Source organism: Paenibacillus sp. G2S3, assembly GCF_030123105.1.
Classification (GTDB): domain Bacteria; phylum Bacillota; class Bacilli; order Paenibacillales; family Paenibacillaceae; genus Paenibacillus_AQ.
Genome location: NZ_CP126095.1, coordinates 6,111,067 through 6,168,737 on the forward strand (window position 1 = coordinate 6,111,067; position 57,671 = coordinate 6,168,737).

Consider the following 57,671-nt stretch of genomic DNA (forward strand, 5'->3'; position numbering starts at 1 on the left):
AAAAAAAGACCCCTTATATCTTGCGTTAAAATCATTTTTAGCTAGCTTCAATATTAAAGTGCGAGAGCTAACAATGTCCTTTATAAACTCCTTGAGATACGAGTATCCTATTGATTTAAGTATTCTCATAAGAATTAGAACAAATAAAATGAATGCTCCACTTGGAAGAGCTATTCTATATATCTGATTCAACAGGTCATGTTTCACTTCATAAACCAAGTCTCTAACATCACCCATCAGAAAATAAGGGTCTTCTCCCTTAGTTATAACATTAAGAATGTTATTAGTTTCTATAACCGAAATGATATAGTCTGACCGAGATTCTGTGCTCAATAACAAACCGATATCATAAGAAGCAGATACTAATCCTTCTTTGACATCTATGTTATAAATCTCAAATTCACCCGTTTCCCCACCTAAATCTAATCTCAAAATATTGGCATTAGGGGGAAGGCTAAAGGTCAACGATTCCTTTTTGCCGGGATTAGCAGTCTGTGATTGAGTCTGATCCTCATTAAATGTACCTTCTTCACTTTCCTTATAATAAAGCTTTATCTCCTGTGGAGTATCTGATTTCACCAGTAGATTCACAGCTAACTTAAAATCAGAATCTATAATACTTTTACTACTGTAATTACTGATTAAAATGATAGCAGCACCAATCAATAACATTATTCCGACAAAATAATAAATCTTGATTTTTTTCATTTTCATTATCATATTCCTTTACAAGCTATTGGCTATATCTATTAAATAAAGACCGTATTCAGTTTTAAGCAACGGCTTTGCAAGTTCTTGTAAATCAGTAGCATTAATATACCCCATTCGATATGCGATTTCCTCAATACAAGCTATATAAAGCCCCTGCCTTTTTTGAACGGCTTCCACATAATTACTAGCCTCCAGTAATCCCTGATGAGTTCCTGTATCTAGCCATGCCATACCTCTACCAAAAAGTTCAACTTTTAATTTATTCATATTTAAATAAACTTCGTTAATCGCAGTTATCTCCAATTCGCCTCTAGCTGAAGGTTGAATCGTTCGAGCAATATCCACGACATCATTATCATAAAAATATAATCCTGGAATCGCGTAATTGGATTTTGGATTGTTCGGCTTTTCCTCGATAGATAAAACTTGATTATTCCCATCAAATTCAACTACCCCAAAATCAACAGGATTTTTGACATAATAGCCAAATATCAATGCACCCTCTTGCAAGGTATAGCCTCTTTTCAATATTTCACTGAACCGTTGACCATAGAAAATATTATCTCCTAAGACTAGCGAGACACTATCAGTTCCTATGAAATCTTTGCCTAGTATAAATGCTTCAGCAAGCCCCCTTGGTTCAGACTGAATTTGATAGGAGAAACTCATCCCCAATTGACTCCCATCTCCAAATAGCTCTTTAAATACGGGTAAGTCACGTGGTGTTGAAATGAAAAGTATTTCTCTAATCCCTGCAAGCATTAGTACAGACAGGGGATAGTAAATCATTGGTTTGTCGTAAATAGGAAGTATTTGTTTAGAAACTCCTTTTGTTAAGGGGTATAATCGCGTCCCCGATCCACCAGCTAATATAATTCCTTTCAAATCAATCCATCCTTTCACTATTTCACGATTCACTTACTATGTAGCTTGGGTGACTTATCTTATCTTCTTATGCTAAAATATTGTCGTACCTACAGGAAAAGGAGATTATAACGTGTCGAAACCAGTATACGGTAAAAACGCTGCTCAGTCGAGAAATGTTGATAAGATAGCAAGTCCGATATGGGCATTGGTTATTGCTTTCATTTTATTTTTGTGTTGGGCCCCATTTCAAGTGGGATTATTTAACGGACAGCAGTTAGACTTCGAGAAGCCTATATATGTGTCATCACTAGTAAGTGGACTTTTGCTGCTAGTCTGTGTTGGCTTATACTACAAAAAATTCAAACTAGATGAACAGAGGGACTTAGTGGCTTCAGCTTCAATATTACTGCCTCTGACTTATGCTCTATCATTGTTTGTCGCAGTTTCGCATTATATGGCGATGAATATGTTGTTTATTCAGAGCATGTATGTTGCAGTCTTCATTATAGCCTTTTATCTCTTGAAGCAAAAGCAAGTAAATGTTGTCATTCAAAATGCCATTCTAGCAATTGCTTATTTCATAGTAGGGTTTGGACTACTAAATTGGTTGGGGAGTAACAAACTAGCGGGAGCTCTAGTGGGTTGGTTCTCAAACACCGTAAGAAATAATATCTACTTAGATGCAGTAATGACGGACTCTAACGGACTTCGTCTGACTTCGATCTTTCAATATGCAAATACCTACGCAGCGTTCCTAATGGCTTTTCTATTTGTAGCTATATTTGCTCTTATTCGCTCTAAAAAATGGTATGGAACGGTCACACATAGCTTTATGTTAGTTCCCATCATTGTATCAATCTTATTAACATTATCTCGTGGTGGTCTTGTATTGCTACCTGTCGTATTTATATTGCTGTTGCTATTTCTGAAACCTACACAGCAAATTCTCTGGATTCTTCATCTTGGTGTCGCTGGTATTGCTTCGTTGCTCATTACGACTCCAGTGACTAACCTAGGTTTAGAGTTAAATACGAACTTCACTTCTTCCGGCGCCTTAAAAGGCTGGGGATACCTGCTTGGAGCTTCAATAGCTGTAGCTGCGGTATCTTGGGTGATTCAGCGTTTTTTCGCCCCTTGGCTGGAAGAGAAGCTCAGTAATTGGTCTTCACGTAAACTAACAGGTTTATGGATTCCGCTTGGTTCTGTTGCTCTCGTCGGAATTGTAGCTTTCCTCCTGATAGGTACAAGTGCAAAAAATATCTTACCTACTAATATGGCAACTCGTCTTGAGAACATCAATTTCCAGCAACATAGTGTTCTTGAACGGATTACTTTTTATAAAGATGCGATGAAGGTAGTTAAGGACTACCCGATTCTTGGTGCTGGTGGTGGAGGATGGTCCTCACTATACGAGCATTATCAGAACAACCCTTACACTAGCCGGCAAGTGCACAACTTCTTTTTACAATACTTGATCGAGGTTGGAATCCTTGGTTTCATCGTATTTATGGGGTTCATTTTGTATATTTTCTATAAGTACATTCGTGGGTATGTGAAACGCGATAAAAATGATTTTGAGAATGGTTTCTTTTATCTAATCATTGCATTATCCATTCTTGTGCATAGTCTACTTGATTTCAATATGAGTTATGCCTTTATGGGAATACTCGTTTTCCTTGGACTGGCGGGCATGGCAGTTGTAATGGATAGCAAACAGCTACGTAAAAGTTGGAATAAAACTGGTTTGCGGCTTGGATATTCCGCTGTTCTCACGGTAGGCACTATATTCTTGCTATTCCTCTCGATTAACTATATCGGTTCCAGTAATGCTGCCATAAAGGGTAAAAATTTAATCGGGGTTAGTAATTCTTACGAGGAAATTAAGAAACCATTAACTGAGGCTTTAAAAACACGTCCAGGTCATCCAGAATCAGTCTTGTACCTATCCTCTTTAGATCAACAGGTTTTTAGTCAGAACCAAGATGAGCAATTTCTAAATGAGGCTTATAACGTACTGACTCGCGCACTAAAAGATGAGCCATACAATAAAAATATTCTAGCTCAATTAGTAAGCTATTATGACTTAAAAGGCCAAAATGATCTTGCTTACGGTGTTTACCGTAACAATGCTGATAAGTTCAACTGGGATATAGAGTGGTACGATACTCTAATTAGTCGTTCTCTCACGTTAGGACAACAAGCTCTTGTCCAAAAAGATGAAGCTAAGAAACAGGAATATTTCAATGCAGCACTTGAAGCCTATGAGCACGTTCTTGCTGGTATAGAGCACCTAAAGACGCTTCCACCTGAGCAATTGCAAGGACGTCCGTTCTCGGTAACACCAACGATTGCATTAAACATCGCCAAAATTCAGCAGATTTCTGGACAAGCAGAAGCTGCCACTGCAACCTTGAAGCTTGGCTTTAATGAAAGTTACGCAGATATCATTAGCAGTGGAACGCTGTGGGATATGAACTGGTATGATGCGCTCATCAGCCGTTCTTACGAACTGGCAGAACAAGCTCGTGCCGGGCAAGATGATGCAGGTAAATTGCTTAATCTCAAGATTGGACTCCAGGCTTACAACCAAGTTGCTGGTGATCATGAAACCCTTACACCAAGTATTGCTCTAAATGCGGGTAGAATTCAGTTAATGTCCGGGCAGTTACAAAATGCTATTAAGACCTTAAAGCTTGGTCTTATCGACGATTATACGAATGCAACGAATCGTGAAATAGCCCGTTGGTACCTTGCTGCATTGAAAAAATCAAACAATGAGGATCAAGCGATCTATGATAAGCTGATTGCAGCAGATCCTGCGGAAGCAGCACAGGTCGAGACAATCGCAAATTCAAAGTTTTAAAAAGAATGAAATGGAAAAAGCGTACCACTGTGATTACAGTGGTACGCTTTTTTTGATGATACTAGTTCTACTTATAAACCTGCCTTAGCAACTTCACAATCTACAAGCTCTTTCATATAACGAAGTAAATCATCTTTAAGCTCTTCATGTTGAAGTGCATAATGTATAGTAGTCTGGATGAAGCCCATCTTCTCACCAACGTCATGACGTTTGCCTTCAAAGTCATAAGCAATAATCCGCTCCACTTCACTTAAGCGGGAGATGGCATCCGTAAGCTGAATCTCTCCACCTACACCCACCTGCTGCTCGCCAAGCATATCGAAGATACGTGGAGTTAAGATATATCGTCCCAGAATCGCTAGATTAGAAGGAGCATCTTCTCTCTTCGGCTTCTCTACAAGGCGATTGGCCTTATAGACCCGTTCAGCTAATTCAGTCCCATCCACTAATCCATAGCGGGAAACTTCTTCCCAAGGCACAGGTTGGACGCCCACGATGGAGGATTTATACTGCTCATATACTTCCATCATCTGTTTGAGACAAGGTTTCTCCGACTCGACAATATCATCACCCAGCAGAACTGCAAACGGCTCATTTCCAATGAATTTACGCGCACACCAAATCGCGTGACCGAGACCTCTTGGTTCTTTTTGGCGAATGTAATGGATATCAGCCATTTCGGAGGATTTGCGAACGGATTCAAGAAGTTCCCACTTCTGCTTTTCTGCTAAGTTAAACTCCAGTTCAAAAGAGTTGTCGAAATGGTCTTCAATCGCACGTTTCCCTTTCCCTGTCACGATAATAATATCCTCAATTCCTGAAGCAACTGCTTCTTCGACAATATATTGGATCGTCGGTTTATCTACTATCGGTAACATTTCTTTAGGCATTGCTTTGGTTGCAGGCAAAAAACGGGTACCAAGACCTGCAGCGGGGATAATGGCTTTACGGATCTTCATCACATTAACTCCTTCTGTCGGTTACTCTTCCATTTTAAATACTCTGTAAAGTAAAATGGCATATTTCCTTTAATTATAGCAGTTATAGCAGATTAATATCAGAGTGTTTGTTATATTTGTATATCTATTCCAAACAAACCGGAGAGAAGAAATTATAAAGCATTCATCGCAAGTTCAAACACTTTACTAACTCTCACCTATATATTATCTAGTATATGCAAGTAACAAAGAGGACGAGATGATATCTATAAAAAAGGGCCAAGCAACTCCAGAGTATCCTCCGGTAGTCACCTAGCCCTATTTCTTTAACCTTTATTACTTCGCGTTTACCAATTGTCCCCGTGTTACCCCCAGCTGGTTGGTAGCCTTCAAGCTCTTCCATACCTGTGTACCAGAGATTTCGCCACGCAGTGCGCGGCTGTACAGGCTAATTACCTCAGCCACTTGCTCTGGTGTCTCTTCCAGGAACTCCACGCGGTACGAGGATACGCCTAGATCACGGAAATTGTTCAAATACTCTGCACCGGACTGCTCAACTGCGTTATAGACAGTATTACGGCAACCTTCATCCACACGAACTGGATGTGACATTCCAATACGGTCTTGCAGGGAAGCGCGATGCTCTTCACATGGACGACCACAGTTCGTAAAGTCTGTGCCTTCACTCATGAAGGTACAGTATACACAGTGCTCTGTGTGGAACATCGGCAAATGCTGGTGAATAACGATCTCCATACGAGAAGTATCACTATGTTCAAGCAGGTCAACCATCTGCTGAATGTTCAGGTCATAGGATGGTGTTACCATGTCACAGCCTGCCTCAAGGAACAGATCCACTGCCTTATGATTGGCGATATTCAATGAGAAATCGCCGATTAGACGAGGATGCACAGCATCAGGCTGCTCTTGGCGGCGGCGCAGATAATAATACAGCGCGCCGGTGTTGCGTACTAACACGGCATCAGGCTGCAGCCGCAGGATATTGGCGTGGTAGCCGTTCTCGCCTGGCATATGAATGCGTGGTGTGGCCAGCGCGATGCTGGCCCCTGCAGCCCGTACCGCATCTACCGCTGCCGGGAACTGCTTGATAAACTCGAAGTCGGCGTAGATGTTTCTCACGCCGGCCTCGAGCGCAGCCTGCACCTGCGGCAGGCTGCGGCACAGCGCGGTGAGCTCCGCTTCACCAGCGCGCTGCGGAGCGACGCCCCTGCGGGTAGCGTCGCCGTAGACCTCGATCGCCCGTTTCACGTACACGGGCGGTTTCGGGCGCTCGCCCGCAAGCAGCTCCACCGCTTGGCGGCGGATGCTGTTCAGCTCGCGCATAGGGACGATCACGTCGCCTTGCAGATGCGACTCTAGCGCGTCAAGCTGGAACACGGTCCCGCCCAGGCGGCCGAATTGTTCTTCCAGCAGCGCGGCATCCATCGGACGCTTTTGCGCTGTTTCCAGCGCGAGCTCCGAGTCCACACGGACGGTAACGTTCTTCTGAACGTCCGTCCACCAGGTGGTCAGCTTCTCGCCGACGCAGCCCTGCACTCGCACATGTACCGGGAATACCCGGTACGGCTTCTCGGTTTCATAAGTCTGGCGCAGCGCCTTGTCTAACGCAGGGTCATTTGTCTTCCAAATGCGGTCACCGACATTTAGACGACGCAGATCCACATCATTACGACCGGCTACGATGTCGATGATCCAGCCTTCTCCGGCTTCACCTTCGAGCTTCACACCTTTACGACGAAGGTCGTAAACGCGTCCGCCTTCTTCTTTTTTCGTCGGATCGCCTGCATCAAACACGATTCCATCGCCCCGCTTAAGCGGTGCATGAATACGGCAGACAACGCCATCACGAAGAATTTGTTCAACCGTTCCGAGATATACACCACGGCTTTTCGGGAAAGTGCCGTCTACGAGCTTTTTATTGTTCGTTCCATCTAGGAAACCATGCGTGAAACCGCGGGAGAAGCTTTGTTGCAGTTCACGAACTTCTTCCTTCGATGGTTTGGACATATCGCCATCAAAATACCGATCAATTGCCTTACGATACTTACTAACTACATTCGCAACGTATTCCGGGCTCTTGAGGCGCCCTTCGATTTTGAAAGAAGTTACGCCCGCCTCAATCAGCTCCGGCATAAGATCAATGGCAGCCAAATCCTTAGGGGAGAGCAAATAAGTCACATCACCCATAGGTTTAACTTCTCCATCCACCATCAGATCATAAGGCAGACGGCAAGCTTGAGCGCATTCTCCGCGGTTGGCGGAACGTCCGCCCCACATTTCCGAAGTCAGACATTGACCCGAATAAGAGACACATAAGGCACCGTGCACGAATACTTCCATCGGCAGACGGGCTTGCTCCCCAATTGTCTTAATTTGCTTCAGATTGTTCTCACGGCCCAGTACCACACGTTCCAAACTGAAAGGCTTAGTGAACTCGACCGCCTCCGGAGAAGTGATCGTCATTTGTGTCGAACCATGAATCGGGAAATCCGGTGAGATTTCACGGATCATTTTGACCAAACCTAAATCCTGTACAATCACCGCGTCCACACCAGCATCTACACAAGCGTCAATCAGTTCTTTTGCATCAGACAATTCATTTTCAAAAACCAGTATATTAAAGGTCAGGAAACCCTTCACACCATAGCTATGCAAAAACGCCATAATTTCCGTCAGCTCGTCCATGCGAAAGTTGTTCGCTCTCGCCCGTGCATTAAACTTCTCTACGCCAAAAAAGATAGCATCTGCTCCGTTCGCTACCGCCGCACGCATGCAGTCCCAGTCACCTGCAGGTGCCAATAGCTCCACGTCTTCTCTGCGTATTTGTTGCTCTTTCATTTATATCCTCCCAAACCGCCATATGGCGGGTCATTTCTAGTTGCTTAACTTGATAATTGTATCAAATATCACATCTAAGCGCCATGTGTTTACCAACATTTATATAAAGAAAGAACGCCCCGCGCCAAATCGGCAACAAGGACGTTCTTCGTCTAATTGAATTACACTCTACTATTAGTTAGTCCTGAACTCCACACACTCCACACAACTCTAAACTACTCATTCCCCGTAAATCGAAACGATTGCAGCGTTTTATCCAGCAGCGCTTGCTGTTCTGCAGTAGCATTGGCATCATTCAGCGTAACAGTAATCGTGTAAACCACCTCATTTTTACCAAAAACAACTTGCTTACTGCGGACAGGAACACCATTCTTGATTTGATGTACGGTAAGGATTGTAGCAGGAACCCCTGCAAAGGTAGACTCCACTATACTTTCAATGCGAGGACCTTTCGGATCACTATTTTTATTTTGATAAGAATCCTTGAGTACATTAACCGTATAATCCACGGTACCCTCTGGTTTTGAATTAATCTGGAAGCGTCCTCCGATGAACCGATATTCTACCGACTGTGTCTCGAATACATCTTGATTGGGTATCCATAAACGCGGAATGTCGATGGCATAACCGTATCTTTTGGATACTTTGGTTATCGTTTTATTCTTGAGCGTCTTATAATCATCGCTAGCGAGTCGCCCAAAGTTCTCCTTCATGTGATCAAAATCAATATCAATAGAGGTTATAATGGCTTTAAATTTGGCCTTATCGTCTTCTTGTCCAGCGGGTGTCACATATTCAAAATAGTAACGGTACCCATCCTTGAGCACGATTGCCTGATATTCTGTCGTCCAACCAATGCCGAAATTCAGCTGTGTCTCACTTATTTGTGCAGGTACGCCGGAGATTTCAGACTTCATGCTATCCTTAAAAACATAAGCGTCCGCTACAAAGTTCTCTTGCGTTTTTGCCTTCAAATCTTCAGCCCAGCTCTCTAGTGTAGAACCAGCAGGTGCCGACGAGACCGCCACAGTCAAATGACTTCCCTGTTTACTCTCATAATAGAAATGCTGGTCATCCTTACTCCAAGCCGCAGGAACCTTCAGTGAAATGCCAAAGTCCTCATTATAGGCTTCACTCAGACCGTTCTTTACGGTAGAGAGATCACGGATTTTGTTATCCTTGATATCAAAAGAGGGTCGAAAGGAACTCAGCAAACCCGCATATTTGGCTAAGTCTTTATAATGAGTGGCTTTTTCATCGGTCAAATAAATCTCGTAAAGTCTACCTTCCGCATAGATCAGCCTGCTTTCCCAAAGTGCTCCGCTGGAATCTTTACTAACCAAACGCGCATAGGGTACAGAGGCTTTAGGGAACGACTCTCGATCTAATATCAACTCCCCACCTTCCTCGACTTCCCGAACTAGTTGCTCCAGAAGCCCATCTGCATCCACCGAAACCGCCTGATCACTTGCATGGATCTCCAAATAATAAAGATCGTCCGCACTGGAGAATGTAGCCACACTCTCATCTCCACCGCTATTTCCAGCAATCAGTCCAGACGGATAATTTAGTGTCCATTGAAAATAACTGTTCCCAATTTGTGTCTTCCCCACATCGCTATCAATACCAGTATCCACTGGCATATCTCCTTCATTGTCTGCAGGAACTAAGGTAATGATCAGCTCACCACCGTTACCTTGGGAGAGGGTTGCACCCAGTACACTCGCTACAAAACGGAGCGGCACCATCAGCACACCTGAAACCATTCGAGGCGCGGAGCTGAGTTTAACTTTAGTCTCATCCTTCCAGGCGCTAGTACTGCCAATTGTCATCAACCCTGTATGAGAGCCGTACGTTACTTTCACTACATCATTTCCTTCTAAGGAAACCGTGCTGCCAAATGTCTTTTTAAAAACCCCGAGCGGTACCATGACCGTTCCGTTCTCCATATAAGGCCGCTCGATAGTCACCTTCTTCCCATTCACCGTAGCTGAAGTACTGCCAACTTTAAGACTTAGCTGTAGCTTGTCTGCTTCTGCTGCCCGTGCTGCTTGTATCGGTAATATAGTAAAAAACAATAATAAGGTCAGTATCACGCACAACCCTTGCTTTAAAACTTTAAAGTCCATTTACCGTCCCCCTCTCAAGTTTCCTCATCAATCACTCTTCCGTATGCTCGTCTCCATCTGTTCCAGAACCTTCTTCACTTAACAAGGGATCGCCCTGAGTGAGCACGAGCTTGCGGATGACGATATCGCCATCACTTTGCATAACCAGTCGTACTGTCTTACCTGGAGAATAGGTTTTGAAGAATTCATTAATATCAACTAGTGAGACCACACGGTGGCCGTCAATGCTATACAAGACATCATCTTCGGCAATCCCCGCCTTGAGTGCTTCAGCAGAAACCACCTTGGTTACGGTCAGTGGATCAAGCGTTGGCAATCCTACAATCGTAGACCAGCTCGGCTCTAGTACCAGCCCAAGACTCGGGTGCTTTACTTCACCGTACTTAAAAAGCTGGTTCATAATATACTGCACGGTATCTGCCGGAATAGAGAAGCCCATATTCTCCACACCCACTGCTGAGTATTTCAGACTGTTTATTCCAAGCACCTCGCCCTTCATATTCACTAGTGGGCCCCCGCTATTTCCGGGATTAATCGCTGTGTCACTTTGGATCAGGCGATAAGCCGCAGCTACTTCACGGTTAAGGCCACTTATAACCCCTACAGTCGCTGAATTCCTTAGAGAAAAGCTAATCGGTGTTCCGATGGCGACTACCTTCTCACCAACTACGGTTTTGCCGGTCGATGGAATAAACCTCGCAGGTTTAAGGGAAGTTGCATTAATTTTGATCAGTGCCAGATCACTAACTTCATCGAGATACGTTTCTTTAACGCTGTAGGTTTTGGAGTCCGACGTCACAACTACGGCATTCTGTAGATCCTTGATGACATGTGCATTAGTTACGATCCATCCGTTTGATTTCACAATAATGCCAGAACCATGCGTCAGATTGTACCGATCATCCGGCCCGCTATTTCCGCCACTATCGTCTTTACCGATAATGCCCACTACGGAGGGGGTGATATTTTTAATAATTCCTGGTATAGGATCTTCTGTTACTGTAGAATTTTTGATTTTGTTTCTCTGGGTTGTCGTCGCCGCGCTAACCGCCTTAGTCGTACTACCCAACGCATAAACCGACTCACTCCATACTCCTGACAGCAATACACCACAAAGCAGCAGGCCCAATCCCTTCCTCACCAGCTTCTCCCCAATCCTCATCAACCTTCACCAGACCCTCTCTGCACATGGATAAATTTTACATTATATAATTTGAAAAAAGACACCTTCAATGCGCCCACGGCGTTAAAGGAGTCTTTTGGTGCAAAGCTGTTCAATTTAATTCTTTCATCAACTTAACCAATGCATCACCATGGCATAGTCAGAGATTACAAAAACCAACAAACTAACCGCTCCGAAAGCAATGGCGAACTTGTTCTTCTGGGGAGCTCTCAGTAACCGAACGACTCCAACCAAAATTAGGATAGTGAATAAAATCATAAAAACATCAAAGGTATGAAATTTAGACGGTCCTTGCGCGGCAACTTCTGCAAGTAGCATTACCTTACCTCCTCAAAAATGTTGTCAAGCAAGATCCAGTATTCCCCATATCCTCTTCTATGTTATCGCTACCATTTGGGCGATGCAATAGGTTTTGTAGAAAAATTATGTATTTGTCGTAAAAAATATATTTTATCCCTATAAAATTGGATAAATTAATGATTTTGTTCATTGACGTTTGGTGTTTTTCGGCGAAATCGATACCCCTTCAAATTAGCTGATTGTCGGTTTGATTTGAGTTTTCAGGAATACTTTCCCCAATCTAGTAACTGAAGCTTTTGATAGAGCTAAATGTAGCTTACAATTAGTTATTTATTTTTCAAGGAACCATTTGAGCTTACTGTTACTCTATTACCCATTATGCATACCTACAGCAACAGCATGCTCCTCATTAAATCTTACTGCGGACATGCCCCACATATGCCTATCTCGTCTATTATTTGGTTTTCTTTTTTATAGGAGTCGTTTAACTTTTACTAGAAAACTAACATCAGAACGGATAATGACTCTAATTTACCGGTGACTACCAGCAATTGTACCTTTCCATTGTTTTGGAAAAATAATAATTTCGGACAACAAACAATAAGGCCACAGCAAATTGCCGTGACCTTTATCATTTGATAGTTATATTACCCAGCTATTTATAGCTTAGGTTGTTTCCGCCGTTTCAAGCATAAGCGCCTTAGTCCGCTCCGTATCACGAATCAGAACCGGCTTCAGATACTTGCCTGTGTATGACTCCGTAACGGTAATGAGCTTCTCTGGTGTTCCTGTTGCCAGAACCGTTCCACCGCCACTGCCGCCTTCTGGTCCCATATCGATGAGATAGTCCGCGGTCTTAATAACGTCCAGATTATGCTCAATGACAAGAACCGATTCTCCCGAATCCACCAAGCGATGCAATACTTCTAGTAAACGACCAATGTCATCCACATGCAGACCCGTTGTAGGCTCATCCAAAATATAGAGTGTCTTGCCGGTACTACGACGGTATAGTTCAGATGCCAGCTTCACGCGTTGCGCTTCACCACCGGATAATGTGGTACCTGGCTGACCAATCTTAATGTACCCAAGACCCACATCCATCAGCGTTTGCATTTTACGGTGAATACGAGGGATATTCACGAAGAACTCTGTAGCATCCTCTACAGTCATCTCCAGCACGTCGGAAATGTTTTTCCCTTTATATTTCACTTCTAGTGTTTCCCGGTTATAACGTTTACCTTTACATACCTCGCAAGGAACGTATACGTCAGGCAAGAAGTGCATCTCAATCTTGATAATTCCGTCCCCACGGCAAGCTTCGCAGCGTCCGCCTTTTACGTTAAAGCTAAAGCGTCCCTTTTGGAACCCACGTACCTTTGCCTCATTCGTCTTAGAGAATAGATCACGAATGTCGTCAAATACGCCAGTATAGGTTGCAGGGTTAGAGCGTGGTGTACGCCCGATGGGTGATTGGTCGATTTCAATGACCTTATCAAGATTTTCCAAGCCACGAATTTCTTTGTGCTGACCCGGACGAACCTTCACAGCCTTATTCAGCTGCCGTGCCAAGCTCTTGTACAGTATTTCATTAATAAGCGAAGATTTACCGGAGCCCGACACACCAGTCACCGCCGTAAACACACCCAATGGAATCTTCACATTCACATTTTTAAGGTTATTCTCTTTAGCACCACGGATTTCTATCCAACGATCATCGGTAGCGCGACGCTTAGCGGTTACCGGAATAAACTTACGACCGCTCAAATATTCACCCGTTAAGGAATTTGGATCTTTCATAATTTCTTCCGGCGTTCCTTGCGCCATAACTTGTCCACCATGAATACCTGCGCCCGGACCAATATCAATAATATAATCCGCGGCCATCATCGTGTCTTCGTCATGCTCGACAACAATCAACGTATTTCCTAAGTCACGCATATGCGCAAGGGTTGAGATAAGACGATCATTATCCCGTTGATGCAGGCCAATACTCGGCTCATCCAGAATATATAGTACTCCCATCAAACTCGACCCAATCTGAGTGGCCAACCGGATACGCTGCGCTTCACCACCAGAAAGTGAACCTGCTGCACGGCTAAGTGTCAAATAGTCCAATCCGACATTCACCAGGAACCCAAGTCGACTGCAGATCTCTTTAAGAATGAGATTCGCAATAGCTGTCTCTTTCTCACTTAACTTTATTTCTTCAAACCAATGCTGACAGTCACCAATGGAGAGATCGGTAATATCCGAAATATTGCGCTCGTTGATCGTCACCGCCAAAATTTCTTTCTTCAGACGTTTGCCTTTACATACATGACAAGGCTTAGCACTCATAAATCCTTCGATAAATTCACGAATACCGTCAGATGCGGTCTCCCGGTAACGACGCTCCAGATTCGGAATAATCCCTTCAAAAGCAACCATCGCATCTTTCTTTTGACCAAAATCATTCTCATATTTGAAGCGAACCTTTTCACTACCTGTACCATGCAGTAGTTTATTCATATGATCAGGTGTTAAGCTGCTCACTGGAACGTTCTGTGGAATATTAAAATGCTCACACACGGACTTCAGAAATTGCGGATAGTAATTAGAGGTACTTCCAGTCCAAGCTAAAAAAGCACCTTCTTCAATGGATTTCTCAGCATCAGGAATAAGCAGGTCTGGATCGACCACCATCTTCATACCAAGTCCATCGCACTCTGTGCAGGCTCCAAACGGACTGTTGAATGAGAACATACGTGGTGCCAACTCTTCAATACTAAAACCACAAATCGGACAAGCAAAATTAGAGCTGAACAGTAACTCTTCCTGACCGATGATATCCACAAGGATTTTACCGCCCGAAAGCTTAAGCGCCGTCTCCAGTGAATCCGTTAGCCGGGTCTCCACATCGTCTTTAACGACGATCCGGTCTACAACAACTTCTATGGTGTGTTTTTTATTCTTCTCAAGTTCAATATCTTCAGACAGATCTCTTAGCTCACCGTCCACACGCACACGTACGAACCCTTGCTTAGAAATGTCTGTGAAAAGTCCTTTGTGCTCCCCTTTACGTCCTGAAATAATAGGCGCCAGGATTTGCAAACGAGTCTTCTCTGGATACTGCATAATCCGGTCTACCATTTGTTCAACGGTCTGGGAAGTAATCTCAATTCCATGCTCTGGACAATGAGGGTGACCGATCCGTGCGAAAAGCAGCCGCAGATAGTCATAGATCTCAGTAACCGTACCTACTGTGGAACGCGGGTTGCGACTTGTTGTCTTCTGATCAATAGAGATTGCCGGGGATAATCCGTCTATCGAATCCACATCCGGCTTCTCCATTTGGCCCAAGAACTGACGTGCATAAGCTGACAAAGATTCAACATAACGCCGTTGACCTTCAGCATAAATCGTATCAAATGCGAGCGACGACTTACCCGAGCCGCTCAGCCCCGTCAGCACGACGAAACGGTCACGTGGAATCGTCACATCGATGTTTTTGAGATTGTGCGCCCTCGCGCCTTTAATTACAATATTTTCGTTCGCCAACGGAACCTCTCCTTTAATGAATCAAATATCAAAGCTTTAACGATTTCAGAGCTTTATTAAAAGCGTTTTCGATCCCTCCCAAACCCTCCCTTCCAAGGGAGGGCCCCAAGGGTTGCACCCTCTGGACACCTGCACTTTTTGGCGAAGGAGGCTGGTGGGACGGGACTTAGTGACAGCGGTGCTTGGAACGCTTATCCCTACGGGACCGCTTGGACGTTAGGCGCATACTAGCTAAGAGCGGGAAGTGCGAGATTATCACAACTACTATAGCGTTGCGGAACGCTGTCCCTACGGGATACGCGTCCATCTATTTATTCAAAAAGAACGGCCTGGACAGCACCGTTCAATTACATATTTTAAATATCGGAGATGCATTTAAGGTTTATTACTCAGCCCGAAGCTCCAGCAATGCGTCACGCAGCTCTGCCGCGCGTTCGAATTGCAGGTTCTTCGCTGCGTCCTTCATCTCGGCTTCCAGACGCTGGATCAGGCTTTGTTTCTCTTTCTTATTCATCTTGCCACCAACACCCGTGAGGTAATCCGCTTTGGACTCGGCAACCTTCGTTGCCTCGATGATGTCACGCACCTTTTTATTAATGGTGGTTGGGGTAATGCCGTGTTTCTCATTATGGGCGATCTGGATGGCGCGACGACGCGACGTTTCGCTCATCGCCTTCTCCATCGAATCAGTCATCCGATCACCGTACATGATTACACGCCCCTCGGAGTTACGGGCCGCACGTCCAATAGTCTGGATTAACGAACGCTCAGAACGCAGGAAGCCCTCTTTATCGGCATCGAGAATAGCGACGAGCGATACTTCCGGTAAGTCGAGACCTTCTCTTAGCAGGTTAATCCCTACTAAAACATGGAATGTACCGAGACGAAGATCACGTAAGATCGCCATCCGCTCCAGCGTTTTGATATCAGAGTGCATATAACGAACCTTTATCCCAATTTCCTTAAAGTAATCCGTGAGATCCTCCGACATCTTCTTCGTCAATGTTGTGACGAGTACGCGTTCGTCTCGTTCCACCCGATCACGAATTTCACTAATCAAGTCATCGATTTGTCCCTCTGTAGGACGAACCTCAATGATCGGATCCAAAAGACCTGTAGGCCGGATAATCTGCTGCACCATGGTGTCGCAGTGTTCCATTTCATAGGGTCCAGGTGTCGCTGAAACGTATACGATTTGCTTCACCTTTTCTTCGAATTCTTCGAACTGAAGTGGACGGTTATCCAGCGCAGATGGCAAACGGAAACCATGCTCAACCAGTACCGTCTTACGCGCCCGGTCACCGTTATACATCGCCCGAATCTGCGGAAGCGTTACATGAGATTCATCAATAATGATCAGCATATCATCCGGAAAATAATCCATTAATGTATACGGTGTTGCCCCTGGTTCACGGAAGGTGAGCGGTCCGGAATAGTTCTCGATCCCAGAACAGAAGCCCACTTCTTTCATCATCTCAATATCATAACGCGTCCGCTGTTCCAGACGCTGAGCTTCAAGAAGCTTTCCTGCGTCACGAAGAACCGTTAAGCGGTCTTCCAGCTCCTTTTCAATGTTGACCAGTGCCACTCGCATTGTTTCTTCTTTGGTGACAAAGTGAGACGCCGGGAAAATAGCGACATGATCGCGCTCCCCGATCAGTTCACCCGTCAGTACATCAATCTCAGTGATTCGCTCAATTTCATCACCGAACAATTCGACTCGAATGGCATGCTCACCCTGAGACGCTGGGAAAATCTCAACCACATCACCACGTACACGGAAGGTTCCGCGTACAAAATTGATATCATTACGCTGGTACTGGATATCCACTAGCCTGCTCAAAATCTCATTTCGAGGCTTCTCCATTCCTACCCGCAATGACAAGAGCAAGCTTCCGTATTCCATCGGCGAACCGAGGCCGTAAATACAAGACACACTCGCCACAATAATAACGTCACGCCGTTCGAACAAGGAGCTTGTCGCGGAGTGGCGCAATTTATCAATCTCTTCATTAATACTGGAGTCTTTCTCGATATAAGTATCGGAGGAGGGAATATACGCCTCTGGTTGGTAATAGTCGTAGTAGCTGACGAAATAGTCTACCGAATTATGCGGAAAAAACTCCTTAAACTCACTCGCCAGTTGGGCAGCCAAAGTCTTGTTGTGCGCAATAACTAACGTCGGGCGGTTTAATTTGGAAATAACTTGTGCAACGGTAAACGTCTTCCCCGTACCCGTCGCGCCCAGCAGCGTCTGGTGCTTCTTGCCCTGCCGGATGCCTTGTAGTAATTCCTCTATGGCATGAGGCTGATCGCCCTGGGGTGTATACTCGGACTCCAATTCAAAAGTCTTCGTACTGACGACAATATCACTCATTTGCCCGTCTCCCCTCTATCGTCTAAACTAGATTAATATATTATAATTGTTGTCTGAATGTTCTCTCTCCATACGATAGCAAGCTAAAACGCCTTTGGCGTCTCTAAAAGACGTTAAGCGTTTGTGCGAGAATTATAAGAATTAAAGTATAACGTGTAACTTATACTTTCTTATAATTAAAAAATATGGAAGATAAGAATATGTGTTCCCCTTCATTATACAGTGTTGACTAGATCGTTGCAAACCATAATACATAGAAATGTTAGGAGCTTGAAGCATGGATATTACCTCAATAATCGGCCTATTGGCTGGACTAGCTGCGTTAATCGGTGGCTATCTCTGGGAAGGCGGAAGCCTCTCAGGACTGCTGCAGCTTAATGCAGCTTTGATTGTGTTCGGGGGTACATTTGCCGCTGTTATGATCAGCTTCCCGGCATCTAAGCTGCGCTCCATTCCAACAGCATTACGCATGGCTTTCGGTAGCAACCCTGATCATGATGAAGAAAAAGCAGAAGAACTCATTGCAATGGCAACCGTGGCCCGTCGCGGCGGCGTTCTAATGTTAGAAAAACAAGCTGAAGAACATCCGGACCCTTTTACACGTGAAGGTCTACTTCTTATTGTCGACGGCACTGATCCTGAGCAGGTAAGACAGATTCTTGAATTAGAAATGGATGCTAAAGAATTGAAGCATGAGAACTATGCTAAGATTTTTGAAGCTGCAGGTGGATATGCACCAACGATGGGAATTATCGGGACAGTAATGGGTCTCATTCGTGTGCTTGGCAACCTTACAGATCCGTCGAATCTGGGTACATCTATCGCAGTTGCATTTACCGCAACACTGTACGGTGTCGCCATCGCTAATTTAATATTTTTACCCATCGCTTCCAAAATCAAATCCCGCAGTCAAAGCCAGCTACATAGTATGGAAATGCTGCTTGTAGGCATTCTTTCTTTGCAGAACGGGGATCATCCCTTGCTGGTGCGTAAAAAACTGAACTCATTCATCTCAGACACGGACACGAATGACCGTGCGGAAACTAGAGGTCTTCTATGAGACAAAGAGACCGGCGCAAGCGGCGTGTAGAGACTCGGGAAAGCCGCGACCGTTGGATGATTACTTACGCAGATCTAATCACACTTTTACTTATATTTTTCGTTATATTGTATGCGATGAGCAGCCTGGACACTGACAAATATAACATCGTGACAGGCTCATTATCCGAGACCTTCAAATCTGGAAACACTGTCCTTGAGGGTGGGAACGGTATTTTAGATGCTGAGAAGACAATTGAGAGTAAACCGGAAAGTACAGACGGAAATGGGAATGCAGCTGCAACTGCGAGACCGAATGATGGATCTGATGAACAAACGGAGAATGAAGCACCTTCGGCACGTGAGCTGGCTTTTCGAGAACAAGAAGCTAAACTCGCTGAATTAATGGGTGTGATCACAAACTATGTGGAGGAAAATAATCTCGGAGAACAGATTTTTGTTGCTGACAAACCACAGGGGATAGAAATCACCCTCAGTGATCGTTTTCTATTTGATATAGGTAAGGCAGACCTGAAATCACCAGCCTTTCCTGCTCTTCAGCAGTTATCTGGTTTATTCAAAGACATCGGCGCAAAGATTAGCATTGAAGGACATACCGATAATACGCCCGTATCTTCGGCTTCTCACTTTAACGACAACTGGGAGCTGTCTGGTGCTCGTGCACTGTCAGTGCTTCGTTTTTTCTTAGATCGGGAGGGATTGAATCCCGACAATTTTCAATACGCAGGTTATGCTGATACCCAGCCCACCGCAGATAATACATCGGCAGCAGGTCAGCAAAAGAACCGCCGTGTAGAGATCATTGTGCTGCGGCAGCTTCAAGAGGGTGAATAAAATATTGATTGTACTCAGAGATAGGTATATTAGTTAGTCCGAGTGCGAATCTGCTTATCAACATACAAAAATGGCCTCGCCACTATTAATTACGGAAATACTCCCTGATTTTCCGCCTGTTCTCTTGTTCAGACGCAAGATTAGGGAATTCCTCCCTGATTAATACCCTATTTAGGCAGAAATAGCTGTTTTACCGGAATTTTCAGGGAGAAATTCCCTAAAATCCTTAGTTTCACGCTATATCCTTCTAAAATGAGGGAGGTTTTCCCTAATTCCACATCAATATAAAAACACCAAACAGCAAGTCCCCAAAAACAGAAACTTGCTGCTACAAATATCACATGCGGTGAAATTAATATACAGTGAAAAATCCCAATTACTCTCCTACCAACGCTCTATAACCGGCTGCATCCAGCAGACCTTTTACAGCATCAGCATAATCTCCGTCCACTTCAATTTCAAAAATCCAACCCTCGCCATAAGGCTTATCGTTGATTAGCTCTGGACTTGCTTCTAAACCGTCATTAATCTTGGTAACCTTCCCCGAGACGGGTGAATATAATTCCGATACAGTCTTAACCGATTCGATACTACCAACGCTGTCACCGGCTGAAATGGCCGAGCCCACTTCTGGAAATTCCACAAATACGATATCGCCTAACAAATGCTGTGCATGATCCGTAATCCCAACACGTACTACGCGTCCTTCCACTTGCTGTGCCCACTCATGCTCTTCGCTGTAAAGAAGGTTATCTAAAACTTCACTCATTTCAAGCCGCCTCATTTCCAAATTGGAATTCTAAATTTAGTTATAGCCTAAGTGATCCCAGAGCATAATGTCAATATTACTAACAGTAAAATAAATTTGTCGTTTTTTTGACTTTTTCTTGTTGACAGCGCCCTACTATACCCGTTTAATGGAGACATAAGAAACAAATACAGTTGCGGATGATGGCATAGGGAGAGACTGTCTCACTTGAAGACGGCGCCGAAGGAGTAAGCCCTAACAGGGGTGAATCTCTCAGGCAAAAGGACCTTTGTCGGACGTACCTCTGGAGAGCATCAGACGCGAGGCTGAATGCGTCAGGTCACCAACGGGGAAACTTGCAGGTTAGTTACGCAGGGTAACTCTCAGGTACAAAGGACAGAGCAGAAAGCGATTAGTGCATTTATGCATGATTGCTTCTGCCTGTCCTTTTTTCGTATGTAATTAGACTAGGGGAGTGACGACATGGATGCTTTGAAAAGAACGCCTTTTTACGATCTCTATTCCGCTTATGCGGAGTCCAGGTGCATTGATTTTGGCGGCTGGGAGCTGCCAGTACAGTTTACAGGTATCGTAAAGGAGCATGAAGCCGTTCGCCAGCAGGCTGGGCTGTTCGATGTATCGCATATGGGTGAATTCATGGTGATTGGAAGCGGTGCGGAAGCCTTTTTGCAAAAAATGACGACCAACGATGTCAGCCGCCTCACGGATGGTGCGGCACAATATACGCTGCTCTGTTATCCAAACGGCGGTGTCGTTGACGATTTACTCGTGTATCGACTAAGTGAAGGCCGTTATATGCTTGTCGTAAATGCCTCCAACATCGATAAGGACTTCCAGTGGCTGCAAGAGCATCTGACCTCTGAATTCGGTGAAGTCACACTCACTAATGTCTCTGACGAGACGCTTTTGCTCGCCTTGCAAGGTCCGCTGGCAGAGACCATACTCGCAAAAGTTACTGATGCACCGATCTCAACGCTCAAGCCTTTCCACTTCATCGAACGCGCAACCGTCTGCGGTTTAGAAGTACTGATCTCCCGTACGGGTTATACCGGTGAAGATGGCTTCGAAATTTACGCTCCGCTAGATGGGGCAGCAACGTTATGGAACGGCCTTCTCGCAGCTGGCTCTCCTCACGGATTAACACCTGCTGGACTAGGCGCACGGGATACGCTTCGTTTCGAGGCAAAATTGCCACTGTACGGTCAGGAGCTGTCGGCTGACATCACGCCTCTTGAAGCTGGAGTACAGTTCTTCGTGAAGCTGGACAAAGCGGACTTCATCGGACGCGATGCGTTGATACAGCAAAAAGAAGCCGGTCTTCCCCGCCGTCTTGTCGGTCTAGAAATGATTGATCGAGGCATTCCACGCTCCCATTACCCAGTCTATGCAGACGGCATCAAAATCGGAGAGGTCACAACCGGAACCCAATCTCCAACGCTGAAGCGCAACCTGGGATTAGCTTTGCTTGATACAGCTTACAGTGAAATAGGCACAGAGGTTTTCGTAGAGATACGTGGCAAGCAGCTTAAGGCTGTCGTGATTAAGGCCCCTTTTTACAAGTATAAACGCCTTTAGCGTCCATATAAGGACGGTGAGCTTTTAAGCGAGAAATAGAAGGAATAAAGTATAGCGTGAAAATTGTACTTTCTTATATTTTAAAAAAGCCAAGGAGTGAGACCTTAATGAAGCACCGTTATCTGCCCATGACAGCACAGGACCGCGTAGAGATGATGGAAGCCGTCGGGATTCAGTCCATAGATGAGCTGTTCTCCGATATTCCTGAAGCCGTCCGTTATCAAGGCACTATGCCGATGTCTGAACCGCTCGATGAGTACGCCCTGCTACGTCACATGAAAGGTCTCGCTGACCGAAACGCTGACTTCGATTCGCACGCCAGCTTCCTCGGCGCCGGATTATACGACCATCACATCCCTGTGGTAATTAACCATGTCATTTCCCGTTCGGAATTCTACACAGCCTACACTCCTTATCAACCGGAGATCAGCCAAGGTGAACTGCAGGCAATCTTCGAATTCCAATCCTATATTTGTGAACTAACCGGTATGAAAGTAGCCAATGCCAGTATGTATGATGGCGCAACGGCATTATCCGAAGCAGCCGTTCTCGCAGCTGGTACTACCAAACGCAAAAAATTAATTGTCTCCCGCACCGTTCATCCTGAAGCGCGCCAAGTGTTACGTACATCGGCTAATGCTTGGGGTCTTGAGGTAGTGGAGATTGACTATAAAGACGGCGTTACCGATCAGGTGAAGCTTGCTGAAGCCATTGATGGTGATACTGCCGCAGTACTGATGCAATCGCCTAACTTCTTTGGCAGCATCGAAGATCTTAGCTCCGTTGAGCCGCTGATCCATGCTGTTAAAGGGTTGTTCGTCGTCAGTGCAAATCCGATCGCTCTTGGCGTACTAGAAACACCAGGTAAGCTTGGAGCCGACATCGTAGTCGGTGACGCTCAGCCACTTGGTATTCCAGCTTCTCTCGGCGGTCCAACCTGTGGCTTCTTCGCTGTAGCTGAGCATTTAATGCGCCGCATGCCAGGTCGTATCGTTGGCCAAACCGTTGACCGTAACGGTAAACGCGGCTTCGTTCTGACACTCCAAGCTCGCGAACAACATATTCGCCGTGAAAAAGCGACATCCAATATTTGCTCCAATCAAGCGCTGCTAGCTCTCTGCGCATCAGTCTACTTATCTGTTATGGGTAAAGAAGGGATGCGTGAAGTAGGCGAGCTAAACATTCGTAAAAGCCATTACGCCGCTAATAAACTTAGCGAACTAACAGGTGCTGAACTTGCCTTTTCCTCCCCCTTCTTTAACGAGTTTGTCTTGAAGCTTCCTGAAGGAAGCAGCGTGAGCGCTATTAATTCGAAGCTGCTGAAGGAAGGTTATCTCGGCGGTTATGATCTGGGCCGTGATTATCCTGAGCTTGCTGGACATATGCTAGTTGCCGTAACAGAAAAAAGAAGCAAAAACGAAATCGACCAATTCGCTAGCGCACTGGAGGGCTGTATATGAAACCGGAGCAAAGTCTAATTTTTGAATTAAGTCGTCCCGGCCGTTCGGCCTATTCCTTGCCACTATGCGATGTGCCGCAGGAAGAAAGCTTGGAATCTCTGATTCCATCAGGTTTACTTCGTAGCGAACCCGTCGTGCTTCCAGAAGTATCGGAAGTGGATGTCATTCGCCACTATACTTCGCTTTCACGCCGCAACTTCGGCGTAGATAACGGCTTCTATCCACTGGGTTCATGCACGATGAAATATAATCCGAAAATCAACGAAGATGTTGCCCGCTTCTCCGGCCTAGCTAAGATCCACCCTTACCAGCCGGAAGAAAGCATTCAAGGCGCACTGGAATTAATGTATACCCTGCAAAATGACTTGTCCGCACTAACAGGCATGGATGCAGTATCCTTACAGCCTGCCGCAGGTGCGCATGGTGAATGGACCGGTCTCATGATGATCCGTGCCTACCATGAAAGCCACGGCGAGACCCGCACGAAGGTTATCGTGCCGGATTCCTCGCACGGCACCAATCCTGCTAGTGCTTCAGCAGCAGGACTTGAAACGATCACGATCCCTTCCACAGATAAAGGGATGGTTGATCTTGAAGCACTCAAAGCAGCTGTTGGCAGTGACACAGCCGCACTGATGCTGACTAACCCAAGCACGCTCGGCTTGTTCGAAACCCAAATCGTTGAGATCGCCGAAATCGTTCACGAAGCAGGCGGCTTACTCTATTACGATGGAGCGAACTCCAATGCCATTATGGGCATTACCCGCCCCGGTGACATGGGCTTTGACGTTGTGCATTTGAACCTGCATAAGACAATGAGCACCCCACACGGCGGCGGTGGCCCTGGAGCCGGACCTGTCGGCGTAAAATCCATCTTGATTCCGTTCCTCCCACAACCAACTGTGGTGAAAAACGAAGATAGCAGCTTCTCACTCGACTTCGGCGGACCTGAATCCATTGGACGCGTGAAAGCTTTTTACGGCAACTTTGGTATTCTCGTTCGTGCCTACGCCTATATCCGCACCTATGGCCCAGACGGACTGCGTGAGGTATCCGAAAATGCCGTTCTGAATGCGAACTATATGATGCACCGTCTGGCGCCGTATTTTGAAATCCCATATCCGGGCGTATGTAAGCATGAATTCGTAATGTCCGGCCGGAATCTCAAGCAATATGGCGTGCGCACCTTGGACGTTGCAAAACGGTTGCTCGACTTTGGCTACCATCCACCAACCGTGTACTTCCCACTGACTGTAGAGGAATGTATGATGATCGAGCCGACGGAAACCGAAAGTAAAGAAACGCTCGATGGCTTCATCGATACAATGATCCAGATCGTGAAAGAAGCGCAGGAGACACCGGAGATCGTAATCAACGCACCGCATACCACTGAGATTAGCCGTTTGGATGAGACCCAAGCCGCGCGTAAGCCAGTGTTGAATTGTTCTTGCGGTTAACAGCTAATGAGCAGTATTAAAAAGCAGGCCACGATACCAATTATCGTCGGTCTGCCTTTTTGTATGCAAATAAAAATCAACACTTTGATTAACTCGGCCTGCACCTTCGCAAAAATCAGGAGTTATGCTATTCTAATTTCGAGGATATCGCCCCCTTAGAAAGGAATGTATTCCTTATGAAATTTGAATTTGTCCATAATGTTTTCCCTAGAAAATATTTATTGTCCCTTCCCTATTTGCTCCTCGCATTATTTATGCTGTCTGCCTTGTCTTCGTCCCATAGAATATTCTCTATCATCCCTTTCATATTAATTATGCTAAATGCGTTGTATATCGTTGTAAAAATCATTATTTATAAAATCAAAACGTAGATATTTCGCACTGTCCAATTACATAAGTAGATTCTCATTTTCTAAATAATAAGGCCCTTCCCAGCATCATTTAAAATGTCTGAGAAGGGCCTGTTTCAGTTGTTTATCACTATAACTTTTTGATATTACGCACCATGCATGGGAGTTTCTACTTTCACCGCGCCCTTGCGCTCCTTAGCCGATTTACGGAAGTAGAACAGCTCGTAAATCGCTGGAACCACAACCAGCGTAAGCAGCGTTGCCGCGGTCAAGCCACCGATGACCACAATCGCCAAGCTTTGCGAGACAATGCTGCCCATCTCGGCATGGCCGAACAGCAGTGGAGTCATGGCGCAAATGGTAGCAATAGCTGTCATCAGAATCGGGCGCATCCGTGTTCCGGCCGCTTCCAGAATCGCTTCGCGAATACTCATATGCGTCTCATTCTGCTTAATACGGTCGATAAGCACAATCGCATTCGTGACGACGATACCAATTAGCATCAGAGCCCCGAACAGGGCAGTGAAATCAGGTGTTACGCCGGATACGATCAGTCCAACAATCGCACCAATCGCAGCCAGCGGCAAGGAGAACATAATCGCCAGCGGAGCACGAAGAGTTTTAAAGGTGAGGACCATGATCAGATACACCAATCCGATGGAGATCAGCGCTGTCATACCAAGGTCAGCGAAATCCTCTGACTGATCAACAGATGCTCCGCCTGCAAATAAGGTGACGCCTTTCGGAAGGGCAATGCTATCGGTTTCCTTTTTAATATCCACTCCGATTTCAGACACCTTCTTCGGATCTACTTCCGCTGTAATTCTTGCATATGGCTTCCCATCTTTATGGAACAACAGTGCAGGTTCATTCCGAACCTCGTAGGTTGCGAGTTGGGATAGTGGCTTTGGTCCTTCAGCAGTCATGAGCGTCATTGCTTTTAAATCTTGCTCCGACTTCGACTCAGCCATAGGATCTAACACTACTCCAGCAGGAGTACCGTCCAGTTCGATTTGTCCCATAGGGATCGGATTCAGCATAGCCGACAATTGCATCGTAATTTCTTGTGCATTCGTCTGTGCCGGATCTACCTTAAATGAAAAGACAGGTTTGGTATCCTCCATATTGCTACTGACCTTCTGAATACCCTCCACAGTCTTCAATTTATTCGTAACTTCTGCTGCAACAGCAGTAATATCTGTAAGATTATCACCCACGATATCAATATATTCGCTAGTGGAGCTTGAACCCATCATACTCATTTGATTGGCAACCAGTGTTGCCCCTGCATAGGAATCCTTCACATCACGGACATGATCGATGAAGCCTTGCGCATCTGCACCTTTTTTCATCACAACGGTATAGTCCACTAAGGTCTCCGAGCTGACAGACCCCCACTGGGCCGCATCTGCACTGTTCCCTGATTGCATGATCACCGTTTCCGCTTCTGGCTGTTTCATCAGGTCTTGCTCTAGCTGCTTTCCTTTTTCCAAAATCTCTTTAACAGGAACATCCTTCGGATAATTCAACTGAACAGAGACATAGCTGGCATCTGAAGCATCAAGCGCGCCTTTTGGCATAGTCACATAAGCAGCGATGGAGCCAATCAGAAGGAGAAGCCCTAGCGATAAAGTAATCCATTTCCGGCGCAGATTCCAATCGAGGATTCGGGTGAACCATTTAGACGGCTCGTGTTCTTTCATTGAAGTTCTTCTCAGCAGCCATGAGCTTAACAGCGGAACCACCGTCAAAGCTACAACGAGTGAAGTTAACAGTGAATACGTGACCGTTAAGGCAAACGGAAGTAGGAACGCCTGTAAACTACCACGCAGAAGACCCATCGGCAGAAATACCGCTACCGTTGCAATCGTAGATGAAGTAATCGCTCTAGCCACTTCTCCAGTTGCGCTTATAATCATTTCACGGGAGAAGGGTTCTTTTTGCAGCCTGCGGTAAATGTTCTCGATCACTACGATACTATCATCAACCAAGCGACCGACCGCAACGGCCACACCCCCGAGCGTAATAATATTCAGACTTATGCCGGATATATCAAGGAGATATAAGGTAACTGCTAGTGAAAGCGGGATAGAAACCGCCGTAATCAGGGTTGCACGCAGGTTGCGTAGGAACAGTAAAATTACGATCGTCGCGAACAGCGCGCCTAGCAATACTTCACGCATCATACTATTCACAGAGGTAACTACCATATCTGATGTGCTGAATACGACCGCTGCCTCTGCATTTGGAATGGTTTTGTTAATATGTGCTACGGTATCCTGTATATGATCTCCGACACTTACTGCATTCGCATTAGCTTCTTTGGTTACTATGGCGAACAGAACATCTTTCCCATTCGAGCGGCTAACGCTCTCTTGATCTTCCTTCAATTCGACGGCAGCAATATCCTGCAGCTTAACACCCGAGGATACGGGTAGCTTTTTTAGAGTATCGATACTATCAATAGTAGAAACCACATTAACGTTACCTGTCTGACCACCAATCGTCTGCTCCCCAAGGGATGCCGATACATTACGTCCCTGAAGTAATCCTAGTACTTGAGGTGTCGTAATTCCTTTCTCAGCCATTAATTTTGGATCTAGCTTCACTCGCACTTGCGGAGTTACTTTGCCATATAAGGCGACGTTGGCTACACCTTCTGCTTGTTGCATCTCTGGAATGATCGTTTCTTCCGCAAGCTTAAGGTTTTCTTTAGTCAGACCTTCGTCAAACGAAAGGGTGACCTGCGACACGGGAATCATAGAAGTATTCAGTTGAAGTACAAAAGGAGCCATTACCCCTTCAGGGAACTGCAACGAATCTACAACCTTTTGCACCTCCCCAGCAGCATCCTTCATATTCGTCTTTGAATCATAAAAAATGTTCACCTGTGCGTATCCGTCTCCGGAAGTAGACAGTATTTCTTTCTTCCCCTTTACAAAAGCAGCGCCAGCCTCAATCGGCTTCGTAACCTTTGTCTCCATCGCATGGGCATCCTGACCCGGACCGAGCACCGTTACAGTCACTTGTGGATTGTCTGCCTCTGGCATAAATTCCATCGGTAGTGAAGTATAGCTCATCCCTCCCACTACAAGAGCCATTACCACTAAAAGCCCCACCGCAGCCTTGTTACCGAACGACCATTTGGTTAACCACTTCATTTTCGTTTCCCCTTTCACCCTTATACTTTCTGGTACTCCTCTTATGACTGCCCCATTATGTATTATTTTCCATCCCGAGATTTAGTTTAGACATTTTTGGCTGAAGTCAAAACAGCCCTACGGCTGGTTTCGTACTCAGTCTTAAGGAGGGGAACTTTCCCCTTCTGTAGACAGATTCCCGTCTTTTTTCCTTCTGATGACAACTGGAACGGGAGCATAAAAAAAGAGTCCCGTCAGCCATATAAATGGCCAACAGGACTCCCTTTTGTTATGATTTATTTCCCTTCCGCACGCACCGGATCACGGAACATAAATTTCAATAGTGGTGGTGTTACAAGTGTAGTTACAATGACAACAATAATTACGGAAGTAAAATACTGTTGCTGCAACAATCCGCTTTGCAGACCTGTTGCCGCGATGATCAATGCAACCTCACCCCGCGAAATCATCCCTGAACCAATAATAAGCGACGAATGGTTATTAAAACCTGTAAGACGCGCACCCAGACCACCGCCGAACAACTTGGTCAGAATGGCAACCACCGTCAACAAGAGGACAAATCCTAGTTGACTGCCAACCCCTTCAAAGGAAACATTAAGTCCGATACTGACAAAGAAGACCGGAACAAAAATTGAATAGGCAATAGGCTCAAGCTTAGATTCCACAGTGTGCTTAAAGGAGGTTTGTGAAATTGCAATCCCAGCTGCAAAAGCACCGATGATGCCTGCCATCCCCATAATTTCAGCAAAATACGCGAACGCAAAGCAAATCATTAGCGCCGCTGCGATAACAGCCTCAGTCACCTTTAGCGGAGCCATCCATTTCATAACCCGCGGCACAACGAACCAACCCACAACAAGCGCTACAGCGAAGAACAATACCTTTTTCGTAATCAAAAGACCAATGGACACTGATTCTCCTGTGCCGAAAAAGCTCATTAATACAGCGAGCAAAATAACAACAAGAATATCATCAACTACAGCGGCTCCCAGAATGGTAGAACCTTCACGGGTGTTCAGCTTATTCATATCCTTCAGCACCTGAACCGATATGCTGACCGATGTTGCACTAAGAATGACGCCCATAAACATTGCATTATGATAAGCAAAACCAAACATTTCTCCCATGGCGAATCCACCTAGAAAAGGTAAAATAATACCTCCGACAGCTACAGCGAAAGCTGACTTCCAATTCTTGCGCAGTTGATCCAGATCTGTCTCAAGCCCTGCTATAAACATTAACAATAGCACACCGATCTCCGAAAAATAATGAATAAATTCTCCATTCTGAATCCAACCCAGTACCGCAGGACCCAGTATAATACCGACAATTAGCTTACCCAGTACCGACGGTTGTCCCAGTCTTACAGATAAATCACCAGCTAGCTTGGTGAATAGTATAATCAGCATAAGATATAGAACAAACTCCATGTTTCATCCACTCCCTTGTTGTATATAAGAACTGCCAACCAGGGACTTCTCCAAGCCAAAAAAAGACAAAGAGGAGCCCTTGTTGACAGGCTCCTCCAAAAAACAAAAAATTATTCAATTAAACAATATTAAATATATTATAACCGTAATATAAAAGACTGTAAACAAGATACGCCGATAATTTACCATATGCAAATTTTAGTTAATAAAGAATCAGCTTCACTATTTTAGATAGAAGACTTCGCGTAAAGGCAACATTGGCACCGCATCATTGAAATCAAATGACCCTTCAACCATCTTTGAAGTAATGGCATTCCATCGGTTGCAGGCATCACTTTTAGCAATGTAATCGAAAGCCGCTTCCGTTTCCTCACATTCAAAGCAATAAAAAAACTGATTGTCATTCTGAAAGATGGAATAGTTAGAAATACCAGCCTTACTGTGCTCCTCCAAAACTTCTGGCCAAGGATTTAAATGCATCGCTACATACTCTTCCAGACATTCTTCCTTCACCCGCCATGTCCAAGCCAATTTATTGCTGCTCATCTGTTCATCCTCCTAGAAATGTCCTCTATTGTACATAATAAGAATCAAATACATTTGATACCTATTATTGTACCTGAAGGTAACAGCCCAAGCTATGAATATCTAACATTCTGTTTCAAAATCCCTATGCGTTGATTCCCGCTTCGCTTGGGCGGAGAATGGCAGAACCAATCGCCAACAGCACGGCGGCCATAAGTCCTAAGATGGCAAAAGGTAACCATAACTCATTCCAGCCCCCACCGGTTGCAGCGATATCTACCGCTTGGATAGCCCATTTTTGCGGAACAAAGTTAGCCGCCTTCTGCATATAGTCCGGCATAATAGATAACGGCCAGAAGCAGCCTCCAAGCATACAAGTCGGTGTGATAATAAGGGAATTCAGCATGCCCGCATTATTAGGATTACGAATTAACCCTGCCACTGTACTCGCGATACCCATAGACACCAGCATAAATGCCGCAAGAACAAGGAAATATAGATAGATTGGAACTTCATAATCATAGTGCAGCACCCAGCGACCTAAAGCGAGTACTACGACAATTTGAATCAAACCGACCATGAAGCTACCCAGAAAGTTACCAATCGCAATCTCGTAAGAACGAACCGGAGCACTGAACATCCGCATCATGGTCCGCCCTTTTCGATCATCCATAATCAGAGACACAGAGCTCGTGACCAGACTCATGAGGAACATTAGCGTTAAGCCCGTAACGACTCCCAGTCCCTCACGAGGATATAAATTATAATCGGTTCGAATGCTGCCTACACTGTGCTGTTCTGCTCTTTGCATGACCGTATTGAACTGTGCGTCAGTGTCGCTAGATCCCTCATTAGCTGCTCCAATGATCGCGGCGGTACTCCGCATTTCATCAGCAATTGCGCTCGCTTTTAATTTAATCGTAACGGAAGTTTCATTCGTCTTAAGCTCATATACACTAATTTGTGGGTCTTCCCCGGCAAGTAGTGCCGATGTGAAGCCCGCTGGAATCAGAATTCCCGCTTCTCCATTCTGTTCCACAACGCCTTCTCTTAAGGCAGTCTCGTCAGTCTTTTCTACAAATTTATATTCTCCAGTATTCTTTAGTTCAGTGAGCAAATGCTTACCTGCAGCCCCGTTATCCATATTAGAGTACAGCACAACAGCTGGGCTCTCCCCCATCGTTCCAGTAACGGAAACTATACCTGCGAGTACAATACAAGGAAGCAGAATATAGATGAGCACACCCTTCCTAGTACCAATGGTTCGTTTCACCATGTTCCAGGCAATCGTTAAGATTTTATCCATGATAACCCACCTTCCGGTACGAAATAGCCGCTGCACTAAACAACACTAGACAAATTAACGATAAAACTCCCAAATTCGGCATGATTTGCGATACATCGGCATGTAACATCATTTTCAAAATAGCCTGCATTGCCCAATGGTTAATCGTAAACGCCCCTATAGAATTCACCCACGATTCCGGAAGAGGTGCCATCCCTCCGCTAATGAAGGTCATACTTACTGTCAGCAGTGTAACGACACTCCTTGCGCTTGCTCCAGTCTTACTGAACATAGAAATAACGATAGATAAGGTCATCGAAGCCACAATCATCAGCAAACAAAATAGGAGTAACAAGCCCGGGCGATTCCCCCAATTCACGCCGAACAGCACATTCGTCAGAATAATAATCGCTGCGCACTGTACTATACTTACAACACCCACACCAAGCATTTTGCCAATAAACAATTCTGAGCCTTTGACTGGCATTGAATTTATTCGGAAAAGGGTATGATTTTCTTTTTCATTAAAAAGAGAAGTACATACCGTCAAACCGCTATACAGCAAAAACATCAGCATCATGGATACCGCATAGAACTGGGAAGAAGTATATGAATATCCTCCCTCGCTCAGTTCTCCAAGCTTTACGGAAGGCTCATTACTGGTGGAACTAGGTGCCATAACGTTCAAAGCTTCTGGACCCAGTGTCATTGCCACAGACTGTTTATAATTAAGATTCCTCAGAAAATTATCGAATACCGTCCCTGCCACCATGTTGTCTGTACTTTTTTGGCCCAGTATAAATTCCAGCTGTGCGGCTTCACCGCTCTGTACCGTACTATCAAAGCCTGGAGGGACAACAACCGCATAACCGTATTTCCCTGTTCGCAGACCGCTTTCTGCCGCCTCTCGACTATTCACTATAATCGGGGTAATGATATCCTTAAGCTCAGTTGATTTCAAAAAACTGTCCATCATCGCCGAGCTTTCATAGCCCTCGCTAGAAGGATTAACAACTGCCACTCGCACAACATCTATAGTAGAGGAGCCTTTGTCACCAACGACACCAGATAGCGAAGCACCTAAGAGAAAGATCAATAACAGGGGCAGCAAAAACATATTTAATATCATAGAGCGTGAGCTAAATAATCTTCGCAGCTCATAGATCATAATCGTCCAAGTATTCATCAAAATAATTCCCCTCTCTTAATCTCGTAAGGTCCGCCCGGTCAAGTTAAGAAACAACGTTTCCAGATCAGGTTCTTCAATATTTAGTGAGCCAATAATTCCCTTATGCTTGGCAAAAATAAAAAGGATATCCTGAAGTTCCCCTTGTGAAGAGGGCAGAAACAGCTCGACTACATCTTCCTTTGCTTCTACGCGTCTAATTCTAGGGTGAAGGGTCAGCTCTTGGACAAGCTCCGGTGTGATATTAGCAGCTTTAATGATGATTTTTTCTTCCTTGGCAACCCGTTCTCGCAGTTCTTTTTCCGTGCCGCAAGCAATGATATGCCCTTTATCCATAATAGCTACCCGATCACAAATGGCCGCAACCTCCTCCATATAGTGACTGGTATAGATAATCGTTGAGCCGAGTCGATTGAGCTCTTTAACCGATTCAAGGATATGATTACGAGATTGCGGATCAATCCCCACGGTAGGTTCATCCATAATAATCAGCTTCGGACGATGCATAACAGCGCAGGCAATATTCAGACGTCTTTTCATCCCTCCGGAGAAGGTTGAGGGTTTCTCTTTGGCACGATCGCTTAGGCCTGTGAACGCAAGAGCCTCTTCTACCCTTTCCTTCAAAAGCTTGCCACGCAAACCATACAATCTTCCGAAAAAGGTAACGTTATCCGCCGCTGTCATCGTGTCGTATAAGGCTAACTCCTGTGGAACCAAACCAATTCTTTTCTTCACCTCAAGCGATTTCGAGGACACGGGCAGACCGTCGATAAGAATGTCTCCCCCGTCAATCTTAAGCAAGCCGCAGATCATACTGATCGTTGTACTTTTACCCGCTCCGTTCGGGCCAAGTAAGCCAAAAATCTCTCCTTCTTCTATCGTCATATTCACATGATCTACTGTTAATTTACCTTCATATCGTTTCACCACATCGGTTAATACGGCGATTGCCATCCGTTCATCTCTCCTGTCATTTGCGCTTCTATATTTCCAATTTTAGCTTAAAGTGAATTTTCACGGAGGTACGAAAGGTCATCTTTTGAAGGTGACTTAAGTCATCTCCTGAAGATGGAGGCGAATATGCTAAGATTAGAAGAAACTCTATAAAGGATGTCTTAGGTGTGACTAGAGAGATAACCCTATTGCGTTACTTACTCATCATAGTTCCTGCTTGTATTAGCATTTATATCTATCCATATGCCGACTATGGAATCTTCACATTGCATATTCTGATGCTTCTATTTCTTGTGGTCATAGTGCCAAAGCTCCCCCGTTCCTTTCATGCCTTATTAAGCATCGTAGAAATACTGTTCACCGCCTGGTTATGTTACCAGTATGGCAGCATAATGATTTTCCCGGCGATTTCGGCATTGCTTTATTATTCCAGACTTCAGCCCCAAGCTGTGCCTCTCGTGTTTACGGTTGTGCATCTGATTACCTTGAACATTGCCCTCTGGGATTCCCCACAGCTCATAATCACTTTCATCAACATTACTTTTCTGCTCATCGCCTATCTCAACGAATTGTTACAGCGGACTGGTCGGGGCCGCGAGAACACCCTTCTTCTATACGATGAGCTGCGAAAAAAGCATTTCGAGCTGGATGAAGCCCGCAACCGCCTGCTGGAGTTTAACGCCCAAATAGAAGATGCAGCCCAGTCCAAAGAACGGGTTCGCATCTCCCGCCAGCTCCATGACGACATTGGCCACCGCCTCATTCGTATTAAAATGATGATGGAAGCCGCACTACTCACCTTACCCACCTCCCCTGAGAGCGGGATGAAGATGTTGGGGCTCATTCGAGATCAGCTGTCAGCCAGCATGGACGATATGCGCTCCGCAGTTAGGCGTATCAACTATACGCCACAATTAGAGGGAGCTTACGCGTTAGATCGTCTGCTCGAAGAGACAGGACGTGATACGGGAATCGAGACCTCATACCAAGTGCATGGGATACCTTATCCGTTATATCCTAGTATTCAGGTGATCTTGTATAAGAACGCCCGGGAAGCCATAACCAATGCCCTACGTCACGGAAAAGCAACGGAGATTACGATTAAAGTCGACTTCAGTGATATTGGAGTTACGATGGAGGTCAGCAACAACGGGACACTTCCCGAAGGCAATAAGCTAACCAAACTGCCGGAAAGTGGTGGGGTCGGGATGAAAGGAATGTTAGAACGAACGCAGCTGATCGGTGGAACCTTGGAACTACGGCAGGAGTCTCAATTCACCATTGTTACGCGGTTGCCCATTTATAGGCAGGGAGAGATTGTATAGGAAGCCTAGGACTTGAGAAAAAAAATAAATCTATATAAGGAAGAAGGTGCCACGCAAATGATTAAATTGATGATTGTAGATGACGATCCTTTTATTCGCCAAAGTCTACAAGTACTGATAGGGATGGACCCAGATATTGAAGTGATCGGAGCTGCGAGTGACGGAAACGAGGCCTTGAATTTGCTCCAAGCGGGGGAAGTGGCGGATGTGATACTGATGGATATTCGGATGCCCGGCTGTGATGGTGTTGAAGGGACAGAGAAAATTAAGCAGGCTTTTCCTCAAGTTTCAATACTGATGCTAACTACGTTTGATGACGATGAGTATATCATTGAAGCGCTGCGCAACGGAGCCAGTGGATATTTGCTCAAAAACATACCACCAGACCGTATCATACAAGGCGTCAAAACAGTCAATGAAGGTAACATGCTGATCCACCCTGATATCGCGCGCAAACTGGCCACCTTTCTACAGCCCGCAACCCGCCTTGAATCTCCACAGGCACAGCCACTGGAATCTTTCGGATTAACCAAAATGGAGCTGGCCGTTGTCGCCTCTATCGCTGAGGGGCATACCAACAAAGAAATCGCCGGACAGCTATTCCTAAGCGAAGGTACGGTCAAAAATTACATAACGGATATTCTAAGCAAATTAGAGCTGCGAGATCGAACGCAAATCGCTATCTTTTATTTGAAGAATGGGCGGGGATAGGAGTAGCTGCATAAAGCATGTGAAACAGTTGCTTGCCCATAAGTAAATTAATATAGGGTGAGACTATCTTCATTCAAAAAACACAGAGCCGTATACTCCCATTGGGGGAGAATCACTGCTCTGTGTTTTTGTTGACCGTCTTCGTCGCAGAGTGATAATCATCTCTGAGCGGCTTCACTTTATGGTCTCATATGACGCTATTTGCAATTTTATCGCCTTTTGTGCAGGGTTTCGGACTCCAGCAAAGTTATTCCTCAGAAATAGGCTCATTTGGGGTGTTTTTCGATGCAATAGCGGCTTTGGGGTCCGTCACCATTCCAAAAAAGCAATTATGCTGCGTTTAAGGTCAACTGAGTCCGATAGCGGCTTCGCGCACGCGAAATTATCATCTAATCAAAACGAAGATGCCCCAGCCACCATTTCATGGCTTATGGGACATCTTCTAGTTATCCTTCCGCTGATTCCTTCTTGGCTTCAGCAGCTTTGTTCCGTTTGAGTCGGCCGCTCGGAAGATTGCGACTGCGAGTACCTGTCTTCATCGCGATGATGCTGAAGATGCTAGAAGGCTTCGCCTCCGCAGTAACCGCTCCATCTGTCTCCGGTACCAGAATGATGCCGAGCTGATGATGGTCCCCGTCGTAGATCGGGCTCTGAAGGTATTTGCTCTCCCCTTCACGGTTCTGCACCTCCAGCTTGCAGAACGCTGGATTCATGCGCAGCGCCTCATGTAGCTGCGCGGCATCGGTCAACAGGACCCCGTTGACCTTCAGTAAAATCTCGCCGGGCAGAATGCCCAGCTCCTGCCCGGGACTGCCCGGCAGCACGGCCAGCACCTTGCGGCCGCGCGGTGGATGCACGAAGATGGGGCTGATGCTGCGCTCTTCCAGAGCGCTGTACCAGCTTAACCCTTCGTGCAGCACCATCGCTGCGAGCGCCGCGAGCAGGGTCAGCGGGCTCCACCAAGCGGCAAGCAGGCTTAAGCCGAGCAGGACGATGCTGTAAATCAGCAGCCGTCCTGAAGTGCGGGCCGCCTTGCGCCCGGGCAACATGCCCTGTGTCATCTCGCTAAAGCCGATGATGACGGGCAAAGAGACAATGCCAAGCCCGCCGCCCAGCAGCGACTGCCATGGCAGATCCGTTCCTGCGCCCGAAGGGATCAGCAGGAACAACGGCAGCGGCCAGAAAGCCTGCAGCTGATAGCCGCCGACGACCATGCCGCGCTTGCCCTTCAAGAAGAGGGGTGTCGCAAGCTTCGCCCCTTGCCAGCGGGCCAGTAGCGCCTCCGCCATGTGCAGTAGCGCAGCTAGCACAAGCAAGGCGGGAATATCCATCTCCCGTATGGCTGTTGTAATATTTCCGACCGTTCCGCTATGTAAGGCATCCGGAAAGAAAGACAATACAAATTGAATCACGCCTAGTAGACCTATAGAATAAGCAAAGCACAAATACCGTACACGCAATAGCGATAACAGCACACTAACTACCCAAATGCAGGCTACAGCTGTACCTGATAAGGATACCCCTAACAATATGGCTGCAATAGACACCACTAGTCCCATTACCAGCCCGCTCCACACCGTTCGCCACGTTTCTTGACCCCAGCTATGTAACTTCACATGAATCAGCTTACGTTCTAATGCCACCTGCCGACGGTAATACAACGCAATAAATATAATAGCAATATAGTAATATGGCTGGATCAATAAGTGTAAGAACGCAGTGCCCAAGCTTCCTAACCAATCCTGAATCACATTCAAACTGTTCGTCACACTCCTTTTCTTCCGGTTAATGATAAGTTTATAGCAAGCAGAGACGTCTTCGGCGTCCTTTAGAGAGGACAGAAGATTCTGCTGCGCATTGAACTGTACCCTTATGCCCTAAGTGTTTACCTTTTCTAATCTTAACAGAAAAAAAAGAAGGCTGAATTCAGCCTTCTTACTTTTTCGACGCTGCCGCCTGAATTTCCTTCTGAATCTCAGCAATCCCTCTATTCCGTTGGTTGTCGTTGGCAGGGTCCTGGATCACCTTGATCAGTGCCACCTCCAGCGCCTCCGCGGTCTTGGCATCAATCATGCCTGTGACTTGAAGTTTCGCTACACTTTGGAATTTCTTCACTGCGTTCTTAGTGCCAGCATCGAAATAGCCATCTTTACGACCAGGCTTGTAACCTAAGCCATCCAGCATCGTCTGTGCACTCTTCACATCAGCGTTGTTCATGTTATATTGCAGCGTCACGCTCTTGTTAATCGGAGCCACTGAGAAGTAATCCGGCTGCGCTACCGCGATATCCGGTTTAATCCCCTTGCCGTGAATCCATGTACCGTCCGGTGTAAGCCATTTAGCAATGGTAACCTTCAGCAAGCTGCCGTCTCCAAGCTGTTTGTCAAAGCTCGTCTGCACCGTGCCCTTACCAAATGAATTATCACCAATTAGCTTAGCTCCCGCTGACTGCTGCAAGGCACCCGCCAATATTTCCGAGGCGCTCGCGCTACCTTTATTCATTAGCACTACTACTGGATAAGCCTTGCTCGATCCCTTGGAGGTACTAACTTCGCGTTTTTTATCTTTGTACTCTATTTGCACTATGTTTTTGCCAGCTGGAACGAACTCTTCAGCCATTTCAATAACAATTGGGAGGACACCGCCTGGATCATTACGAACGTCAATGACCAATCCCTTCATGCCTTGCTTCTCTAGCTTCCCAAGCTCTTCCTTGAATCGTTCTGCGGTATTTAGGGAGAACTGAGTGACTTCGATTACACCTACTCCGTCTTTTTCCATGGTCGAGTAGACCGTCTCAAGCTTCACATCATCCCGAGTAAGAGCGAACTCCAGAGGCTCGGCAGAGCCGGAACGTTGTATTTTCAAAGTAGCCTTACTGCCTTTAGGTCCGCGGATCTTCGCAACAGCTGCATTCAGATCCATACCTTCTAGCGATTCTCCGTTAACGGACAGAATGATATCTTTGGCCTGAATTCCTGCTTTTTCAGCAGGTGAACCCTTGATTGGGGAGACCACGACTACCTTGCCGTTATCTGAAGAGACTTCTGCACCGATACCTGAAAAGGAACCCTCAATGCTCTCTTCAAATTTCTCAGCAGTTTCTTTGCCCATATAGTTGGAATAGGGATCGCCTAGCGCTTCCATCATACCGTTGACAGCACCATCTATCAGCTTCTCCCGATCTACCGTCTCGTAGTAATTGCTCTCAATCAAACTAAGAGCAGTCCCAAGCTTCTGGGATTCCTTCTGCTGTAGACCTGCAACCTGCAACGCAGAGGCTAATCCTTGTCCTGCAGCTTGTCCAAAGACATGAGTATAACCCGTCACGCCCAAGGTTACTAAACTACCGCATAGCAGGGCAGCGATAATCATAAACGCCGCGGTGCTTTTTTTTAACATGATGTTCCCACCGTCCCTTCTTGTCCATCTCGTAAACAACTCTTATGTCCGTCCTGAAAGGTACGGTATCCCTTCCAGTATATACCGTAGCATCAAATAATATGAGTTATGAGTTCCTTAAAAGTTAGAGATAAGGCATAGGATTTACTGTCTTACCATCAATCCGCACTTCAAAGTGAAGGTGAGGACCCGTTGAATTACCTGTGGAACCAGATTCAGCAATCACATCTCCGCGACTGACTCTATCGCCAGAACTAACTCGAATACCACCTTTGCGTATATGTCCGTAGAGGGTCCAAACGCCGCCTCCATGATCAATAATCACACAATATCCATAGCCGCTCATCCATTCAGCTATGATTACTGTTCCGGAATCCGCAGCATGAATACTGGTTCCTTGTGGAACAGCAAAGTCAACCCCGGTGTGTACTTTGCCCTTTTCGCCTGTGATCGGATGTGTCCGTGGTCCATAAGAGGATGAGATTCTTGCTGAACCTACAGGAAGTAGAAACGGTCCATCTCCACCTGAGTATCCCGTATCACTAGAGCTGGAGCTACTGCTTCCCTTACTAGCTGCAGCTGCAGCCCTCTTGGCAGCCTCCGCAGCTCGACGAGCCGCTTCCGCCTTAGCCGCTGCTGCTTTACGAGCCGCTTCCTCTGCCTTAATCTTATCCTTTTGCGTTTCTAGCGCAGAACGTTCGCTTGCCAATTTGACCAGCTTCTCATTCTGCTCCTCGTTCAAATCATCGCTTTCTTGAATTTGCTTGTCGTAGAATGCGATAAGCTCCTGCTTCTCAGCTTCTTTCTCCTTCAGCAGACTTCTCTGTTGCTCCAAAGAAGTGTACAGCTGCTTGGCTTGAGCGTATTGTCCCTCAAGCTCTTGTTTCTTCTCTATCACCGTCTGCTTGTCCAGCTTATGTTGCACTAGCAGCTCCTGATCCTGATCCACGATCATCTTAAGTGAATCCGCGCGATCTAGAAAATCAGCGAAGCTTGTCGATGAGAGCAACACATCCAAGTAAGAAACCGCTCCATCGGTATACATTAACCGAACACGTGACCCTAAGACTTCCTCTCTGGAGGAGACTCGTACTTCTGCTTTATCCAATTCCGTTGCCGTCACATTCAAAGATTGTTCTGTATCGGAAATTTTGGTAGAGATTTCGGTCATTTTGCCCTTAACCTGATCCACTTGCTCTAAGACATACTGCAGATTAAGATTCGTTTTATTCTTATAATGCTGTGCTTCCTGCGTTTGGGACGCCGCTTTTTCCTGCTGCGCCTTAGCTTCCTGTACCTCTTTTTGCAGCTGCTTTAACTGCTTGTCAATTTCGGCAACACTTGTTTTTTTGGCATATCCGTCAGAGGGTTGGAATATAGTGACAGCTAGTAACATTACGGCTAGTCCGGCGGCAATCTTCTTCAACTCGCACTCCCCATCCTTCACTTTTTAATATTAAACTTTCAAGAATCTTCGAATAGAAACCGTACTTCCCCAGACGCCGATCAGTACGCCTAGCCCAACTAGCATACCGATGAGCAGCATCCAAATATCACCAAATGGAATCAGCTGCAATTGGAGCATAGGATCTCCCTGTACGGACGACTCCAGACCGCTGTAACCCAAATACAAGATACCAGAGGTGATAAGCGATCCGATCAATCCGATCAGTGCCCCTTCTATAAAGAACGGCCAGCGAATAAAATAATTTGTCGCGCCTACCAGCTTCATAATGCCAATCTCCTTACGACGGGCAAGAATCGTAACCCGAATCGTATTGGAAATGAGAAACATAGACATGAGCGCCAGACCTGCTACAAAAATAAAACCAATGTTACGTACAGCGCGTGTTATTTTGAACAAGGTTTCTATCGAGCCCTTGCCATATTTGACTTTGTAAATGGGCTGGTCAGCATGTGTCTTGTTGAGTGCTTCAATCTTCTCAGCCACAAAGGCTACCGTAGTAGGTTCAACAACTTCTACCTTTAGTGTATCTGGGAGAGGGTTATTGTCTTCATCGAACCCTTCCAGAAGCTCGGCTGCGTCTTTCCCCATATCTGCACGGAGATCTTTAAGTCCTTGGTCCTTGGAGATGAACGTGATCTTGCTGACCTCAGGCATATTGCCAATTTCAGTCTGCAAAGTCTCGCGCAGCTTCTGATCTACATTTAGTGCCAGATGCACATTAATCTGTACCTGACTGTCTGCCTCATCTGCTACAGCATTTACATTCAGAACAAGAAGGATAAATACGCCTAGGATAAAGAGAGAGACGACAATGGAAATGATAGAAGCAATCGACATCCAGCCATTACGGAATACGCTTTTGAAGCCTTCCCGCAAGTGTCGCAAGAAGGTTTTAAAACTCATAGCCATATTCCCCTCTCGCCTGGTCTCTCACAATGTTTCCATTCTCAATCGCAAGCACCCGTTTGCGCATTTTGTTCACAATGTCTCTGTTATGGGTAGCCATTACAATCGTTGTTCCGCGAAAATTAATTTCGTCCAGCAGCTGCATAATGCCCCATGAAGTCTCAGGGTCCAAGTTTCCCGTAGGCTCGTCCGCAATAATAACTGACGGGTTGTTAACGATAGCCCGGGCAATTGCAATCCGCTGCTGCTCTCCACCTGAGAGCTGAGAGGGTTCACGATTTGCTTTATTTTTGAGTCCAACCAGATCGAGGACTTCATTCACACGTTTCTTGATGACCTTTTTCGGTGCTTCAATAACTTCCATGGCAAAAGCGACATTCTCATACGCCGTCATTCTTGGCAATAACCGAAAATCTTGAAATACAACGCCGATATTACGGCGAACATAAGGAATTTTACGTTGTTTGAGCTTCCCTATGTTAAAGCCTCCCACAGAAATTTGACCTTTAGTTGGCACTTCTTCTCTATAAATCAATTTCATAAAAGTAGATTTACCCGCGCCGGATGGACCGACAACATACACAAATTCATTGCGGTCAATTTTTACTGAAACTCCTTGCAGTGCGTGAGTTCCGTTAGGGTATGTCTTCCAAACATCTTGCATTTCAATCATTTTCTCACTTCCCAATTATGACATTTTCCACTTGTGTGAATCGACAGGGTCCAGCGTAAGTTTCCATAAACTTCAATATTTCCGCAATGTATCTATTGTAACAAATCTGTAACTGATTGAGTACCCCGTATCTGCCCCACTATTCGAAAGTTTTGTAATGTCTGTACATATACATATAAAAAGCACCTACGGTGCCGCTCGCAGATGCCATTTAGGAAGGAGCTTATTCATGAAAAAAATCCATCTGGCCCTCATAGTAGTCACTGCTCTCATTCTTATCGGTTCATTAATATATGGGGGACTTCATCTATATGGCAACAAAAGCACGCTTCCAAAGGGTACAACCCTTGCCGGATGGGAGGTAGGCGAGCTGAACATCTCAGAGGTTCGTTCCGAGCTGAAGAAGAAGCTACAGGCCCTTGAATCTATCCCCCTTGTACTGAAGTTCAAAGAGAATTCTGAGCTTACCCTCAAGCTTAAACAAGCTGGAATGACCTATGAAGCCGCAGCTTTTGAGCAAGGTTTGCAAGATCTTACGGAAGGGCCGCTATGGGATCGTGTAAAAGCCCGCTACAGCTTCCCCCAGAATTGGAGTCTTGAAGCCCATCTGGACATTGCTCAATTAAAGACTATCCTAAGTTCCGCTTGGGAGAGAGAATCCTTCGGTGAACCAGTGGATGCTACGCGGCGAATTACTGGGGATGATCGTGTAGTGTACACGTCTGAGAAGACTTCCCTTGAGGTAGACTGGACAGGAATGGTGACCTCACTATCAACCGCTGCCCCCACTCGTTTTACTCGTCTGATCGCGCTGCAAGAGAATGGGATTACAATGGAAGTTCCTTTAACCATATTACAGCCGGACATCACTCTAAATGCTTTAAAAGAGCAAGGCATTGAGCGAAAAATCATGCAATTCAGCACCTCTCTCGGCGCAAGTGGACCTGGACGAATCTACAACGTTGAATCAGCGGCCAAAGCTGTGAATGGAACCGTGCTCCCACCTGGAGCTGTTTTTGACTATGGCAAAGCTATTGAAAAAGCAAAAATAGAATACGGCTTCCGCGAAGCGCCAGTCATTGTGAACGGTAAGCTACAGGCCGGTGTCGGGGGTGGAATCTGCCAAGTTTCCAGTACTCTGTACAACGCCGCTCTGCGCACCGGACTGGAGATTGTGGAGCGCCGCAACCACTCCTTGCCGGTCAACTATTTACCCAAAGGCCAAGATGCAACGTTCGCAGAAGGCTATATCAACTTCCGTTTTCGCAATACGACCGGCAAATATTTAGTCATTAAAGCGGCTGTGCAAGGTCGATCACTAACGATCAAGTTCTTTGGTACCTTTCCGCAAAATGTTACTTATAGAGTTCATTCACAAATCGTAGAGGTGCTGCCTCCAGTCGACAAATACGTAAACGATTCTTCCCTCCCTCGTGGAGGCTCACGCGTTATACAAAATGGGAAAACCGGATATGTTGTTGAGACTTACAGCACCCGGTTTGTTGACGGTAAATCCACTGAGGTAAAGAAATTATCCCGCGATGTGTACTACGCACAAAAACGATTAATCGCCATCAATCGCGGAGGCGTAAGTAAATCTGTTATTCCAGAAGCACCTAGAAAGCAGTTGGTAGAGGATGGCGTTCGAAGTGAATAGATTACCTATAAAAAAACGGTCAAACCTCATGAGGTTCTGACCGTTTTTGCTTGTGGATCTATTTTACCTGTAGATGACCTTTTCCGCCTTTAAAATTTACGATCAGGAGGTACATTAGAAGTAGACCTATAGTCAGAAAGGATGAACACCATGTCAACAGCTCTTGTAAATGATCTTTCTAATATTGTCCGCAGTGCACCTGCTATTTTTGCCTCACGTACTTGCAGAGAAGCCCTTCGCGTAATGTTCCAGCATCCAGAATCTAAATGCATCGTCGTCTGTAACGCCACGAATGAACCGCTTGGATTGTTAATGAGCGAACGATTCTTTTTAAAAGCCACCGGAAGATCAGGGGTAGATCTGTTCTACAGAGAACCTGCCATGAAGCTTATGAACAAAACTCCACTTATCTATGATATCTCCACTCCACTTGAAGCTGTATTAGCTAATGCTATGAGCCGCCCAGATCCTATGAAGAATGATTGTGTCATTATTACCCGTAAAGGCAAATTCGCAGGTGTTGTTTATATCTCTGACCTGAAGCGCAGTTAATTCATAGCCCCTACCATCATCTTTCCTCTAATACCTTCCTCTTTCCTCAGAAAAGAATATCCGGTGACGTGTCGATTCTCCAGTATCCCTCCACTTTCTTCAGCTTCACATACACCGACTCACTCGTTTGCTGCGCATCTGGATAAGGAACGGTCAGTTCGAATTCAGCGGTTGTCGCAGTCTTAGAGAGCATGCGGGCGGTGGCTTTTTCATACATCAATAGATTTCCCAAATCTGCATTAACCTGCGACATTCTTCCGTTATACTCCAAAAACTGAGTCTGCACATAATATGCTGCTGCATTGTGAGTGTAGGCTTTTTTTATGTAATTCATCAGCTTCGCCTTTGTGCCAATATCACTGGAAAGATAACGGTACTCTTGTGCTTTATACGTGAAGGTTTCTATCGGGAAGATATTTCCGCCTCGATTACTATAGAAATAAAGAGCTCTTGCATGGACTACGAGCGGTATGATGCTTTTCACCGTCAAATTATTAATGGTAGCAGGGCCCTCTTTCCCAGGCGCAGACACAGCCACCTTCTTGATTGCCGTACTTCCTGCTGACGGCGAAGCTGCCATAGCTCCCCCACTTGCTGAAATAAGACCTATGGAAAGGGCCAACGATCCAATCATCCACTTTTTGTTCATTCGGAATTCCTCCTTTGTCATCTTAAAAATACAGGCGATAGCCACTGTTCCAGCTTATGCACCCCGCAAGCTAAAATACCCAATTAACAGAGGAATGAAAACGCATTTATACATTATAGTAACGAAAAAAATCCACCCTCCTGATTTACAGGAAAAGTGGAGTCGTGTAATGGTGTTATTACATTGGTGAGAGACCTAGTTCGATGATGGAGTAACCACCTCATAATAAGCCGTGAAAGCTACGTTAGCCGTCAAGATACTTTCAGGACTGTTCGCAGAACGCTCCTCATAGGATTGTTGGAAATTAAACGAGTCTACATTCACGATACGCGCCAGCATTTGCAGCTCATCCATCCACTGCCGTATGCTTGTATAGGTGCCCTCTACTACAGCATTCATTTTGATCTGTTTGACCGTCGGGAACAACATCTCAGCCGAACCAGTCATTTGCTGAATCGGATTAGCCTCATCCAAAATAAAGCTGACATCTTTTAAGCGTGCCTGTGAGGACATCCCAACCGCTCGTAAATCATCGATCAATCCTTCGCTGTCATCGCCTTTCGGGAGTGCTGCCAGAAGCTCCTGTTGTTCCGAATCTAAAGAAGTTGCGCTGCTTTTTAGTTCATTAATTTTAGTTTGGAGAATCTCTGCTTCTTTTTGTAGCTGGCTGATCTTGGCGTTCTGTGCGGATATTTCCTTATTTGTCGGTTGAACACCCAGCATATAAAAAGCAAACAACATCAAGAACAGAATCAATACACCTAATACGATTGGAGAGCGATACTTATTGAACTGTTCCATCGCTGTTCACCTCCTCTTGACTAGCTTCCGTTCCATTCGTTTGCGACTTATCTACTGCTAAGTTCACTTTATAAATCGCTGTATACATATTTAAAGAAATGGCTGCATTCGTTGGTCCCGCACTCTGATTCACAGTTCCTTCGGTCAGCTTCGAAATAGAAGCATCCACCGTGAAGGACATCTGACGCAGCTGTCTTAAATAATTAGCGGCATCTACCATAGTAGGTACATTTACAGTCAGGTCAATCGATGTCCGGTAGGTGTAGTTAATGTCACGGAGCAGAGAGCCCGGTGACAACCCTTTGACTAATTCATCTAGTATGGGAACAGCAACCACCTTATTGTTCTGAATCTCTGTGATTGCCGTCTTCCGATCTAACTGGCCAGGTCCGCTGTTTTTAAGCTTTCCAAGCTCTACCTGTAGCATTAAACTGCGATCCTGCAAGCCTTGCAGCTCCTCTTTACCATTAGAGATTTGACCCTTATTAGCCGAAAAATAAATCCCCGTCCCAATCGTTCCCACCAGCCAGATCGCTACAAGACCCAGGGTCACATAGGGGAATAATAACGTCTCCCGATCTTCTCTTGGCAATAGGTCAATCGTGTCCACGCTGATGATGCTTTTTTGAGCTGTCCCAGCTGCTACTCGGTAATCATTTAGCTCGAGATCAGATACAGCATCTTTACCCATCTGGTCTAGACTTATCGGTGTAATCTCGAGTTCTGCAAGCGACTGCTGAAGCTCAAGGTCTAGCTGTTTACGAATGGATGGGGCACCTGTTATGACTAAGTTTTTGATACGAGTCGAGCCATCATGCAAGCTGTACTGGTAGAAGCTGAGCATCCGCGAGATTTCCGCAGTGATCTCCACCATTTGCTCCGGTGATAATTGCTCTTCCACAGCAACTGCTGTTTCTGCCAAAACCTCACTGTCAGCCATGAACTCCAATGTCGTAACATTTCTACCCTTATGCAGATCAAGCAAGTTAATCGTACGAATGAACACCGGATTTCCGTTTCTGAACATATAAACATCCATGACGGATGGCTCTAGATTAATCAGCATCGTTTCCGCAAAGCTTTCCCCATGTCCAGTCGCTATACTGCGCGCCAAGGCGGTTGCCGAAATTTCAACACTGCTTATACGGAGGCCCGCACGCTCCAAAATTTCTACATAATCCTGTATCGATTTCCGGGGAGCGGCAAATACAAGTAAATGGCTATGCTCCTCATCCACTTCGAGCGTTACATAGTCGTAAACAGGATTTTCAAAAGGCAAATGCAGACCCGTCTCCACTTCCAGCTTCACGAGCTGTTCTACCTGCTTATCGTTGGTACTTGGGATGCTCATTTTGCGGATGATGATCTGCGATGGTGGGATGGATAAGGAAACCTTGCTGCCCCTTAACCCTTCCTTCCTCACCCACTGCCTGACTCGGTCATACAGCGCCTCGCTATCCGCCACCTGATTCTCAATGATCATGCCTGGAAGGAGCGGGAGATACCGTTTTTTGCGGACTTCCCATGACTGTTTATTCTTAAAACTAATATAACGAATTCCGGTAGCTTCAATTGAAAGCCCGGCCACTTTAGGGCCTAATCCAAGCATATGTCGATGTCCTCCTATCCGATGAGCGAGAAATACGCGCCAATGATGTCTGAACCATATCCGTAACTAATTAATGCCCCTATTGCTAACCATGGTCCAAAAGGAATCGGTTGTTTTCGTTTGATGATTCCGAGCAGCATCAGCAGTCCTCCGACCACACTTCCAAGCAGACAAGCCATCATAAAAGCCAAAATCACATTCGGAAATCCGATGACCAAGCCCAGCAGCGCAAATAACTTCACATCCCCGACACCCATCCCTCCTAACAGAACAAAAGGAATAAGGGCCCCTCCCCCAAGCACAGCTCCCAGCAAGTGATGCCATAACGACCCCTCTGGAAAGAGCAATACAAGAATGAGCAGGATCGGCAAAAAGAACAGCAACACCTTGTTCGGAATCAGCATGTACTTCAAATCCGCAACCGTCACAATAACCGCTAAACTCACAAACACGAACCCGAGGATCCCCTTCCCCGTCAGACCAAATTGCAAGTACACCCATAGAAAAAGTAAACCCGTCGCCGCTTCTCCTAGCGGATATAAAGGCGACACCCTTGTGCCGCAGTAACGACACTTGCCTCCTGACAGCAGGTAGCTTATCACAGGAAACAAATCCCGCGCCTTCAGCCGCGTATTGCAGTTCGGGCAATGTGACGGCGGATTAAGCAAAGATTCCTTTGCTGGCACCCGCAGTGCCACTACGTTATAGAAGGAGCCTAGCGTCAGGCCCAGTAATGTGATGTAACTTGCGATGAATATCGTCATGGATTTCCTCTGTTTGCTTTCTGGATTTTAAAAAAGGAATCGGGAAGTCCGATTCCTTGGGGAATTTCTCTGAATTATAAATTATTCTATAATTAATTTTTCGCTCCTTTTGCTGCTGGTTCAGAACTTAGAACCTCAGCAGGTGTGAAGTCCTTTGCTGTGCTAGAACCTGCTAATGTTAGAGACAAAGCACTTAACTGACCTTCACCATTAAAAGTCACTGTCCCTCCTGTAATTGCAACTTTTGTGCTAGGAAGCACAAGATTATTATCTAAATAACCTGTTCCCACCAAGTCTGTTGCAGGACTAGTTGCACCATTAATTGTAACCACCTGATTTGTGAAGTTTCCATTTTGTTCACCTATTACATATAAGCGAGCTGCATCATAAATTTGACGAGCTGTGGCAACATCAGATTTAGCTTTTGAATTAGAAATTACATTCCCAATCAAGGGTATAGCAATAACCGCAATAATCCCCAAAATAACGATGACCGCCAATAACTCAATCAGCGTAAACCCCTTTTGGCTTTCCTCTTTGCTCAATCTTCTCTTAATGGCTTGTGCTAACATTTTATTTCCCCCTCTAAGTGGTGTGTGGTAATACAGCTTATATCTTTTATTTCCGTGAATCCCGCTACAATGCTCGTCCTTCCTTGTCTAGCGCTAGCAAAAGGTCTGCGACCCTGCCCCGCTCCCTCGGGCGTCACCCCTCTCAATATCTTCAAGGAACCACAAGGTTCACATATTGCCGTACAGACTGAACATCGGCAGCATAATAGCGGCCACAATCACACCCACAACACCCGCTAGAAAAGCAATCAGCAATGGTTCAAGCAGTGACTTCAGACGATCAACGGTATTTTCTACGTCCATCTCATAGAAGTCAGCTACCTTAGACAACATCGTGTCGAGCGCCCCCGTCTCTTCGCCAATCGCAATCATCTGTGTAACTAGCGGTGGGAAAACCCAGGCTTTTTTCAAAGGTTCAGATAATGGGTTGCCTTGTCGCAACGAATCTCCTGCACTTCGAATGAATCCCCCAATGACCTTATTTCCTGCTACCTCTTCTACAATCACCAAAGATTGCAGGATCGGAACTGAACTGGCATAAAGAGATGAAAAAGTACGCGTAAACTGAGCAATCGAGCCTTTTTGATTCAGCTTGCCGAACACGGGAATCTTCAGCTTGGCATAATCGAGTGCGTAGGCACCCTTTTCTGTGCGTTTTGTAATCTGAAAAGCTATCACTAGGAGAAAAACTCCGAGTATCCAGAAATACCATTGACCTTGAATACTTTTACTAAGCGCCAATACCATTTTTGTAATCGCCGGAAGCTCTGCATTCATCGATTCGAACATCGTTACAAACTGTGGAACTATTGCCCAGAGAAGGTATATAACCGCTCCAATCGCCATCACCCCGACGGTAATCGGGTAAGTAAGCGCTGATTTGATTTTCTCCGTTGTGGAATGCTGCTTCTCAAAAAACATCGCCAGTCTGTCGAGCGTCCCCTCAATATCACCGGATTCCTCTCCGGCACGGATCATGCTGACGAATAGCTGCGGGAAGATTTTTTTATGGTCCTGAACGGCTTGTGAGAACGAGATCCCGCGCATCAGGCTTGAATTCACTTCCACAAGTGCTTTGCGTAGAGGCTTACTCTCAGTCTGCTCCGCCAAAATACGCGTTGCATCCACAATTGACACCCCAGCACGCATTAACGTGGCAAACTGTCTGCAATAAATGATGAAATGAAGCGGTTTAACTGGATTACCGATATAAATATCCATCGATAGAATCGTTGTTTTGCGTTCGATCAGCGAGAAAACCGTAAGGCCCCGTTTGCGTAACTCCTCCATTGCCGTGGGCTTATCTGTTGCGGTTAGCTTTCCTTTAATGGACTTGCCTGCGGTTGTCTTTACTTGATATTCAAAAAGAGGCATCAGCTGCTCACCTCCGTCATAAACGCCTTAGCTGCTGCTGGTTCAATAAACCCCTGCGATAAATAGTCGCGGATACTCATATCCAACGTATGCATGCCTTGCGCGCGTCCGGTTTGCATTACATTTTTAATCTGATGTGTCTTTTCGGTACGAATAAGGTTCGCTACGGCAGGTGTATTCACTAAGATTTCTGTTGCACATATCCGCCCGCGTCCCCCTGCTCTTGCAAACAACCGCTGACTAACAACTGCCAGTAATACTGAGGCTAGCTGTGATCGGATCTGCCCCTGCTGATGTCCCGGAAAAGCGTCAATAATTCGATCAATCGTCTGTGGTGCGTCTGTTGTATGTAAGGTTGCCATCACAAGATGACCTGTCTCTGCGGCAGTAACTGCTGCTGTAATGGTCTCCAAATCCCGCATCTCTCCAACGAGAATAACATCCGGATCCTGACGTAATGCGGCACGTAGTCCGCTCGAAAAACTAGCTGTATCGCTGCCCACTTCACGTTGATCCACTAAACAGGTTCCATGACTATGCAGAAATTCTATAGGATCTTCAAGCGTCACAATATGCTTGCTTTCGGTCTTGTTAATGTAATTCAGCATAGCTGCTAACGTAGAGGATTTACCGCTGCCCGTAGGGCCTGTAACTAGAATCAAACCTTGTGGTTTGAGTGACAATGTGGACAAAATCGGAGGCATCGACAGCTGTTCTAGACTCGGAATCTCTGCAGGAATGGCCCGGGCAGCAATACTAATCTCACCCCGCTGACGATAGACATTCACCCGAAATCTTACGCCGCCATCCAGCGGATAAGAGAAATCCACCTCACCTGCATTCCGAAACACTTCGCTTCTTTCACTGCCAAGCAGCGCTTCCGCCATTTCTGCAGCTTCATCGACTGTTACTGGTGTACTCTCAAGTGGGTGAAGTGTTCCATCCATACGTATCACCGGAGGCGAGCCTACAGAGATATGTAAGTCGGAAGCTTTGGAGGAGTATGCTGTCTGCAAAAGCTGTCTAATATCCCGCGTATACGTTGGCATCCGCTGCTCCCCCTATTTTAAAATGAAAAACACCTAAAAGACCCTAATGTGAGACCGTTTCGCGCATGACTTCTTGAAGCGTTGTAATCCCTTGACTAACTTTGAGTAAGCCATCATCCATCAGTTGAACAAGTCCACGCGCTTTGCCTGCGATACGGAGTTCTTCTACTGAAGCAGTGTTCGTAATAAGCTGCCGCAAATGATCGTCAATGCTGAGTACCTCATGAATCGCTATTCGGCCTCGATAACCAGAACTGCTACAGCTACCGCAGCCTCGGCCACGATGTAGTTCATCCGCTGGCAACCCCAAGCTACGTAGCATAATTGCTTCCTGCTCAGACGGTTTGTAGGTTTCTTTGCAGTCGTTGCAGATTTTGCGAACGAGCCGCTGCGCTACCACACCAATTAGTGAGGAGGCAATTAAATAAGGCTCTACTCCCATATCTCGCAAGCGAGAGACGGAGCTAATCGCATCGTTTGTATGTAAAGTAGACAACACTAGATGACCCGTTAATGAGGCGCGAACTGCAATTTCAGCAGTTTCCGCATCCCGTATTTCACCGACCATTACAATATTCGGATCTTGTCGAAGAATTGAACGTAGTCCCGCGGCAAAGGTTAGCCCAATAGCCGAGTTTACGTGTACCTGATTTACACCTTCAAGCTGATATTCCACTGGATCTTCAACCGTGATAATATTTGCACTTTCTACATTGAGTTGATTCAGCGCTGAATATAAAGTCGTTGTTTTTCCACTACCTGTAGGTCCAGTGATTAGCAGAATTCCATAAGGACGAGCAATCATTTCCTTAAAAGCTTCCGCATTCCCCTCACTGAATCCCAAAGCATCTACAGATTTGACACCTGTGCTTAAATCTAGCAACCGCAGTACAATCTTCTCCCCGTGCATCGTAGGTAATGAGGACACGCGAATATCTACCATTTTGTAATCAAACTGCATTTTGATTCGGCCGTCTTGTGGCAAACGCCGTTCAGCGATATTCAGTCGGGCCATTATTTTCAGACGAGCAGTGATAAAGCCCTGCATCTGCTTAGGAATAATCCGCTCTGTCCGTAAAGTTCCATCAATGCGGTAGCGGATCGTTAAATTATTCTCACCTGGGTCCATATGTATATCAGACGCCCGCAGAGCAACAGCCTGCTGAATCATCTGGTTGACCAAACGAACAATTGGAGAGTCCTCGTCTGTAATCTCCGTTTCTTCTATTTCTTCCTGTGTCGGGAGCTCTACTAGCATCTGATTCATAGAATCACGCATGCCATAATGACGCGCAATCGCCCGCTGCAGCTCATCCCTAGTGGAAATAGCAGGTTCGATCCGGAACCCTGTACTCATTCGTAAATCTTCTATCGCAAAATAATCCAGCGGATCGGCCATCGCAACCATCAGCTTACCGCCTTCTTTTAAGAAGGGAAGTACTTGGTAACGCTTAGCCATACTTTCAGGAATAATCTGCGTAATCGCAGGATCAATCTGGTATTTAAATAAACTGACATGCGGAATGCCGAGCTGGAATTCAAGTACTTCAATCAGCTGCTGCTCCGTGATATAGCCTTGAGAGATTAGCAGATCGCCAAGCTTACGCTTACTTTTACGCTGTTCCGCAAGCGCTTCAAGCAGCTGTTCCTGCGAAATAATATTATTTTCTACCAGCAAATCGCCAAGTCTCTTTTTCGCGATGGCCATGTCCGTTCAGCTCCGTATGCCGTTATTGGTTATGCTTTTACACTGACCTCAATAATGGATAATAATAGGAATAACTAAAGATAAATTACCAGTTCTATTTCTGCAAAATATGAAAATTATTTTTTCCATAATTACGGATTCATCATTTTTTTCAAACTAGCGTATTTTTCAATAGACTTGGGACTTTAGTAATAAATTTATAGGTATATTTCAATAGATTTATGTTGTCTATCAATGCTGAATGTCCTAGAATGTATATAACATAGATTGGATAATTTTACAATGAAATCAGCTGAAAAAGCTGTCGCAAACTAGCATATATAACATACGATTCGACCATATCTACCAATAGTTAACAATCAGGGAGAGATGAACATGAAATTTGCCAGTAACAAACGGATCTATCTTTTTACAGTAACGATCTTGCTTCTCCTTCTGCTTGTTCTGCCACTCAAAGATCACTTCACGAATGTCGAAGCCAGTTCAAATGATTATCAGATTCGAATGTTGGAGATTACGGAGAGTGGGGTTAGTGAGCTTGCTTCTTTAACCTCAGGATTAGCTAATTTTACGATTGATACGATGAGTATGAAGCGCTTTGTAGCTCTGCGAGATGATCTGGACGGGCGATACGATGCGGTTTATATCGGGAAGGGGACTTACAGTACAAATGGGGTCTCCGGAAAAGATCATAATACCAAGGCAGTCATGAACGACATAACTAATTTAAAAGCAAAAGAAATTACCGATTATTTTATTAATAAAGGGTTATATGTAATTTTCCACAAGCAGCCCTTCTTAGCTCCAACACAGAACGGAATTTTATATAATACCTTTAATACATACCAGGCATTAACCCCAAAATCCAATGTTCTATTCTGTAATGACTCTGAGTTAAATGCCTTTATCTCCGAATTGAAAAAAAGTAATTCCACTTATTTATCCAAAATGAAGCAAAGACCTCAACTAGAGATTACTAACAAGAGTCAAATTATCGAATACGGTGCGACTGTGCCCAAGATCTATACGCCCGGCGACGAGCTCACATTCAAGTTCAATGTTTCAAATGTTAATTTAGGAACGAATCCTATACTTGTTAAGCTCTATCTGGGCTTAGATAAGTCCATAAAAATGACTGAAGATCAAGTCGTTGCTACTACGTCCTTGAGCACTTCGGCAATCGGTGAAATCAAATATAAGCTTCCTAAGACTTATTCAGGTCTATTATATTGGAAGCTAGAGGCAGTAGATTCTTTGAATCAAAAAGTTCTAAGTGATTTCACTACCGGCTCTATTCAATTTAAGGGTAAGAAGACGCTGGTTAATGTATTGCAGATATTACCTGATGGAAATAATGACAGCCAACTCATTAATAATGAATTAGTTATGGATTCCAGTTTTCTAAATAGCCTAGACAAAGACTACGAACTGGTTATCGATACAAAAACAATGACTCAATTCAACGATTACATTAAGAATAAGGAAAGCTCTACACCAAAATACGGTTTGAACGGCACATACGACATGCTCCTGTTTGGATTCCGGGATATATACAATGAAAAAGCTCCAATTAACGAACTTTCGGCGGATGCTGTATTAAAATTCATAAATGAAACTAAACAATCTGCCATGTTCACTCACGATACTATTTATATTAATACCAGCAACAACAATAGCAGCCAATGGACGAAGAAGTTCCAAGGAATTACCGGTCAAACCACCCCTCAGACCAACTTGGGATTAAATGCTCCAAGCACATCAACATCTATTACTCCTGTGAATGATGGGTTACTCACACAATATCCTTTTAATTTAAGTGTTCAAGATGGTAGGAATACCGTAGCCAGTACACATAATCAATATTTCACCCTTGACTTAGAGGACCCCTCAGTAACCCCTTGGTACAATATCACTGGTAGTAACCGGGATAGCAATGATAGCTGGAACCATTACTATACGTATTCTAAAGGAAATGTGACTTACTCAGGAACCGGACACATCATCGGAACATCTTATAATAGAACTCAAGCAACCTCTTTCCCAAAATGGGAACAAAAGTTGTTCGTAAACACGATGTACCGTGCATTTACAGGTGCCAATCATGCTCCAGAAATTACTGTGCATACACCTATGGACAAAAGCATTAAACCTTCTTACCAGAACCAACTGGTCGTCAGCTATACAGTCGATGACTGGGATTTGAAAGACAAGAACCTATTTACCAGTATTAAGTTTAAACAAAACGATAATGTAATTACCGGCTATACAATGAACGAGAAAGCAATTTTATCTGGAGAGACCGTTACGCAAACTTTTAACAATCCTCTTCCTGCAGGTGGAAATCTTCAAATTGAGATTACTGCCAGGGACAGACAAGGTGCAATCTCTACTAAAACTATAAATGTAACCGTTCAAAAAATCGAATCAAACCTTACGATTCAACGTACACAGTCTAACTCTACTGTTGAGAAAGGGAATCCGATCACTTTTACGTACACAGTAACGCCAAACGCTGTTCCTTATCTTGCTGTTGATCCAGGTGAGCAAGGGATTGAAGATCTAGTGATCTCAAACGTTCAATTTGAAGAGAAATTTCCGCCTAATCTGGAATTTAGTGATCCTCTTCCAGAAGGCATGAGTAAAAGCGGTACTTTAATCGAGGGATATACTCTATCTAAAAATTTAGGGAACATTAACTATAAGTTAACAGAAAGTAACAACGTCAAATCTTATACACCGATAAACAATTCTGCTAACACTTTTAGTCTTACTGCAATTCCACAAGAAAAGAAGACATACCTATTGGATAATTCTAGGATTTATTATGATGAAATCCATGCAGCGACATCTTCATTCCCTGGCTCCAATGCTCCAGTCTCATCACTGGGTATAGCTAATGATTATTCAATCTTTATGCTAGAGAACATTGATTTTCCAAACAATGGATTCACAAATAATTGGCGTATAGCAGCAGGTGGGAATATAAATATTGCATCATTTAGTTTAGGAGGTTCATTAACAAATGCCGATACTACTGCAACTGTTGTGGCAGGTAGAAACTTGACCTTAAATGGTGGTTCAATGAAAGGGATGGCCTATTACGGTGGCAATATAACGGCTCCAGCCTACCTTATTAATCAAACTCAGCATAAAAACAACTATATTGATTTTACTGAGGTTGGGAAAAAACTTAAAAATCGTTCATTGTATTATGCAGCAATACCGGAGACGTCCAAATCAACCGATCTGTATCAGACCATTACTCTAAAGGGAACCGATCCTAAACTTAACGTATTTCATTTAAATCCAACCAATGGAAGTATTAATAGCCTGAGCATTGATACTCCAAACACTTCCACTACTGTTGTCAATATTTCCGGGGAAAATGTAACCATCAGCAATGGCACCAACACCCTTACAGGTGTAAGCAGTAAAAACGTGTTATACAATTTTTATGAAGCAACATCATTTAGCCTACGCGGATACAAATTATATGGTACTGTTCTGGCTCCATTAGCAAATATATCTTTCACTGGTGATATTGTTGGCTCATTTATCGGAAAATCAATCTCAGGTTATAATGGTGGGCACAGTATCGATCTGTCTCCATTCACCGGAGATTTACCGAACCCTACACCAGTCACCCGAGAACGGGTAACAATAAGTTTCTCTCCGATTTCCTTTGAAGCTATCGTTAAAGTAGCGAATATTCAACTTCAAGATACAGTGATTCGGGTAGACAGTGAACTGAAACTGCTACCGGTCATAACACCTGAAGATGCCAACAACAAAGAAGTCAGTTGGTTGTCTAAACAGCTGGATATAGTCTCTATTAGTGACACCGGAGTAATAAGAGGTCTAAAAGCCGGAGAAGCAACATTAGTGGTTACAGCTAGAGATGTAAGAAGCGATGGTAGCCACGTCTTTACTACTGCAAAAGTAAAAGTCGTTTCAGCTGATTTAACGATTACAGGAGCTAAGGACGCTATAGTCGGTGAGAAAGTTCCCTTCGAAGCTAGTTATGAGCCCTTTGATGAAACCATAATTGGCTACGAATGGTCCATCAAACCAGGGGCGAATTCAGCCAATGCTACAATAACTAAAAATACCGATCCATCTATTGGAAGTAAAGCAACCTTGCTGGCTAATCGATCTGGATCAGTGACAATTGTGGCCACAGTCAAAACTGATCGGAAGCCTAACGGTGCTATCTATTCAAAAGAACATACCGTTACAATTACAAATCCTGTTCGTGAGATACAAATTAATGGGGATTCTTTTGTAAACATCGGAAATGAAATACCGTTAAATGTGTCTGTCGTTCAACCTGTAGAGAATTCCGATCCGGTTGAATACGTATGGAGCCTGGAAGGGGATGGAAGTAATTATGCAACATACGTCCCTACCCCTGATAACAAAACTATAAAGTTAAAGGGCAACGTGTTTACCAAATCAGTCAAGGTCAAAGTGATTGTAAAAGGATCCTCCCCTGTTATTGAAGCCTTTAAAGAAATAGCAATTGGTGTTAAATTAACTAACCTATCCTTACCCGCGCCATTCAAAATAGGAGTTGGACCGGATAATTCCAGAGATTTATTTAATAACGGTCTTGTACTTTGGCCAGAAAGCTTAATCAAAA

At 45.1% G+C, this 57,671-nt stretch carries 40 protein-coding genes and 1 riboswitch (2 of these 41 only partly in view); of the genes, 11 read left to right on the top strand and 29 right to left on the bottom strand.

Going from position 1 to position 57,671, the window contains the following annotated elements:
- Positions 1–714 carry the 5' portion of an ABC transporter permease gene (locus QNH28_RS27140; protein ID WP_283909262.1) on the bottom strand. 696 nt of this gene lie to the left of the window's left edge, so only the first 714 of its 1,410 coding nucleotides appear in the window; it begins with the start codon at positions 712–714; the stop codon falls past the left edge of the window.
- Positions 715–726: 12 nt separating this feature from the next.
- Complete coding sequence (rfbA, locus tag QNH28_RS27145; RefSeq protein WP_283912277.1) at positions 727–1,596, bottom strand: glucose-1-phosphate thymidylyltransferase RfbA; 870 nt, start codon at positions 1,594–1,596, stop codon at positions 727–729.
- Positions 1,597–1,708: 112 nt separating this feature from the next.
- Here rfbA and QNH28_RS27150 point away from each other — a divergent pair, with 112 nt between their 5' ends.
- Positions 1,709–4,441, top strand: coding sequence for an O-antigen ligase family protein (locus QNH28_RS27150; RefSeq protein ID WP_283909263.1), 2,733 nt, complete (start codon positions 1,709–1,711; stop codon positions 4,439–4,441).
- A gap of 71 nt (positions 4,442–4,512) precedes the next feature.
- On the opposite strand, the gene galU is transcribed toward QNH28_RS27150, so the two are convergent.
- From galU to uvrB, 7 genes are all read right to left on the bottom strand, one after another.
- The gene (gene galU, locus QNH28_RS27155) at positions 4,513–5,400 is read right to left on the bottom strand and encodes a UTP--glucose-1-phosphate uridylyltransferase GalU (protein ID WP_283909264.1); all 888 of its coding nucleotides are present in this window, start codon (positions 5,398–5,400) and stop codon (positions 4,513–4,515) included.
- 315 nt (positions 5,401–5,715) lie between these two features.
- Complete coding sequence (locus tag QNH28_RS27160; protein WP_149645277.1) at positions 5,716–8,238, bottom strand: U32 family peptidase; 2,523 nt, start codon at positions 8,236–8,238, stop codon at positions 5,716–5,718.
- A gap of 215 nt (positions 8,239–8,453) precedes the next feature.
- On the bottom strand, positions 8,454–10,367 hold the full coding sequence (locus QNH28_RS27165) for a stalk domain-containing protein (protein WP_283909265.1): 1,914 nt from the start codon (positions 10,365–10,367) through the stop codon (positions 8,454–8,456).
- A 31-nt stretch (positions 10,368–10,398) separates the two neighbouring features.
- Complete coding sequence (locus QNH28_RS27170) at positions 10,399–11,532, bottom strand: S1C family serine protease (RefSeq protein ID WP_481858342.1); 1,134 nt, start codon at positions 11,530–11,532, stop codon at positions 10,399–10,401.
- A gap of 126 nt (positions 11,533–11,658) precedes the next feature.
- Positions 11,659–11,868, bottom strand: coding sequence for a DUF2759 family protein (locus QNH28_RS27175; RefSeq protein ID WP_283909267.1), 210 nt, complete (start codon positions 11,866–11,868; stop codon positions 11,659–11,661).
- Positions 11,869–12,516: 648 nt separating this feature from the next.
- A complete protein-coding gene (uvrA, locus tag QNH28_RS27180; protein WP_283909268.1) occupies positions 12,517–15,390 on the bottom strand; it encodes an excinuclease ABC subunit UvrA in 2,874 nt (957 codons plus the stop codon).
- 385 nt (positions 15,391–15,775) lie between these two features.
- On the bottom strand, positions 15,776–17,767 hold the full coding sequence (gene uvrB / locus QNH28_RS27185) for an excinuclease ABC subunit UvrB (RefSeq protein ID WP_283909269.1): 1,992 nt from the start codon (positions 17,765–17,767) through the stop codon (positions 15,776–15,778).
- Positions 17,768–18,044: 277 nt separating this feature from the next.
- On the opposite strand from uvrB, the gene QNH28_RS27190 reads away from it, so the two are divergent.
- Together QNH28_RS27190 and QNH28_RS27195 are read left to right on the top strand one after the other, a co-directional pair.
- Positions 18,045–18,827 (top strand): flagellar motor protein, encoded by a 783-nt coding sequence (locus tag QNH28_RS27190; RefSeq protein ID WP_283909270.1) that lies wholly within the window; start codon positions 18,045–18,047, stop codon positions 18,825–18,827.
- The gene (locus QNH28_RS27195) at positions 18,824–19,660 is read left to right on the top strand and encodes an OmpA/MotB family protein (RefSeq protein ID WP_283909271.1); all 837 of its coding nucleotides are present in this window, start codon (positions 18,824–18,826) and stop codon (positions 19,658–19,660) included. The genes QNH28_RS27190 and QNH28_RS27195 overlap by 4 nt, the downstream gene beginning before the upstream one ends.
- A 376-nt stretch (positions 19,661–20,036) precedes the next feature.
- On the opposite strand, the gene gcvH is transcribed toward QNH28_RS27195, so the two are convergent.
- Positions 20,037–20,429, bottom strand: coding sequence for a glycine cleavage system protein GcvH (gene gcvH / locus QNH28_RS27200; RefSeq protein ID WP_283909272.1), 393 nt, complete (start codon positions 20,427–20,429; stop codon positions 20,037–20,039).
- A 179-nt stretch (positions 20,430–20,608) separates the two neighbouring features.
- Positions 20,609–20,707: riboswitch (glycine riboswitch) on the top strand.
- Between the two features lie 184 nt (positions 20,708–20,891).
- Here gcvH and gcvT point away from each other — a divergent pair.
- The 3 genes from gcvT to gcvPB all read left to right on the top strand — a co-directional run bounded on the left by gcvT (position 20,892) and on the right by gcvPB (position 24,921).
- Positions 20,892–22,004: a glycine cleavage system aminomethyltransferase GcvT gene (gene gcvT / locus QNH28_RS27205; RefSeq protein ID WP_283909273.1), complete on the top strand. Its 1,113-nt coding sequence runs from the start codon at positions 20,892–20,894 to the stop codon at positions 22,002–22,004.
- Positions 22,005–22,111: 107 nt separating this feature from the next.
- Positions 22,112–23,464 carry an aminomethyl-transferring glycine dehydrogenase subunit GcvPA gene (gene gcvPA, locus QNH28_RS27210; protein ID WP_283909274.1) on the top strand — a complete coding sequence of 451 codons (1,353 nt, stop codon included), beginning with the start codon at positions 22,112–22,114 and terminating at the stop codon, positions 23,462–23,464.
- Entirely contained in the window at positions 23,461–24,921 is a 1,461-nt protein-coding gene (gene gcvPB / locus QNH28_RS27215) for an aminomethyl-transferring glycine dehydrogenase subunit GcvPB (protein ID WP_283909275.1), read from the top strand. Before gcvPA ends, gcvPB begins: the two co-directional genes overlap by 4 nt.
- A 496-nt stretch (positions 24,922–25,417) precedes the next feature.
- Here gcvPB and QNH28_RS27220 read toward each other — a convergent pair whose 3' ends face one another.
- The 6 genes from QNH28_RS27220 to QNH28_RS27245 form a co-directional block, all read right to left on the bottom strand.
- A complete protein-coding gene (locus QNH28_RS27220) occupies positions 25,418–28,432 on the bottom strand; it encodes an efflux RND transporter permease subunit (RefSeq protein WP_283909276.1) in 3,015 nt (1,004 codons plus the stop codon).
- A gap of 275 nt (positions 28,433–28,707) precedes the next feature.
- Positions 28,708–29,862: a cation:proton antiporter gene (locus QNH28_RS27225; protein WP_283909277.1), complete on the bottom strand. Its 1,155-nt coding sequence runs from the start codon at positions 29,860–29,862 to the stop codon at positions 28,708–28,710.
- Between the two features lie 222 nt (positions 29,863–30,084).
- Complete coding sequence (locus tag QNH28_RS27230; RefSeq protein ID WP_283909278.1) at positions 30,085–30,408, bottom strand: L-rhamnose mutarotase; 324 nt, start codon at positions 30,406–30,408, stop codon at positions 30,085–30,087.
- A 124-nt stretch (positions 30,409–30,532) separates the two neighbouring features.
- A complete protein-coding gene (locus QNH28_RS27235) occupies positions 30,533–31,693 on the bottom strand; it encodes an ABC transporter permease (RefSeq protein WP_283909279.1) in 1,161 nt (386 codons plus the stop codon).
- On the bottom strand, positions 31,686–32,858 hold the full coding sequence (locus QNH28_RS27240) for an ABC transporter permease (RefSeq protein WP_283909280.1): 1,173 nt from the start codon (positions 32,856–32,858) through the stop codon (positions 31,686–31,688). Before QNH28_RS27240 ends, QNH28_RS27235 begins: the two co-directional genes overlap by 8 nt.
- An 18-nt stretch (positions 32,859–32,876) precedes the next feature.
- A complete protein-coding gene (locus QNH28_RS27245; protein WP_283909281.1) occupies positions 32,877–33,812 on the bottom strand; it encodes an ABC transporter ATP-binding protein in 936 nt (311 codons plus the stop codon).
- A 167-nt stretch (positions 33,813–33,979) separates the two neighbouring features.
- Between QNH28_RS27245 and QNH28_RS27250 the strand changes: the two genes are divergently transcribed.
- Complete coding sequence (locus QNH28_RS27250; protein WP_283909282.1) at positions 33,980–35,137, top strand: sensor histidine kinase; 1,158 nt, start codon at positions 33,980–33,982, stop codon at positions 35,135–35,137.
- 57 nt (positions 35,138–35,194) lie between these two features.
- On the top strand, positions 35,195–35,848 hold the full coding sequence (locus QNH28_RS27255) for a response regulator (RefSeq protein ID WP_283912278.1): 654 nt from the start codon (positions 35,195–35,197) through the stop codon (positions 35,846–35,848).
- A 446-nt stretch (positions 35,849–36,294) separates the two neighbouring features.
- On the opposite strand, the gene QNH28_RS27260 is transcribed toward QNH28_RS27255, so the two are convergent.
- The 5 genes from QNH28_RS27260 to ftsE form a co-directional block, all read right to left on the bottom strand.
- Positions 36,295–37,605, bottom strand: coding sequence for a PDZ domain-containing protein (locus QNH28_RS27260; RefSeq protein WP_283909283.1), 1,311 nt, complete (start codon positions 37,603–37,605; stop codon positions 36,295–36,297).
- A 178-nt stretch (positions 37,606–37,783) separates the two neighbouring features.
- The gene (locus QNH28_RS27265) at positions 37,784–39,250 is read right to left on the bottom strand and encodes a S41 family peptidase (RefSeq protein ID WP_283909284.1); all 1,467 of its coding nucleotides are present in this window, start codon (positions 39,248–39,250) and stop codon (positions 37,784–37,786) included.
- Between the two features lie 124 nt (positions 39,251–39,374).
- A complete protein-coding gene (locus tag QNH28_RS27270) occupies positions 39,375–40,676 on the bottom strand; it encodes a murein hydrolase activator EnvC family protein (RefSeq protein WP_283909285.1) in 1,302 nt (433 codons plus the stop codon).
- 30 nt (positions 40,677–40,706) lie between these two features.
- Positions 40,707–41,621 carry a permease-like cell division protein FtsX gene (ftsX, locus tag QNH28_RS27275; RefSeq protein WP_283909286.1) on the bottom strand — a complete coding sequence of 305 codons (915 nt, stop codon included), beginning with the start codon at positions 41,619–41,621 and terminating at the stop codon, positions 40,707–40,709.
- Positions 41,611–42,297, bottom strand: a complete 687-nt coding sequence (gene ftsE, locus QNH28_RS27280; protein WP_094870886.1) for a cell division ATP-binding protein FtsE — start codon at positions 42,295–42,297, stop codon at positions 41,611–41,613. The genes ftsX and ftsE overlap by 11 nt, the downstream gene beginning before the upstream one ends.
- A 229-nt stretch (positions 42,298–42,526) precedes the next feature.
- Between ftsE and QNH28_RS27285 the strand changes: the two genes are divergently transcribed.
- Both QNH28_RS27285 and QNH28_RS27290 read left to right on the top strand, forming a co-directional pair.
- A complete protein-coding gene (locus QNH28_RS27285; RefSeq protein WP_283909287.1) occupies positions 42,527–43,954 on the top strand; it encodes a VanW family protein in 1,428 nt (475 codons plus the stop codon).
- Positions 43,955–44,104: 150 nt separating this feature from the next.
- On the top strand, positions 44,105–44,506 hold the full coding sequence (locus tag QNH28_RS27290) for a CBS domain-containing protein (RefSeq protein ID WP_042192323.1): 402 nt from the start codon (positions 44,105–44,107) through the stop codon (positions 44,504–44,506).
- A 46-nt stretch (positions 44,507–44,552) separates the two neighbouring features.
- On the opposite strand, the gene QNH28_RS27295 is transcribed toward QNH28_RS27290, so the two are convergent.
- The 8 genes from QNH28_RS27295 to QNH28_RS27330 form a co-directional block, all read right to left on the bottom strand.
- Entirely contained in the window at positions 44,553–45,155 is a 603-nt protein-coding gene (locus QNH28_RS27295) for a DL-endopeptidase inhibitor IseA family protein (protein WP_283909288.1), read from the bottom strand.
- A gap of 195 nt (positions 45,156–45,350) precedes the next feature.
- Complete coding sequence (pilO, locus tag QNH28_RS27300; RefSeq protein ID WP_283909289.1) at positions 45,351–45,956, bottom strand: type IV pilus inner membrane component PilO; 606 nt, start codon at positions 45,954–45,956, stop codon at positions 45,351–45,353.
- Positions 45,940–47,565 (bottom strand): pilus assembly protein PilM, encoded by a 1,626-nt coding sequence (gene pilM, locus QNH28_RS27305; RefSeq protein ID WP_283909290.1) that lies wholly within the window; start codon positions 47,563–47,565, stop codon positions 45,940–45,942. Before pilM ends, pilO begins: the two co-directional genes overlap by 17 nt.
- Before the next feature lie 14 nt (positions 47,566–47,579).
- Positions 47,580–48,329 carry a prepilin peptidase gene (locus tag QNH28_RS27310; RefSeq protein WP_283909291.1) on the bottom strand — a complete coding sequence of 250 codons (750 nt, stop codon included), beginning with the start codon at positions 48,327–48,329 and terminating at the stop codon, positions 47,580–47,582.
- 92 nt (positions 48,330–48,421) lie between these two features.
- Entirely contained in the window at positions 48,422–48,901 is a 480-nt protein-coding gene (locus QNH28_RS27315; protein ID WP_283909292.1) for a pilin, read from the bottom strand.
- Positions 48,902–49,069: 168 nt separating this feature from the next.
- Positions 49,070–50,275, bottom strand: coding sequence for a type II secretion system F family protein (locus QNH28_RS27320; RefSeq protein ID WP_283909293.1), 1,206 nt, complete (start codon positions 50,273–50,275; stop codon positions 49,070–49,072).
- Positions 50,275–51,324, bottom strand: a complete 1,050-nt coding sequence (locus QNH28_RS27325) for a type IV pilus twitching motility protein PilT (protein ID WP_283909294.1) — start codon at positions 51,322–51,324, stop codon at positions 50,275–50,277. Before QNH28_RS27325 ends, QNH28_RS27320 begins: the two co-directional genes overlap by 1 nt.
- A gap of 43 nt (positions 51,325–51,367) precedes the next feature.
- On the bottom strand, positions 51,368–53,032 hold the full coding sequence (locus QNH28_RS27330; RefSeq protein WP_283909295.1) for a GspE/PulE family protein: 1,665 nt from the start codon (positions 53,030–53,032) through the stop codon (positions 51,368–51,370).
- A 375-nt stretch (positions 53,033–53,407) separates the two neighbouring features.
- On the opposite strand from QNH28_RS27330, the gene QNH28_RS27335 reads away from it, so the two are divergent.
- A protein-coding gene (locus tag QNH28_RS27335) for a choice-of-anchor A family protein (RefSeq protein WP_283909296.1) crosses the window boundary here: on the top strand, positions 53,408–57,671 show its 5' portion. The gene runs 179 nt beyond the window's last position; the window shows 4,264 of its 4,443 coding nt (coding positions 1–4,264); its start codon is at positions 53,408–53,410; its stop codon lies off the right edge, out of view.

What these genes read in the sequence shown, in the direction of transcription:
- QNH28_RS27265 (WP_283909284.1), bottom strand. Translation starts at nt 39,250, where the DNA reads ATGTTAAAAAAAAGCACCGCGGCGTTTATGATTATCGCTGCCCTGCTA.
- QNH28_RS27320 (WP_283909293.1), bottom strand. Translation starts at nt 50,275, where the DNA reads ATGCCTCTTTTTGAATATCAAGTAAAGACAACCGCAGGCAAGTCCATT.
- pilO (WP_283909289.1), bottom strand. Translation starts at nt 45,956, where the DNA reads ATGGAACAGTTCAATAAGTATCGCTCTCCAATCGTATTAGGTGTATTG.
- QNH28_RS27230 (WP_283909278.1), bottom strand. Translation starts at nt 30,408, where the DNA reads ATGAGCAGCAATAAATTGGCTTGGACATGGCGGGTGAAGGAAGAATGT.
- gcvPA (WP_283909274.1), top strand. Translation starts at nt 22,112, where the DNA reads ATGAAGCACCGTTATCTGCCCATGACAGCACAGGACCGCGTAGAGATG.
- QNH28_RS27175 (WP_283909267.1), bottom strand. Translation starts at nt 11,868, where the DNA reads ATGCTACTTGCAGAAGTTGCCGCGCAAGGACCGTCTAAATTTCATACC.
- QNH28_RS27325 (WP_283909294.1), bottom strand. Translation starts at nt 51,324, where the DNA reads ATGCCAACGTATACGCGGGATATTAGACAGCTTTTGCAGACAGCATAC.
- gcvPB (WP_283909275.1), top strand. Translation starts at nt 23,461, where the DNA reads ATGAAACCGGAGCAAAGTCTAATTTTTGAATTAAGTCGTCCCGGCCGT.
- QNH28_RS27310 (WP_283909291.1), bottom strand. Translation starts at nt 48,329, where the DNA reads ATGACGATATTCATCGCAAGTTACATCACATTACTGGGCCTGACGCTA.
- ftsX (WP_283909286.1), bottom strand. Translation starts at nt 41,621, where the DNA reads ATGAGTTTTAAAACCTTCTTGCGACACTTGCGGGAAGGCTTCAAAAGC.
- QNH28_RS27240 (WP_283909280.1), bottom strand. Translation starts at nt 32,858, where the DNA reads ATGAATACTTGGACGATTATGATCTATGAGCTGCGAAGATTATTTAGC.
- ftsE (WP_094870886.1), bottom strand. Translation starts at nt 42,297, where the DNA reads ATGATTGAAATGCAAGATGTTTGGAAGACATACCCTAACGGAACTCAC.
- galU (WP_283909264.1), bottom strand. Translation starts at nt 5,400, where the DNA reads ATGAAGATCCGTAAAGCCATTATCCCCGCTGCAGGTCTTGGTACCCGT.
- QNH28_RS27225 (WP_283909277.1), bottom strand. Translation starts at nt 29,862, where the DNA reads ATGGAGTTTGTTCTATATCTTATGCTGATTATACTATTCACCAAGCTA.
- QNH28_RS27245 (WP_283909281.1), bottom strand. Translation starts at nt 33,812, where the DNA reads ATGGCAATCGCCGTATTAACCGATGTGGTGAAACGATATGAAGGTAAA.
- pilM (WP_283909290.1), bottom strand. Translation starts at nt 47,565, where the DNA reads ATGCTTGGATTAGGCCCTAAAGTGGCCGGGCTTTCAATTGAAGCTACC.
- QNH28_RS27315 (WP_283909292.1), bottom strand. Translation starts at nt 48,901, where the DNA reads ATGTTAGCACAAGCCATTAAGAGAAGATTGAGCAAAGAGGAAAGCCAA.
- QNH28_RS27220 (WP_283909276.1), bottom strand. Translation starts at nt 28,432, where the DNA reads ATGAAGTGGTTAACCAAATGGTCGTTCGGTAACAAGGCTGCGGTGGGG.
- QNH28_RS27290 (WP_042192323.1), top strand. Translation starts at nt 44,105, where the DNA reads ATGTCAACAGCTCTTGTAAATGATCTTTCTAATATTGTCCGCAGTGCA.
- QNH28_RS27235 (WP_283909279.1), bottom strand. Translation starts at nt 31,693, where the DNA reads ATGGATAAAATCTTAACGATTGCCTGGAACATGGTGAAACGAACCATT.
- QNH28_RS27195 (WP_283909271.1), top strand. Translation starts at nt 18,824, where the DNA reads ATGAGACAAAGAGACCGGCGCAAGCGGCGTGTAGAGACTCGGGAAAGC.
- gcvT (WP_283909273.1), top strand. Translation starts at nt 20,892, where the DNA reads ATGGATGCTTTGAAAAGAACGCCTTTTTACGATCTCTATTCCGCTTAT.
- QNH28_RS27330 (WP_283909295.1), bottom strand. Translation starts at nt 53,032, where the DNA reads ATGGCCATCGCGAAAAAGAGACTTGGCGATTTGCTGGTAGAAAATAAT.
- gcvH (WP_283909272.1), bottom strand. Translation starts at nt 20,429, where the DNA reads ATGAGTGAAGTTTTAGATAACCTTCTTTACAGCGAAGAGCATGAGTGG.
- uvrB (WP_283909269.1), bottom strand. Translation starts at nt 17,767, where the DNA reads ATGAGTGATATTGTCGTCAGTACGAAGACTTTTGAATTGGAGTCCGAG.
- QNH28_RS27285 (WP_283909287.1), top strand. Translation starts at nt 42,527, where the DNA reads ATGAAAAAAATCCATCTGGCCCTCATAGTAGTCACTGCTCTCATTCTT.
- QNH28_RS27255 (WP_283912278.1), top strand. Translation starts at nt 35,195, where the DNA reads ATGATTAAATTGATGATTGTAGATGACGATCCTTTTATTCGCCAAAGT.
- QNH28_RS27295 (WP_283909288.1), bottom strand. Translation starts at nt 45,155, where the DNA reads ATGAACAAAAAGTGGATGATTGGATCGTTGGCCCTTTCCATAGGTCTT.
- QNH28_RS27190 (WP_283909270.1), top strand. Translation starts at nt 18,045, where the DNA reads ATGGATATTACCTCAATAATCGGCCTATTGGCTGGACTAGCTGCGTTA.
- QNH28_RS27160 (WP_149645277.1), bottom strand. Translation starts at nt 8,238, where the DNA reads ATGAAAGAGCAACAAATACGCAGAGAAGACGTGGAGCTATTGGCACCT.
- QNH28_RS27165 (WP_283909265.1), bottom strand. Translation starts at nt 10,367, where the DNA reads ATGGACTTTAAAGTTTTAAAGCAAGGGTTGTGCGTGATACTGACCTTA.